The 55,082-nt window shown below is 67.9% G+C and carries 56 protein-coding genes, 1 tRNA gene, 2 pseudogenes and 1 CRISPR repeat array (1 of these 60 running past the window's edge); of the genes and pseudogenes, 36 read left to right on the top strand and 23 right to left on the bottom strand.

What is annotated here, in order from left to right; translation table 11 throughout:
• Positions 1-971, top strand: partial view of a geranylfarnesyl diphosphate synthase gene (idsA3, locus tag J2754_RS09895; RefSeq protein ID WP_211087303.1) — the 3' portion only. 76 nt of this gene lie to the left of the window's left edge; 971 of the gene's 1,047 nt are visible here — the last part of the coding sequence; its start codon lies off the left edge, out of view; the stop codon is at positions 969-971.
• 58 nt (positions 972-1,029) lie between these two features.
• Here the strand turns inward: idsA3 and J2754_RS09890 are convergent, their stop codons facing one another.
• The 5 genes from J2754_RS09890 to J2754_RS09870 all read right to left on the bottom strand — a co-directional run bounded on the left by J2754_RS09890 (position 1,030) and on the right by J2754_RS09870 (position 4,748).
• On the bottom strand, positions 1,030-1,629 hold the full coding sequence (locus J2754_RS09890) for a DUF5789 family protein (RefSeq protein WP_211087302.1): 600 nt from the start codon (positions 1,627-1,629) through the stop codon (positions 1,030-1,032).
• A 182-nt stretch (positions 1,630-1,811) separates the two neighbouring features.
• The gene (locus J2754_RS09885) at positions 1,812-2,249 is read right to left on the bottom strand and encodes a metal-sulfur cluster assembly factor (protein WP_245332965.1); all 438 of its coding nucleotides are present in this window, start codon (positions 2,247-2,249) and stop codon (positions 1,812-1,814) included.
• A complete protein-coding gene (locus J2754_RS09880) occupies positions 2,246-3,319 on the bottom strand; it encodes an amidohydrolase family protein (protein WP_245332964.1) in 1,074 nt (357 codons plus the stop codon). The genes J2754_RS09885 and J2754_RS09880 overlap by 4 nt, the downstream gene beginning before the upstream one ends.
• A gap of 76 nt (positions 3,320-3,395) precedes the next feature.
• Positions 3,396-3,839, bottom strand: coding sequence for a universal stress protein (locus tag J2754_RS09875; RefSeq protein WP_211087300.1), 444 nt, complete (start codon positions 3,837-3,839; stop codon positions 3,396-3,398).
• 57 nt (positions 3,840-3,896) lie between these two features.
• Entirely contained in the window at positions 3,897-4,748 is an 852-nt protein-coding gene (locus J2754_RS09870; RefSeq protein WP_188879481.1) for an aldo/keto reductase, read from the bottom strand.
• A gap of 203 nt (positions 4,749-4,951) precedes the next feature.
• On the opposite strand from J2754_RS09870, the gene J2754_RS09865 reads away from it, so the two are divergent.
• A complete protein-coding gene (locus J2754_RS09865; RefSeq protein ID WP_211087299.1) occupies positions 4,952-6,709 on the top strand; it encodes a glutamate--tRNA ligase in 1,758 nt (585 codons plus the stop codon).
• 58 nt (positions 6,710-6,767) lie between these two features.
• Here J2754_RS09865 and J2754_RS09860 read toward each other — a convergent pair whose 3' ends face one another.
• A complete protein-coding gene (locus tag J2754_RS09860; RefSeq protein WP_211087298.1) occupies positions 6,768-7,241 on the bottom strand; it encodes a DUF456 domain-containing protein in 474 nt (157 codons plus the stop codon).
• Between the two features lies 1 nt (position 7,242).
• The gene (gene tmcA, locus J2754_RS09855; protein ID WP_211087297.1) at positions 7,243-9,582 is read right to left on the bottom strand and encodes a tRNA(Met) cytidine acetyltransferase TmcA; all 2,340 of its coding nucleotides are present in this window, start codon (positions 9,580-9,582) and stop codon (positions 7,243-7,245) included.
• Between the two features lie 235 nt (positions 9,583-9,817).
• On the opposite strand from tmcA, the gene rpl7ae reads away from it, so the two are divergent.
• The 7 genes and pseudogenes from rpl7ae (at position 9,818) to dinB (ending at position 15,523) form a co-directional block, all read left to right on the top strand.
• On the top strand, positions 9,818-10,180 hold the full coding sequence (rpl7ae, locus tag J2754_RS09850; RefSeq protein ID WP_188879486.1) for a 50S ribosomal protein L7Ae: 363 nt from the start codon (positions 9,818-9,820) through the stop codon (positions 10,178-10,180).
• Between the two features lie 4 nt (positions 10,181-10,184).
• Positions 10,185-10,412 carry a 30S ribosomal protein S28e gene (locus J2754_RS09845; protein WP_020221793.1) on the top strand — a complete coding sequence of 76 codons (228 nt, stop codon included), beginning with the start codon at positions 10,185-10,187 and terminating at the stop codon, positions 10,410-10,412.
• Positions 10,412-10,597 (top strand): annotated as a pseudogene (locus J2754_RS09840) (50S ribosomal protein L24e); the annotation flags it as partial. The gene J2754_RS09845 and the pseudogene J2754_RS09840, both read left to right, overlap by 1 nt.
• Before the next feature lie 3 nt (positions 10,598-10,600).
• Complete coding sequence (ndk, locus tag J2754_RS09835) at positions 10,601-11,083, top strand: nucleoside-diphosphate kinase (protein WP_188879488.1); 483 nt, start codon at positions 10,601-10,603, stop codon at positions 11,081-11,083.
• A gap of 97 nt (positions 11,084-11,180) precedes the next feature.
• Positions 11,181-13,214 (top strand): hypothetical protein, encoded by a 2,034-nt coding sequence (locus J2754_RS09830; protein ID WP_211087296.1) that lies wholly within the window; start codon positions 11,181-11,183, stop codon positions 13,212-13,214.
• A 50-nt stretch (positions 13,215-13,264) separates the two neighbouring features.
• Positions 13,265-14,023 carry a GTP cyclohydrolase III gene (locus J2754_RS09825; protein WP_188879490.1) on the top strand — a complete coding sequence of 253 codons (759 nt, stop codon included), beginning with the start codon at positions 13,265-13,267 and terminating at the stop codon, positions 14,021-14,023.
• 258 nt (positions 14,024-14,281) lie between these two features.
• A complete protein-coding gene (gene dinB, locus J2754_RS09820; RefSeq protein ID WP_211087295.1) occupies positions 14,282-15,523 on the top strand; it encodes a DNA polymerase IV in 1,242 nt (413 codons plus the stop codon).
• Here the strand turns inward: dinB and J2754_RS09815 are convergent.
• Both J2754_RS09815 and tpiA read right to left on the bottom strand, forming a co-directional pair.
• Positions 15,520-15,900: a DUF7522 family protein gene (locus J2754_RS09815; RefSeq protein WP_188879493.1), complete on the bottom strand. Its 381-nt coding sequence runs from the start codon at positions 15,898-15,900 to the stop codon at positions 15,520-15,522. The two genes, dinB and J2754_RS09815, sit on opposite strands and share 4 nt — an antisense overlap.
• 71 nt (positions 15,901-15,971) lie before the next feature.
• Positions 15,972-16,619, bottom strand: coding sequence for a triose-phosphate isomerase (gene tpiA, locus J2754_RS09810; protein WP_211087294.1), 648 nt, complete (start codon positions 16,617-16,619; stop codon positions 15,972-15,974).
• A gap of 119 nt (positions 16,620-16,738) precedes the next feature.
• On the opposite strand from tpiA, the gene J2754_RS09805 reads away from it, so the two are divergent.
• The gene (locus J2754_RS09805) at positions 16,739-17,371 is read left to right on the top strand and encodes a DUF981 family protein (protein WP_211087293.1); all 633 of its coding nucleotides are present in this window, start codon (positions 16,739-16,741) and stop codon (positions 17,369-17,371) included.
• A gap of 32 nt (positions 17,372-17,403) precedes the next feature.
• Here J2754_RS09805 and J2754_RS09800 read toward each other — a convergent pair whose 3' ends face one another.
• From J2754_RS09800 to J2754_RS09780, 5 genes are all read right to left on the bottom strand, one after another.
• Entirely contained in the window at positions 17,404-17,922 is a 519-nt protein-coding gene (locus J2754_RS09800) for a multiprotein bridging factor aMBF1 (RefSeq protein WP_188879497.1), read from the bottom strand.
• A 171-nt stretch (positions 17,923-18,093) separates the two neighbouring features.
• Positions 18,094-18,705: a CDP-alcohol phosphatidyltransferase family protein gene (locus tag J2754_RS09795; protein ID WP_188879499.1), complete on the bottom strand. Its 612-nt coding sequence runs from the start codon at positions 18,703-18,705 to the stop codon at positions 18,094-18,096.
• Positions 18,702-19,238 carry an adenylate kinase family protein gene (locus J2754_RS09790; RefSeq protein WP_188879501.1) on the bottom strand — a complete coding sequence of 179 codons (537 nt, stop codon included), beginning with the start codon at positions 19,236-19,238 and terminating at the stop codon, positions 18,702-18,704. The genes J2754_RS09795 and J2754_RS09790 overlap by 4 nt, the downstream gene beginning before the upstream one ends.
• Positions 19,235-20,347: a histidinol-phosphate transaminase gene (hisC, locus tag J2754_RS09785; RefSeq protein ID WP_211087292.1), complete on the bottom strand. Its 1,113-nt coding sequence runs from the start codon at positions 20,345-20,347 to the stop codon at positions 19,235-19,237. Before hisC ends, J2754_RS09790 begins: the two co-directional genes overlap by 4 nt.
• Before the next feature lie 54 nt (positions 20,348-20,401).
• Positions 20,402-21,361 (bottom strand): C-terminal binding protein, encoded by a 960-nt coding sequence (locus tag J2754_RS09780; RefSeq protein WP_211087291.1) that lies wholly within the window; start codon positions 21,359-21,361, stop codon positions 20,402-20,404.
• Between the two features lie 183 nt (positions 21,362-21,544).
• Between J2754_RS09780 and J2754_RS09775 the strand changes: the two genes are divergently transcribed.
• Both J2754_RS09775 and J2754_RS09770 read left to right on the top strand, forming a co-directional pair.
• Entirely contained in the window at positions 21,545-22,003 is a 459-nt protein-coding gene (locus J2754_RS09775) for a transporter (protein ID WP_211087290.1), read from the top strand.
• 94 nt (positions 22,004-22,097) lie between these two features.
• Positions 22,098-22,445 (top strand): hypothetical protein, encoded by a 348-nt coding sequence (locus J2754_RS09770; RefSeq protein WP_211087289.1) that lies wholly within the window; start codon positions 22,098-22,100, stop codon positions 22,443-22,445.
• Between the two features lie 6 nt (positions 22,446-22,451).
• Here J2754_RS09770 and J2754_RS09765 read toward each other — a convergent pair whose 3' ends face one another.
• Together J2754_RS09765 and J2754_RS09760 are read right to left on the bottom strand one after the other, a co-directional pair.
• Positions 22,452-23,189, bottom strand: coding sequence for a fumarylacetoacetate hydrolase family protein (locus J2754_RS09765; RefSeq protein WP_211087288.1), 738 nt, complete (start codon positions 23,187-23,189; stop codon positions 22,452-22,454).
• Between the two features lie 45 nt (positions 23,190-23,234).
• Complete coding sequence (locus J2754_RS09760) at positions 23,235-24,218, bottom strand: aldo/keto reductase (protein ID WP_211087287.1); 984 nt, start codon at positions 24,216-24,218, stop codon at positions 23,235-23,237.
• Positions 24,219-24,366: 148 nt separating this feature from the next.
• On the opposite strand from J2754_RS09760, the gene J2754_RS09755 reads away from it, so the two are divergent.
• Positions 24,367-25,095 carry a metal-dependent hydrolase gene (locus J2754_RS09755; RefSeq protein ID WP_211087286.1) on the top strand — a complete coding sequence of 243 codons (729 nt, stop codon included), beginning with the start codon at positions 24,367-24,369 and terminating at the stop codon, positions 25,093-25,095.
• A 250-nt stretch (positions 25,096-25,345) separates the two neighbouring features.
• Positions 25,346-26,455: an NAD(P)-dependent alcohol dehydrogenase gene (locus tag J2754_RS09750; RefSeq protein WP_211087285.1), complete on the top strand. Its 1,110-nt coding sequence runs from the start codon at positions 25,346-25,348 to the stop codon at positions 26,453-26,455.
• A gap of 15 nt (positions 26,456-26,470) precedes the next feature.
• Here the strand turns inward: J2754_RS09750 and J2754_RS16595 are convergent, their stop codons facing one another.
• The 3 genes from J2754_RS16595 to J2754_RS09735 form a co-directional block, all read right to left on the bottom strand.
• The gene (locus tag J2754_RS16595; RefSeq protein ID WP_211087284.1) at positions 26,471-26,683 is read right to left on the bottom strand and encodes an HNH endonuclease; all 213 of its coding nucleotides are present in this window, start codon (positions 26,681-26,683) and stop codon (positions 26,471-26,473) included.
• A 301-nt stretch (positions 26,684-26,984) separates the two neighbouring features.
• Entirely contained in the window at positions 26,985-27,188 is a 204-nt protein-coding gene (locus J2754_RS16725) for a helix-turn-helix domain-containing protein (RefSeq protein ID WP_211087283.1), read from the bottom strand.
• 217 nt (positions 27,189-27,405) lie between these two features.
• Positions 27,406-27,477, bottom strand: a tRNA-Ala gene (locus J2754_RS09735).
• Positions 27,478-27,706: 229 nt separating this feature from the next.
• On the opposite strand from J2754_RS09735, the gene J2754_RS09730 reads away from it, so the two are divergent.
• From J2754_RS09730 to J2754_RS09705, 6 genes are all read left to right on the top strand, one after another.
• Complete coding sequence (locus J2754_RS09730; protein WP_188879520.1) at positions 27,707-28,174, top strand: 30S ribosomal protein S15; 468 nt, start codon at positions 27,707-27,709, stop codon at positions 28,172-28,174.
• 6 nt (positions 28,175-28,180) lie between these two features.
• A complete protein-coding gene (locus J2754_RS09725) occupies positions 28,181-29,287 on the top strand; it encodes a hypothetical protein (protein ID WP_188879521.1) in 1,107 nt (368 codons plus the stop codon).
• The gene (locus tag J2754_RS09720) at positions 29,284-29,535 is read left to right on the top strand and encodes a KEOPS complex subunit Pcc1 (protein ID WP_188879522.1); all 252 of its coding nucleotides are present in this window, start codon (positions 29,284-29,286) and stop codon (positions 29,533-29,535) included. Before J2754_RS09725 ends, J2754_RS09720 begins: the two co-directional genes overlap by 4 nt.
• Positions 29,532-30,158, top strand: a complete 627-nt coding sequence (locus tag J2754_RS09715) for a 30S ribosomal protein S3ae (RefSeq protein ID WP_211087282.1) — start codon at positions 29,532-29,534, stop codon at positions 30,156-30,158. Before J2754_RS09720 ends, J2754_RS09715 begins: the two co-directional genes overlap by 4 nt.
• A 140-nt stretch (positions 30,159-30,298) precedes the next feature.
• Positions 30,299-31,024, top strand: coding sequence for a protein sorting system archaetidylserine synthase (locus J2754_RS09710; protein ID WP_211087281.1), 726 nt, complete (start codon positions 30,299-30,301; stop codon positions 31,022-31,024).
• A 26-nt stretch (positions 31,025-31,050) separates the two neighbouring features.
• A complete protein-coding gene (locus J2754_RS09705; protein WP_211087280.1) occupies positions 31,051-32,439 on the top strand; it encodes a HEAT repeat domain-containing protein in 1,389 nt (462 codons plus the stop codon).
• Here J2754_RS09705 and J2754_RS09700 read toward each other — a convergent pair.
• Positions 32,436-32,681, bottom strand: coding sequence for a hypothetical protein (locus tag J2754_RS09700; protein ID WP_188879527.1), 246 nt, complete (start codon positions 32,679-32,681; stop codon positions 32,436-32,438). The genes J2754_RS09705 and J2754_RS09700 overlap by 4 nt on opposite strands.
• A gap of 90 nt (positions 32,682-32,771) precedes the next feature.
• On the opposite strand from J2754_RS09700, the gene J2754_RS09695 reads away from it, so the two are divergent.
• Entirely contained in the window at positions 32,772-34,466 is a 1,695-nt protein-coding gene (locus J2754_RS09695; protein ID WP_211087279.1) for a phospholipase D-like domain-containing protein, read from the top strand.
• A 31-nt stretch (positions 34,467-34,497) separates the two neighbouring features.
• On the opposite strand, the gene han is transcribed toward J2754_RS09695, so the two are convergent.
• Positions 34,498-36,387 (bottom strand): Hef-associated nuclease, encoded by a 1,890-nt coding sequence (han, locus tag J2754_RS09690; RefSeq protein ID WP_211087278.1) that lies wholly within the window; start codon positions 36,385-36,387, stop codon positions 34,498-34,500.
• Between the two features lie 157 nt (positions 36,388-36,544).
• Here han and J2754_RS09685 point away from each other — a divergent pair, with 157 nt between their 5' ends.
• The 4 genes from J2754_RS09685 to J2754_RS09670 all read left to right on the top strand — a co-directional run bounded on the left by J2754_RS09685 (position 36,545) and on the right by J2754_RS09670 (position 38,968).
• Positions 36,545-37,039, top strand: a complete 495-nt coding sequence (locus J2754_RS09685; protein WP_188879530.1) for a Mov34/MPN/PAD-1 family protein — start codon at positions 36,545-36,547, stop codon at positions 37,037-37,039.
• Entirely contained in the window at positions 37,036-37,467 is a 432-nt protein-coding gene (locus tag J2754_RS09680; RefSeq protein WP_188879532.1) for an FAD synthase family protein, read from the top strand. The genes J2754_RS09685 and J2754_RS09680 overlap by 4 nt, the downstream gene beginning before the upstream one ends.
• Before the next feature lie 120 nt (positions 37,468-37,587).
• Positions 37,588-38,016 (top strand): hypothetical protein, encoded by a 429-nt coding sequence (locus J2754_RS09675; RefSeq protein WP_188879534.1) that lies wholly within the window; start codon positions 37,588-37,590, stop codon positions 38,014-38,016.
• Between the two features lie 37 nt (positions 38,017-38,053).
• Entirely contained in the window at positions 38,054-38,968 is a 915-nt protein-coding gene (locus tag J2754_RS09670; protein ID WP_211087277.1) for a 1,4-dihydroxy-2-naphthoyl-CoA synthase, read from the top strand.
• 216 nt (positions 38,969-39,184) lie between these two features.
• On the opposite strand, the gene J2754_RS09665 is transcribed toward J2754_RS09670, so the two are convergent.
• Positions 39,185-41,443: an NADP-dependent malic enzyme gene (locus J2754_RS09665; protein WP_211087276.1), complete on the bottom strand. Its 2,259-nt coding sequence runs from the start codon at positions 41,441-41,443 to the stop codon at positions 39,185-39,187.
• A 148-nt stretch (positions 41,444-41,591) separates the two neighbouring features.
• On the opposite strand from J2754_RS09665, the gene J2754_RS09660 reads away from it, so the two are divergent.
• Entirely contained in the window at positions 41,592-42,302 is a 711-nt protein-coding gene (locus J2754_RS09660; RefSeq protein WP_188879539.1) for a hypothetical protein, read from the top strand.
• Positions 42,303-42,458: 156 nt separating this feature from the next.
• On the top strand, positions 42,459-42,770 hold the full coding sequence (locus J2754_RS09655; protein WP_188879540.1) for a hypothetical protein: 312 nt from the start codon (positions 42,459-42,461) through the stop codon (positions 42,768-42,770).
• Between the two features lie 293 nt (positions 42,771-43,063).
• Positions 43,064-43,899: a CRISPR direct-repeat array (repeat unit 37 nt; unit sequence GTTTCAATCCCGTTCTGGGTTTCTACCGCGTTGCGAC).
• 116 nt (positions 43,900-44,015) lie between these two features.
• Here the strand turns inward: J2754_RS09655 and csa3 are convergent.
• Positions 44,016-44,648: a CRISPR-associated CARF protein Csa3 gene (gene csa3 / locus J2754_RS09650; protein WP_188879542.1), complete on the bottom strand. Its 633-nt coding sequence runs from the start codon at positions 44,646-44,648 to the stop codon at positions 44,016-44,018.
• A 174-nt stretch (positions 44,649-44,822) separates the two neighbouring features.
• Between csa3 and cas6 the strand changes: the two genes are divergently transcribed.
• From cas6 to cas2, 9 genes and pseudogenes are all read left to right on the top strand, one after another.
• Positions 44,823-45,671 carry a CRISPR system precrRNA processing endoribonuclease RAMP protein Cas6 gene (gene cas6, locus J2754_RS09645; protein ID WP_188879544.1) on the top strand — a complete coding sequence of 283 codons (849 nt, stop codon included), beginning with the start codon at positions 44,823-44,825 and terminating at the stop codon, positions 45,669-45,671.
• Between the two features lie 288 nt (positions 45,672-45,959).
• A complete protein-coding gene (gene cas10d / locus J2754_RS09640) occupies positions 45,960-48,461 on the top strand; it encodes a type I-D CRISPR-associated protein Cas10d/Csc3 (RefSeq protein WP_188879545.1) in 2,502 nt (833 codons plus the stop codon).
• On the top strand, positions 48,458-48,895 hold the full coding sequence (gene cas10d, locus J2754_RS16460; RefSeq protein WP_188879546.1) for a type I-D CRISPR-associated protein Cas10d/Csc3: 438 nt from the start codon (positions 48,458-48,460) through the stop codon (positions 48,893-48,895). Before cas10d (J2754_RS09640) ends, cas10d (J2754_RS16460) begins: the two co-directional genes overlap by 4 nt.
• A 2-nt stretch (positions 48,896-48,897) precedes the next feature.
• Complete coding sequence (gene cas7d, locus J2754_RS09630) at positions 48,898-49,884, top strand: type I-D CRISPR-associated protein Cas7/Csc2 (RefSeq protein WP_188879547.1); 987 nt, start codon at positions 48,898-48,900, stop codon at positions 49,882-49,884.
• Between the two features lie 3 nt (positions 49,885-49,887).
• Positions 49,888-50,643: a type I-D CRISPR-associated protein Cas5/Csc1 gene (cas5d, locus tag J2754_RS09625; protein ID WP_188879548.1), complete on the top strand. Its 756-nt coding sequence runs from the start codon at positions 49,888-49,890 to the stop codon at positions 50,641-50,643.
• Positions 50,640-52,787 carry a type I-D CRISPR-associated helicase Cas3' gene (cas3, locus tag J2754_RS09620; protein ID WP_188879549.1) on the top strand — a complete coding sequence of 716 codons (2,148 nt, stop codon included), beginning with the start codon at positions 50,640-50,642 and terminating at the stop codon, positions 52,785-52,787. Before cas5d ends, cas3 begins: the two co-directional genes overlap by 4 nt.
• 1 nt (position 52,788) lies before the next feature.
• Positions 52,789-53,413: pseudogene (gene cas4, locus J2754_RS09615) on the top strand (CRISPR-associated protein Cas4).
• On the top strand, positions 53,410-54,405 hold the full coding sequence (cas1, locus tag J2754_RS09610; protein WP_188879552.1) for a CRISPR-associated endonuclease Cas1: 996 nt from the start codon (positions 53,410-53,412) through the stop codon (positions 54,403-54,405). Before cas4 ends, cas1 begins: the two are co-directional and overlap by 4 nt.
• Complete coding sequence (gene cas2, locus J2754_RS09605) at positions 54,402-54,674, top strand: CRISPR-associated endonuclease Cas2 (protein WP_188879553.1); 273 nt, start codon at positions 54,402-54,404, stop codon at positions 54,672-54,674. The genes cas1 and cas2 overlap by 4 nt, the downstream gene beginning before the upstream one ends.
• Positions 54,675-55,082: the final 408 nt, after the last annotated feature.

Here is a 55,082-nt window from a genome sequence, read left to right as displayed (position 1 = left end):
ACGAGGAGCTACCCATGGCCGAACCCGAACGGCTCTACGAGGCATCGCGCTATCTCCTCGAGGCCGGGGGTAAACGCCTCCGCCCGACCGTCTCCCTGCTCGTCGCGGAGGCGCTCGCCGACGTCGAACCGCTGAGCGAGCCGTACGACGACTTCCCCGCGCTCGACGGGACGACGGTCGACGTCATGGCGGCCGCCGTCTCCATCGAGATCATCCAGTCGTTCACTCTCATCCACGACGACATCATGGACGACGACGACCTCCGCCGCGGCGTCCCGTCCGTCCACCGCGAGTACGACGACGAGACCGCGATCCTCGCCGGCGACACGCTCTACTCGAAGGCCTTCGAGATCATGCTCCGGACCGACGCCGAGCCGACCGCGAGCCTCGACGCCATCGACTGTCTCGCTCGCACCTGTACGCGCATCTGCGAGGGCCAATCCCTCGACGTGGACTTCGAGACGCGCCCCGACGTCGACACCGGAGCGTACCTCGACATGGTCGAGCGCAAGACTGCCGTCCTCTACGGCGCCGCCGCGAGCGTCCCCGCCATCGTCGTGGGGGCCGACGACGAGGTCGTCGACGCGCTCTACCGGTACGGCGTCAACGCCGGCAAGGCCTTCCAGATTCAGGACGACGTCCTCGATCTGACCGTCCCCTCAGAGCAACTCGGCAAGCAGCGCGGGAGCGACCTCGTCGAGAACAAGCGCACGATCATCACCGTCCACGCCCGCGACCACGGCGTCGCGGTCGACGACCTCGTGGACGCCGACGACCCCGAGGACGTCACCGACGCCGACATCGACGCCGCCGTCGCCGAACTCGAGGACGCTGGCAGCATCGACTACGCCCGCGATCTCGCCGCCGATCTCACCGCACAGGCGAAGGCCGAACTCGACGTCCTCCCCGACAACGAGGCACGATACCTCCTCCGCGAGATCGCCGACTACCTCATCGAACGCGGCTACTGACCGACCGTTTGCGACACACGGAGTCCGCCCTCCTCGACGGCCGCCCGCGTCCGTCGGTCTATATACCGAGCCACTCGTCCGCCCGGATCTGATACCCGTTCGTCCGACAGAACTCGGCCGCTTCCCGGCGTACCGCTCTGGAGGACGGGAGATCCCCCGTCTCGCGGACCCGATCGACGACCCAGTCGCGAATGACCGCGATTCCCTCGTCGTCGTCATCGGCGTCGATCGAACCGAGCGCTCGGAACGTCGTTTCGTACGCTTTGCGCTGTGACCAGCTGAACTCCGCGTCCTGACGCGTCTCGATGGACTCGACGATACGTTTCATCGCCGAAGCGACCGTCGGGCGCCGGACCGTCACCCGAACGGCCGCCGGGGAGTCGAACGCCTCCCGGTCGGTCTCCGGCACGAGCGCCTCGATCGCGTAGCGCTCCCCGTCGGATTCGATCGTGCGGTCGCCGATCGCCGCGACGACGTCGGCCCCCGACGCGGGAAACCGCACCGACTCGAGGGCCGCTTCGACGTCGTCGAGCGCCGCCGCCTCGACCGGTGGCTCCGACTCCTCCCCTCGATCCAGTTCCGTGGCGATGTCGCGCTCTTGCCGACGTCGCTCCGCGTCCCGCGCTTGCTTCTCTCGGCCGCGTTTATCGTCTGCCATCCTCTAGCGTTGTCCCTCCACGCTGATAGGCCTGTGGTCGTGATTCACGGACCACCGCGAGCACGGCGCACGACCGTTCCCGACTCCGAGTCAGCGACGTGCGAGCAGGGACGCCGTCCCCAGCGGGAACCGACGGAACACTTGCAACGGTGGGGTGTGTCGATCCCCGTCCGCCCGCTCGCTCAGCCGCCCGTCTCGACGTCGGCCGGTCGGTCCGTCGAGCCGTCGTCGCCGAGCTCCTCGCGGTAGCGTTCCTCGTAGCCGTCGAGGACGTCCCGGCGTTTGGCCCGCGCCGCCTCGCTCATCAGCTCCTCGCTCCACTCCATCCCATCGTCGGTGTCGAGCTCGACGCGCTCGACGGGTTCGAGGCCCGTGAGGCGGTCCTCGACCTGATCGATGAAGTAACCGATCATGTGACACATCGGGGTGGTGAGACGCATCTCGACGTGCGCTCGACCGTCGTCGGAGTCGACCTCGATCGCCTTCACGAGCCCCATCTCGACGATGTTCAAGTTCGAGCCGGTGGCGGCGCTACACGGATCCACTACGTCCCGGAGGGCGTCGCGGGCTCGTTCCTCGATGGGGTCGGTGGCGTCGGTCGGGTCGGTGCTCGCGCTCATTCGACCACCTCGAAGTCGGTCGTCGACCACGGGTCGTCGGCCATCTCGACGTCGCTGTACTGATCGTCCGCCGTACCCGCCTCGAGTTCGTCGAGATCGAAGCCGTGGGCCTCGGCGAAGTTCTCGCCGAGGATCTTGCGCTTGTCGTCCTCGGTGAGCTGGAAGGGGCCGCTGAAGCTCTCCATCTCCGGGAAGTCGTAGTTCCAGAAGCGCTCCAAGAGGAGCTGCGGGTGGAAGTGGGGCGCGCCGGTCCCCCAGATGATCTTGTCGACGGCCTGCTTCCCGCCGGCGTAGAGGAGTTGTTGGAGCGAGTCGACGAAGGACGTCGGCGTCGTCACGAGCTCGGTGAGCGTGAGTTCGAGGTTGACGTAGACGTTGGGGTGGCGGGCGATCTGCCAGCCGGTCTCCTCGGCGAAGGTCAGCCCGCCGTGGACGATCTCGAAGGTGAGCTCGGGGAAGCTGTTGGCGGCCTCCTCGACGTCGCCGACCTTGTAGGACTCCATCGGCGCGGTGGCGAACGGGAAGGCCTTGTGGACGGCGACGACGTCGAGGCCGAGGTCGACGGCGTGTTGCCAGAGCGGGAAGGCGTCCTCGGGGTCGTTCATCTTGAACTCGTGGTGGGTGCCGTCGGGCTCCCAGTAGGAGGGATACACCTTCACGCCGTGGGGGTCGAAGGCCTCGACCTGTCGCGTGAGGTCGGCCTGCGGGTCGTCGAGGCCGATCGCGTCGATGCTGGCGAACGCGGCCGTCCGCGTCGGATTGCGCTCGAAGAACGCGCGGGCCTTCGACTCGGCGGTGAGGCCGTCCTCGAAGACGGTGATCGACTGCGGGTGCATGACGGCGAAGTCCGTCTGGCTCTCGCGGAAGAGGGCGTTCTCCGTGTTCTCGACCGGCCAGTCGCCGAGGAAGGCCTCGCGGGTGCGCTGGTAGCCGTCGGGCATCTTCGCTTCCAGGGCGGCGCCGACGTTGGCGACCTGCTCGGCGTAGCGCGGCACGCGGTAGTTCTCCTCGGTCTGGTTGTACGTGTGGGTGACGGCGTCCACCACGAACACGTCGTCGAGTGTTGCCATACCGTACGGGCGTAACCTACAGTAGTAATAGTTATGTTTGTTAAAATATAGTACCGTCGCGAACCGTCCGACTGCGCTACTCCGCGAGGACGCTGACGACGGGGTGGTCGGCGCTGAGGATGACCGACTGCGTGACGCTCCCGAAGAGCGCCTTTCCGGTGGGCGAGCGTTTCCGGCCGCCGATGACGATGTAGCGCGGGCCGACCGACGCGGCGTCGTCGAGTATCTCCTCCGTCGGATCGCCGATCCGACCAGCGGGCGTGATCGTCGCCGGGACGTCGCCGAGCGCCATCTCCACGAGCCGTTCGGCGATGTCCTCCGCACGCTCGATCTCGATCGAGAAGGAGGTGTCGCTGAACTGGTCTATCGAGCGCACCGACTCGAAGTGGGATTCGGCCTCGTCTTCCGGGATGACGTGAAGCACCCGGAGGTCGTCGTCGTAGGCCTCGGCGAGGTCGAGCCCGGTCTCGATGATCGCCTCCTGGTCGTGCTGTTCACCGACGGCGGCGAGAATCACCATACCTTCACGATTAACCACACGCCGCAAATAGGTTCCGACCGAGCGGGGAGTCCGGAGCTACTCGACGTCCAGCGTCGCGCGGTCCGCGTCGGTGAGCGCGAGTTCGCTCGCGGCGACGTTCTGTTCGAGGTGCGAGACGCTCGACGTTCCGGGGATCGGGAGGGTGACGTCGCTGTGATCGAGGAGCCACGCGAGCGCGACCTGATAGACGCTCGCGTCGTGGCGCTCGGCGACGGTTTCGACGGCGTCACGCGCCTCGTCGTCGAAGCCGCCGGCCCCGACCGGGAAGTACGGGATGAAGCCGATGTCGTACTCCTCGCAGGCCTCAAGGACGTCCTCGTGCTCCCGGTCGCCGAGGTTGTACTCGTTTTGCACCGTGGCGACGTCGACGTGATCGCGCGCGAGCTCGAGCTGCTCGACGGAGACGTTCGAGATGCCGACGTGATCGACGAGGCCGTCGTCTTGCAGTTCGGCGAAGGCCTGGATCGACGCCTCGTAGTCGGTGTCCGGGTCGGGGCGGTGGAACTGATAGAGGTCGATCGAGTCGACCCCGAGGCGATCGATGCTCGTGAGGGCTTGGTTCTTGATGTAGTCGGGGCCGCCGTGTGCGAGCCACTCGCCCTCGCGGTTGCGGAGGAGACCCGCCTTCGTGGCGACGACGAGGTCGTCGCGGGTCGCGTCGAGTGCCTCGCCGATCAGGCGCTCCGAGACCGCGGGTCCGTAGGAGTCCGCGGTGTCGATGAAGTCGACGCCGAGTTCGTCCGCGCGACGGAGCACGTCGCGGGCGTTCGGTTCGCTCTCCGGGCGGCCGATGACGTCCTCGCCGGTGATCCGCATCGCGCCGAAGCCGAGGCGGTGGACGGTGTACTCGCCGCCGATGTCGAACGTGTCGCTCTCGTTCGTGACCATATCCGTCGTTCGACGGCGAGCGGCTAAGGCGCTGTGGAGGCGGCGGGCAGTGCGGGATCCGTCGGATCCGCTGGCGCCCACGTCGTCAGTCGCCCGCGTCGTCGGCCGGGCCGTCGCCGGAATCGGCGTCGTCGCCGCTGGGCGTCCCGCGCGGCGATGGCGAACCCAAACGAATTTCCTCGTACCCCGGTAAGCGCTCGGGTATGGACGAGGACCTCCGCGAGCGGATCCGACGGGAGGCCGAGGCGAACGCGCTGTTCAACGCGCTGAAACACGGGAGCGACGCGCAGGTGGGCGCGATCCTCGGCCCGCTGATGGGCGCGAACCCCGAGTTCCGCGAGCACGGCGACGAGGTGTCGGGCGTCGTCGCGCCCGTCGTGAACGAGGTGAACGCCCTCGACGAGGCCGAGAAGCGCGCGCGCCTCGAAGAGATCGCGCCGGAGCGCCTCGCAGAGCTCGACGCGGAGGACGAGGGCGAGGATCACCCGCTGCCCGACCTCCCGAACGTCGAGGACTACGACGAGGTCCGGATGCGGTGTGCCCCCAACCCGAACGGCCCGTGGCACCTCGGGCACGCCCGGATGCCCGCGGTCATCGGGACGTACAAGGAACGCTACGACGGCTGGATGCTCGTCCGCTTCGACGACACGGACCCGGAGACGAAGCGCCCCGATCTCGACGCCTACGACGGCATCCTCGACGACATCGACTACCTCGGCTTCGAACCCGACGAGGTCGTGACAGCCTCGGATCGGATGGAGACCTACTACGAGCACGCGCGCGAGCTCATCGGGCTCGGCGGCGCGTACACCTGTAGCTGTTCGGGCGAGGCCTTCTCCGAGCTGAAGAACGACGGGGAGGCCTGCCCGCACCGCGAGAAGAACCCCGGCGTCGTCCGCGACGAGTTCGAGGCGATGATCGACGGCGAGTACGAGTCCGGCGAGATGGTGCTGCGCGTGAAGACGGACATCGAGCACAAGAACCCCGCGCTGCGCGACTTCGTCGCCTTCCGGATGGTCGACACGCCCCACCCGCGCGAGGAGGCCGCGGCGTATCGCTGCTGGCCGATGCTCGACTTCCAGTCCGGGATCGACGATCACCTGCTCGGCATCACGCACATCATCCGCGGAATCGACCTCCAAGACTCCGCGAAGCGCCAGCAGTTCGTCTACGACTACTTCGACTGGGAGTACCCCGAGGTCGTCCACTGGGGGCACGTGCAGGTCGACGCCTACGACGTGCAGATGAGCACGTCGACGATCAAAGCGAAGATCGAGGCGGGCGACCTCGACGGCTGGGACGACCCGCGCGCGCCCACGCTCAAGAGCGTCCGCCGCCGCGGGATCCGAGGGCAGGCGATCGTGGACGCGATGGTCGAACTCGGCACCTCCACCTCCGACGTCGACCTCGCCATGTCCTCCATCTACGCGAACAACCGCGACCTGATCGACGAGGAGACGCCGCGCGCCTTCCTCGTCCGCAACGGCTTCGCGCCGCGGGGCGAGGGGGCCGAGGCGGCGTACGCGGCCACCGAGGTCCCCATCGCGGGCGGCCCGGACACCGCGCATCCGCCCGTGCACCCGAACCACGAGGAGCGCGGCGAGCGCGACGTCCCGGTCGGCGACGCGGTGCTCGTCGAGACGGCCGACCTCCCCGGCGAGGGCGAGCGCGTCTGGCTCAAGGGGTACGGTCCCGTCCGCTACGACGGCGACGGCTTCGCGTACACCGACGACGACATCGACGTCGTCCGCGAGGACGGCGTCGACGTGATCCACTGGGTGCCCGCGGCGGGCAGCGTGCCCGTTCGCCTCCGCCGGATGGACGGCGATGTCTACGGCTACGCGGAACCCGGCTACGCGGATTACGAGCCGGACGACCTCGTGCAGTTCGTCCGCGTGGGATTCGCGCGCTACGACCGCGCCGACGAGGACGAGACGGTCGCGTACTACGCCCACCAGTAGCTCGGCGCGCGGTCCCTCTCCTCTGCTCTGCTCTTCGCCTTTCCGTTCGCGTCTCCTGCTACAGGAACTCGATCACGAGCACCGCGGCCAGCACGACGCCCGTGCAGACCAACTGCACGGCCGCGGCGGCGAGCACGCCGACGGTCGCCGCGGCCGCGCTCCGCAGGCTCGCCTCGGCGTCGCCGAGGCGACGATATTCGAGCGCGAGGACGGTGACGGCCACGCCCGCGAGGACGACGATCGGGCCGCCGAGCGGGAGACAGAGCAGGCCCACGACCGCGGCGAGGAGCGTCGTCCGGAGGGACGCGCCACCCGCGCTCGCGCCGATCGCGCCGCCGAACCAGTCGACGGCGAGCGCGACGAGACAGCACGCGACGAGGGCGGCGAGGACGAACGCGCCGGGTTCGCCCGTGTCCCACCGGTAGAGGCCGAGCCCCGCGAGCGAGACGAGGCCGCTCGGGAGGAGCGGGAGGACGCTGGCCACCATCCCGAACCCGAGCAGGCCGATCGCGAGGAGGACGAGCGCGTCCATCTCACTCGCCCCCGTGTCGCGCGCGCTCCGCCGCGGCGGCCTCGCCGCCCCACGCGTCGCAGAGCGGTCGCAGGGCGTCGCCGAACGCCCGCATCGCCTGCCCGGACGAGTGATAGCCGAGCTCGTCGGCGACGGCGTCCCACGGGCGACACTGGAGGAGCTTCAGGACGGAGAGGCGCTCGCGGCGCTCGGCTTCGGCCTCGCCGTCGATGTCGACGCCCGCGGCGTCCGAGAGGAGGGGCGGCGCGTCGTCGCGGACGAGCGCGCAGACGGCGAGACGACGGACGGGCTCGGGATCGACGCTGTACATCGCGGAGCCGTAGGCGGAGCCGGCGACGACGCGCCACGCGTTCTCGCCCAATCCGGGGTCGGGAGTCGCGTCGCAGGCGGCGAGCGCGGCGCGAGCGATGTCCGGATCGAGGTCGTGGAGGGAGTCTGCGAGGACGCCCGCGATCCGGTCGGCGAACCACGACTCGTGGCGGGCGGCGAGCGCGCGCCCGTCCGCGCTCAGCGGGTCGAGCATCAGCGCGGAGTACTCGCCGCTGGCGTCGTTGCGCGTCGTCGAGAGGTGGACGGTGGAGAAGCCGTTGCGGGCCCAGAACCGGAGGAGGGCGGGCGTCGCGCCGTAGCCGACGCCGAGCCAGTCGCGTCCGTCGAACTCGTCGCGGACGCCGTCGAGGAGCGCGGAGCCGAGCCCGCGCGATCTGGCGGCGTGGTGGGTAGCGATGCGGACGACGCGCGTGCCCACGGGCGCGGCGGCGTGCTCGTCGCGGAGTTGGCTCGTGAGAACGTCCGGGAGCATGTTGCCCTTCACCCGCTCGCCGGTGTACATCGCCTCCCGAGTCGCCGCGTCGAGGCCGCCCTCGCGGGCGAGGAGGGCGACGGCGACGACGTGTCCGTTCGCGCGGAGCGCGCGGACGTCGAGGTTCGGGGCGTCGAGCATTCTGGCCAAGTCGTCCGGTTCGGTGCGGTAGTGGGCGGCGACGAGGAGGCCGAACGCCTCGCGCAGCAGCGTCTCGTCCGCGAGGAGCGCGTCGCCGTCGAGGGCGTCGTACGCACAGCCCGCCGGGTCGGCGTCCGCGACGAGCGGGTCGACGGGCGGCCGAGCGTCGAGCAGGAGCGCGTGGAACGCCCACACCTCGACAGGGTCGCCGGCGGCGTAGCGGATCGGCTCGTCGAGGCGCACGTCGGTGACGTCGAAATCGGTCCCGGCGAGGACGTCGCGGAACCGGACGTCGAAGCCGCGGCCCGCGCCCTCGTAGCCGTGGACGGTCGTGGTGAAGCCGACGGCGTCGGCGTCGAGGAAGCGTTCGAGGAGCCGGACGGGGAGCGCGGCCGCCTCGTCGACGAGGAGCACGTCGCAGTCGTCGAGGACGTCGACGGCCTCGGGCGGTTTCGCGTAGCGAATCGACCCCCCGCCGGCGAGGACGAGCCGCGTCGTCTCGGTGCGCTCGGACGCGACGCCGAGCGCGTCGCACAGCTCGGCCGCGCGCGCGAAGAGCTCTGTCACGCCGCGGAACGACGGCGCGGTGACGAGGACGTCCCGTCCCTCGACGGCGAGCCCCGCGGCCGCGAGCCCGGCGGCGCTCGTCTTCCCCCGACCGCGGTCGGCCTCGCAGACGACGGCGCGGCCGGTGTCCCGGAGCGCCTCGAAGGCGCGCACGGCCGCGACCTGATCGCCGGTGAGACAGGCCTCGTAGGCGGCCGTCGGGAAGGCGTGATCGTCGGGCACCGACGGACCGGGTGACGGGAGACGGGGTGCGGGGCGCGTGCGTCCGTCGTCGACCACCGTCTCCCCGCTCTCGTCGAGGGCGACGACGCCGACGCCGCGATGCGTGCGGAGGGTGTCGACGAGGCGCGTCCGGAAGCGTCCCGAGACGTCCTCGACGCCGAAGGGCGGGACGGCCATGCCCGCGTCGAAGCGGTCGCGGCGTGCGGACCACGCGTCGAGCGGCGGCGTCACGAGGATCAGGAGGCCGCCGCCGTCGACCGCACCGGCGACGCGGCCGAGGGCGTTCGGTCGACACTCATCGCGGGCGTCGTAGACGACGGCGTCGCGCGTCGTGCCGAGGAGGTCGCCGGTCTCGCGGGGTTCGAGGCGCTCGCAGCCGATGCCGTCGCGGTGACCGACGACCGTCGTCTCGGCGCGATCGATCCCCGCGCCGTCGAGCGCATCGATGGCGGCGGCGAGCCCGCGATCGGTCCCGTCGCCGCCGTCGCCAGCGCCTCTCGCGTCCCGGTTCTCGTTCCCGTCCGTCTCGTCGACGAGGACGAGGAGGCGGCGCTCGTTCGTCTCGCGGGCCTCCGCGCGGAGCGCGGCGGCGGTCTCTCCGACGGTCATGTGCTCGTCGTTCGCCCGCGACCCCGAAGGGCGTTATCGTTCCCTGTAGCCGTCGGTGGCCGGAACGATAACCGTGTCCCGCGTTCGCACCCCGGCGGGCTTTGAAAGCGTTTTTAACCACGGGATCCGGAATAGGTTGTACAGCCTTCGGGGGGTCATGATGCTTCGAGTCGCCACGGGAATCGCGGTCGGCGACTGAGCGCAAGCCCGCCCGAGGGAGTAGGTGAACATAAAAATGCCAGTCTATGTCGACTACGACGTCCCGGCCGACCTCCAGGAGCGAGCGCTCGAATCGCTCGAAGTCGCCCGCGACACCGGCAGCGTAAAGAAGGGTACGAACGAGACGACCAAGGCCGTCGAGCGCGGCAACGCGGACCTCGTCATCATCGCCGAAGACGTCTCCCCCGAGGAGATCGTCCTCCACCTCCCGGAGCTCGCGGAGGAGAAGGGCGTCCCGTACGTCTTCGTCGAGACGCAGGACGAACTCGGCGTCGCGGCCGGCCTCGAAGTCGGATCCGCCGCCGCGGCCGTCGTCGACGCCGGCGACGCCGAGGACGACGTCGAGGACATCGGCGAAAAGATCGAGGAGCTGAAGTAAACCGATGAGTGCCGAGGAATCGGAGACGGAGGACTCCACGTCCGCCGAGGTCATCGAGGTCGTCGGAAAGACCGGGATGCACGGCGAGGCGATGCAGGTGAAGTGTCGACTTCAGGAAGGCTCCAACCAGGGCCGCATCATCACGCGCAACGTCCTCGGCCCCACGCGGGTCGGCGACGTCCTCCAGCTGCGCGAGACGGCCCGCGAAGCCGACTCCATCGGAGGTCAGTAATGCCCCAGACCCGAGAGTGTGACTACTGTGGGGCGGACATCGAACCCGGCACGGGGACGATGTTCGTCTACAACGACGGACGTACCGTACACTTCTGCTCGTCGAAGTGCGAGAAGAACGCCGATCTCGGCCGCGAGCCCCGCGAGCTCGAGTGGACCGACGCGGGCCACGCCGGCGAGGGCGAATAGATGAGCCACGAGCACGAGCGGACGTTCGTCATGGTCAAGCCCGACGGCGTCCAGCGGGGTCTCATCGGCGAGATCGTCGGCCGTCTCGAGGACAAGGGGCTCAAGATGGTCGGCGGGAAGTTCATGCAGATCGACGAGGAGCTCGCTCACGAGCATTACGGCGAGCACGAGGGCAAGCCCTTCTTCGAGGGCCTCGTCGAGTTCATCACGTCCGGGCCCGTCTTCGCGATGGTCTGGGAGGGCGACGACGCCACCCGGCAGGTCCGCAAGCTGATGGGCGCGACGGACGCCAAGGAGGCCGCTCCCGGCACCATCCGCGGTGACCTCGGGAACGACCTCGGGCACAACGTCATCCACGGCAGCGACCACGAGGACGAGGGCGCCAACGAGCGCGAGATCGACCTCTTCTTCGACGGGGACGAACTCGTCGACTGGAACGCCAACGCGGCGACCTGGGTCTACGAAGACGCCCACGACCACTAAGCGGTTTCTCTCGCCGTCGTCCCCGTTTACACCCGCATAGCTCCCAGCACCCGCCCTGACCGCGACACGTAAGTACACCGACAGGGTACGGAACGGCGTGACGCGGGCAGATCCGATCGAGTTCGAGACGGCGGGGAAGACGCTACGAATACACGACCGGGTGATGGACGCGACGTGTCGCATCACCGCTGACGACGCGATCGACGTCGAGCGGGTGTTGGACGCGCGGTTCCTCTTCCCGGTCGACGCCGCAGTCTCCTTCGAGGCGACGACGCTGTCGATGCCCGCGAACGCGGGGTCGTGTGTCCGTGACGAGCGCGGCGACATCGACGTCCAACTCTCCGATATCGTGGTGTCGTTTCCTCGCGGGACGTATTACGTCGACATCGAGGCGGCTTGCAAGCTCTACGTGAAGGTGTTCGACGCCGCGTTCGAGGCCGTCACCGAACACCACCACGGCGAGGGGGCGACGACACTGACGTTCGAGGAACCGACGCGAGTCGCGGTCGGTGCCCGTTCGCGCCACGAGCGTCCGCACGCGACGATCACGGTGCCCGACGATCCGGGGGCGCTGCTCGAGGCACTCCCCTTCCTCGCCTCCGCGGTAAAGGAGTGGTCGCCGGAGCGCTCGTGGCCGACGCTCCGGGGCCACCCACCGCGGATCGAGCGCGGGGACGCCCTCTCGATCCCGTCGACGATTTCGCGGCCCGAGACGGGCGTGACGATCGCCACCCCGGCGACGTACGAGTCGCTGTACGCGGTCGCGCCGCTCGCCTACTACCTCGGTGCGGACGTGGTCGAGGCGTCCGAAGCGGAACTCCGCCTCGACAACGGCTATCGCCAGTCGCTGGGCGACGGCGCGGTCTCGCCGCGGGCGGCGACCAACCTGCTCGAACGCTGTCTGTTCCTCGACTCGTTCGTGCGAACGGCCGGCTACTACGAGATGCCGCGCCAGGAGTACGAGCCGGTCGCGGGTGGGCTTTCCTTCTACCCGCCGGCGCTCTACGGTCGGCCGATCGTCGAGCAGCTCATGGAGTACCTCGAAGCGCCGCGCGCGGCGTTCGTCGACTACCTTCCGGACGCGCGCTACGTGGCCGTGGTGCGCGACGATCCGGCCGACGCCCCGTTGCTCCCGTTCCTCGTCAGGGACCTCGTGCCGGTGACGACCGATAGGCACGACGTGCCCGACGACCGCGCGATCCGGACCGGCTACAGCGGCGAGTGTGTGCCTCACGGGGCGACACGACTCTCGGTCGCGGGGTACCAGCACGCGCTCACCGAGCCGATGCGCGACGTGGCGGAAGAGCGTTTCGCACTCCTCGGTGTCGGCAGCGCGGCACGCGAGACGCTCTCCACGGTCCTGATCGGCCGCGAGCACCGGGAGGTCACCGAGCCGTTCACGGTCGACACCGCGCCGCCAACGACGGCGGCCGTTCGGGACGCGCTCGAAACCGACTACGGCTTCGTTCACGTCGACGCGCCACTGACCGACGCGGGGTTCGCCTGCCGCGACGGCGTCCTCGATCCGATGAGTGTGTCGTCCGTCTCGGCGCGCGCCGTGTCGCTCGTCGGCGACCGGGAGACTGGTGGGCCTATCGTCGACGCCCTCGTCGAACGCGGGGCCCGCGTCGGCGTAGTGTCGACGACGCTCGGCGAACGTGCGGTCGGCCGGATGGCGGGACGCCTCCTCTCGGGCGCGCCGTTCGAGCGCGCCGTCACGTGGTCGGGCGCGAAGGGCCCGCATCGCTTCGCCGGGGACGTCTCGGGGTGTCTGGTCCGCGTCGGCGGTGGCGCCTCGATCCCGAACCTCGTCGTCCGATCGACGACGCTCGAGAGCCACCAGCTGTGGGTTCGCGCGTGGTGGACGCAGTTCGACGCCGCCGGTGGGGTGACGGCGTTCTACGACGAACGCGTGTGCGACCAGTTCCAACTCTTCGGCACCGAGATCGAACAGCCCTCGTCGCTGTCGAGCGAGGCGGTCGCGGACCTCTGTAACGAGCGCGAGGCCGTTTACGTACTGAACGGCGACGTCTATCAGCACGACCACGACGTGACGCCCGACGAGGTCCGGCAGTCGGCGGCGCGCGCGCTCGCCGACCGATCGTCGACTCGGAACGACACCCAGTTCTGAGACGCGATTCAAAAGCGATAAGCGAGGGCGGGGCGGAGTGTCCGGTATCCGTGACGAACGCTCAGGTCACTCTCGTCCAACTGGACAACTACGGCCCGTGGACGGTGACGCCCGCACCCCGACGTGAGGCCGACCTCCAGACCCTCCAGTCGCGCCTCTACGCCGACCTCTCGCAGTTCCTCGGCACCCGCGACGGCTACGCCTTCTTCACGCGCTTCGACAACATGATCGCGGTGACGAACGGCATCGACCGGGCCGATCACCGCCGTCTACAGGAGTCGCTACGCAACCGCTATCCGGTCACCGTGAGCCTCGGCATCGGGACGGGCGCGAATCCGACGGACGCCCTCGTCGACGCGACCGCGCACCTGCAGGCGGCCGGGAGCGCGCAGGACGCCGAGCGCCGCGAAGTCCTCGCCGGCGATCCGATTTCACCGGACGACCGCGACGACGACGACGTCCGCATCGCGCACTTCGACGTGAACGACGCGACCGGCAAGTACACGGACGAGCTCGACGCCTTCTCGACGTTCGTTCGCATCGAGCAGGGGTACGCGGCGCTGATGCGGACGCTCCACGACGAACACGACGGCCTCGCATTCTTCGTCGGCGGCGACAACGTCATCGCGCTCGTTCCCGACCTCGACCGCGACACCTACGTCGACGTCATCGAGCGCGTCCGCGCGGAGGCCGACATGTCGCTCAAGGTCGGCGTCGGCGCGGGCCGCACCGCGACGGACGCCGGAATGGCCGCCAAACACGCCCTCGAAGTCTGCCGCGAGGAGGGGACGACCGTCGAAGGCGCGTAGATTAACTCGATGCGTACTCCCTGATTTTGTACTCGCTCGGTACTCACACCACGCTTTTCCTTTCGGCCCCCTATCAATCGCGTATGCAGTCCATCGACGTCCCGAACAACCTGTACGACGCGCTCGGAGAGCCCAGCGACGACGAGCTCGAGCAGGCCCTCTGGGGGCTCGTGTACGAGCAGGGCCGCGACACCGAGCACTGACGCCGCGACGCCCGCGAACCGAAGCTATTCCTTCCCGGGCCGCCTTCGCGGAGCCATGACTGCGGGCGGTCGTCTCCCCGGTGCGCCCGACCCCACGGAGCGGATCGTCCTGCACGTGGACATGGACTGCTTCTACGCGTCCTGTGAGCGGCGACGCGAACCCGCGCTCCGCGACGAACCCGTCGTCGTCGGCATGGGGTACGAGGCCGGCGAGACCGTGGGCGCGGTGGCGACCGCGAGCTACGAGGCGCGCGCGCACGGCGTCGAGAGCGCACAGGCGATCTCGACGGCGCTCGATCGCCTGCCCCGACGCGCCGACGATCCCGACGGTCCGAGCGCGTACTACCGGCCGGTCGACCTCGACTACTACGAGGACGTCGCCGCGGAGGTGAAGGCGATCCTCCACGAGCTCGCCGACACCGTCCGCGAGGTCAGTATCGACGAGGCGTACCTCGACGTCACCGATCGCACCGCGTGGAGCGTCGCCGAGGGGTTCGCACGCCACGTCAAACAGCGGATCGCGCGCGAGGTCGGCGTCCCCGCGAGCGTCGGCGTCGCCCCCGACATGAGCACCGCGAAGATCGCGAGCGACCACGACAAACCCGACGGCCTCGTCGTCGTCCCGCCCGACGAGGTCGAGGCGTTCCTCGCGCCGATCGACGTCGCGGACGTCCACGGCGTCGGGCCGGTCCGCGCGCGCGAACTCCGCGAGTTAGGGATCGAGACGGCGGGCGACCTCGCGGACGCCGACCCCTACGAGCTGACGGAGCGCTTCGGCGAGCGGGGCCGCGACCTCTACGACCGCGCGCGCGGTCGCGACGACCGCCCGGTCGAGCCCCGCGACAATCCGAAGAGCCTGAGCCGCGAGTCGGCGTTCGACGGCGCGGTCGACGACCACGCGCGCGTCCGGGAGCAGGCGCTGACGCTCGCCGACGCCGTCGCCGACCGCGCGCGCCGGAAGGACGCCCTCTACCGCACCATCGGGGTGAAGGTCGTGACGCCGCCCTACGACGTCCACACCCGGGCGCGCTCGCTCCCGGGTCCCGTCGACGACCCGCCACTCGTGCGCGACGTCGCCGCCGACCTCCTCGCGGAGTTCGCGGACGCGTCCGTCAGGAAGGTGGGCGTGCGCGTCTCGAACCTCTCGTTCACCGCCGGCGAGCAAGCGCAGCTCGGGGGGTTCGACGGCCCGACGACCGAGGTAGCGACCGAGGAAACGACGACCGACGACGACGCCGACGTCACCGACGCGACCGAGACCGGGACCGACGGTCAGGCGTCGCTCGGCGACTTCTAGTCGTCCGTCGGGGCGACGACGCGTTCGCACTCGACGACGAACGAGGCGAGGCTCTCCGCGGCGCCGCGTTCGAGCGACAGCACGACGCCCGCAGTCTCCGACTCCCGGATCACGATGAAGACGCCGTTCTCGTAGAGCTCGACGACGGACTCGAACTCGCCGAACGGGCTGTCGAGCTCGCGGAGCGGTTCGCGCTCGCGGATCTTCGCGATGATCCGCCCCGAGCGGCGCTTCGAGCGCTCGTCCGGGAGGTCCTGACGCCGATAGATGACGTGCCAGTCGTCGTCGGTATACCGGACGGCGGTGCGGAAGTACCCGCGGGCGCGCTCGCGGACCAGCTTCACGAGCTCGTAGTGGCGCCGTTCCATGTCGGTCATACCGATACGTAGACCCGACGGAGTATAGACACACTGAAAACCGACGCGCGAACCGGTTGTCGCGCCGTCGCTTACGCCAGCGGCTCGACGAGGGCTTCGAGCGCCGCCTTCGGGTCGTCCGCCTTGGCGACGCCGCTGGCGAGGAGAACGCCGCTGGCGCCGAGGTCGGCCGCCGCGTCGAGGTCGGCGCCGGTGGAGATCCCGGCCCCGCAGTAGACGTCGACGCCGTCGTCGACCGCTTCGGCGGCCGCGACGGCGTCCCTGACGATGTCGGGGTCGGCCGACGCCACGGAGACGTCGCCGCCGATGAGTTCCGGGGGTTCGACCGCGACCGAGTCGGGGCCGAGCGCCGCGACCGCGCCGATCTGTGCGGGGTTGTTCCCGCAGACGCACGTTTCGAGGTCGGCGCGGCGGGCCGCCTCGATCGACGCGTCGATGTCCGCGAGCTTCATCCGGTTCTCCGAGTGATTGAGGAGCGTGCCCTCGGCGCCCGCGGCGGCAGCGCGTTCCGCGAGCGTGCTACCCGTGTGGCTCCCGTAGCCGTTCGGGCTGACGTGCTGCGCCCACGTTTCGACGCCGGTGTCGGCGACCGCGGCGAGGTCGGCGGCCTGCGGCGCGATGGCGATGCGGACGCCGGACGCTTCGGCGACGGCGTGTGCGGCCTCCGCGACCGCGATCGGGTCACAGGGATACGCCTTCAGATTGACGAGAACGAACATGCGCGTGGGGATTCGCGGACCTCCGGATTACCGCTTTCGGAAGCGACGGACGGACCCCGTCTCTCGCGACGCGACCGGCCGTCCGGATTTATAACCCGTCTGCGCGTCTCTCCGAGCTGATGTTTCGCACGCTCCTCGGACAGGTTGGCGCGCCAGCCTCCGCGATCAGCCCGTACAATCCACTGGTCGTCGCGCTCGTGCTCCTCGCCGCCGGGGCGACGCTGAGCGCGCTCTTCCTCTTCCGGGAGGCGCGCGACAGCCATCCGCCCTCGGACAGGCAGTCGTTCGCGTGGCTGTTCGGTCTCGTCGGCGCCATCGCACTCCTCGTCTCCGGGGAGATATTCTGGGCGAACTGGGCGGGATTCCCCGCGAGTCAGTACACCGAGCTGTTCGGGGTCGCACAGACGCTCTACGCCGTCGTGATGCTCTCCGCGGCGTTCACCATCTACCACAACCTCGATCCGCGGCCGTTCGCCTGGATGAGTGCCGTCTGCGGCCTCCTGCTCTTCCAAGGCGCACGCGCCATTGTCAGCTTCGACTTGACGCTCTCGCCGGCCGTATCGGCACTCATCTGGGTGACCGCTGGCCTCGCCGCCGTCGTCGTCCTACCCGCCTCGTACGCCCCGACGGGCTCCGGGACGCGTCGTTCCCTCGTCTCCCTCGGCGTGCTGTTCGCCGTCGTGCTCGCCGCCGCCAGCCTCGGCATGGGCCTCGAGGCCCACTACAGCCACATCGCTGAAGCGATGGGGTGACGACGGCGCGGCCGCGAGAACTCGACCTGAGACTAGTCCTTGCGCTTGACCATATCGCCGAGCGTGAGCCCGCCCTCGTCGGAGCCGCCCTCCCACTCCTCGTCGCCGCTCGCGGCCTCGAGCAGGCTGACGCCGAGCTTCTTCTCCAGCTTCTCCCGGACGTCGTCGCTCGGGAGGATGTCGCCGCGTTCGAGCTTCCGGACGAGGCTGGCCTTCTCGTTGAGCTCGGAGGCGAATTCCTCCTGGCTGTAGCCCGCCCCCTCGCGGGCGTTCCGGATGCGATCGTCGTAGTCGGAGGCGAGCTCCTGCATCTCGTCGAACATGTCGCGCCGCCGCCGGCGCGACCCGCCCGACGAGTTCCCGCCGGAACTCGACGACCCCGAGGACTCACCGGACGAGGTCGAGTATTTCGTCGAGGTCGAGGAGGACGACTCGGTCTTCACCTCGGTACCGAACTCCGTGCAGTCGCTGCAGACGTCGAGTTCGGCCCCCTCGACTTTGATGGTCTTGGGGTTCGCCGTTTCGGCCCCGCACATCTCGCACTGAACCATATCTAATCTAGCTCCGCCGCGTGTATAAAGCACACGCCGTCGGCCAGTCGTGCGCCCGTACTCCGGTATTCGACGGATTTCGACTCACGCACCGCGGGCCGTTCCGCGGACGCCCGACCCCGTACCGACCCCGTGTCGTTTCGCTCTCGCCCGCCGAACCGTGGCGCCTCGTCATCGCTCGGCGCCACGCAGGTCGCCCCACGCCCCCCAGAACCGCTGGAGCGCGGTGAGGTGCCCGACGACGGCGAAGAAGCCGAGCAGCCACGCGACGAGGCTGAAGCCGCCGACGACCGGAATCACGGCGGAGAGGACGCCGACGACGCCCACCAGAGCGAGGCGGTCCGCGCGCCCGAGGAGGCCGCCGTACTGGCGGCCGAGGCCGACGGCCTGGATCTGCGTCCCGAGGTAGGAGGTGAGGAGGACGCCCGTGACGGCGGCGAAGCCGAGCAGCCACGAGCCGACGCCCGCAGCGAGGCCGGCGAGGATGACGACGTCCGCGTACCGATCGAGGACGTGATCGAGGAGATCGCCGCCCTCGGAGTCGACGCCCGTCTCGCGCGCCACCGCGCCGTCGAGGAGGTCGAGCCAGCCGTTCAGGAAGACGAACACCGCGCCCGCGACGTACCCCGCGGCGCTCCCGAGGTAGAAGACGCCCGCCGCGGCGACGGCGAGGAGGAACGCGAGCACGCTGATCGCGTCCGGCGTCAGCCCGAGACGCACGGACACCGTCACGAACGGCCGGAGCAGGCGGGACGCGAGCGGCCGGAACTGATCGAGCGTCACAGCAGATACTCCGTGAAGTCCACCTCGCCCGCGCTCGGCTCGCGCTCGCCGTCGAGGACGGCTTCGATCTCCGCGGCGACCGCCTCGGGCGTCCGGTCCGTCGTGTCGATCTCGTAGACTCGCTCCTGTCCGTGTTTTCGGACCGCTTCGCCGAGGATCACGTCGAGGGACTCTGCCTCGGCGTTCTCCGTCGCCTCGCGCTCGCGCGCGTCCAGCGCCGCACCCTCCTCGGCGCCGCGTTCCCGGAGCCGGTCTTCGAGCACGTCGGGCGCACAGCGGAGGACGATCACGCGCTCGACGTCGTCGAGGTGGTGGGCGAGGTGGCTCTCGACGAGCACGTCGTCACGGTCGGCGTACGCCTCGCCGATCGCGCCGAGGTCGGCCACGAGGCTGTCGCGCGACTCGTCGCGCTCCGTGTACAGGTCCGCCTCGCGGATCACGTCGTTCAGGTGGACGACGTCGAGGTCGGTGTCGAGGCGCTCCGTCGCGCTCGTCTTACCCGTGCCCGGCGTCCCGGTGACGACGGCTCTCATGCGAGCACCTCGTTGAGCTCGCGGACGGCGCGCTCCGTCTCCGCCTCGGTGCCGCAGGTGATCCGCACGCACTCGGGGAGCCCGAAGCTCGAGCAGTCCCGCACGATGACGCCGCGCTCCTGCAGCGCCTCGGCGACGGCGCTCGCGTCGCCCACCTCCACGAGCAGGAAGTTCGCGTGACTCTCGTACGTCGGCGCGTCGACGTGCTCGGCCATGTACGTGCGACTCCACCGCGCCATCTCGACCGTCTGCTCGACGTGCTCGTCGTCGTCGAGGGCGGCGAGGCCGGCGCGACAGGCGACGACGCTCGCCGCGAACGGCGTGTTCACGCGCGCGTACGCCTCCGCCCACGACTCGGGGACGATCGCGTAGCCGAGGCGGAGCCCCGCGAGCCCGTACGCCTTCGAGAAGGTGCGGAGGACCGCGACGTCGTCACGCGGGGCGTGACTGGTAGCGTGCGACGCGTCGGCATCGTCTCGCCTCTTGACGAGACCGACGGCGCTCGGTGCGTCGGCGAACTCCCCGTACGCCTCGTCGACGACGACGAGCGTCTCCTCGCGCGTCTCCTCGGCGATCCGCTCGATCGCGTCGAGCGTGAAGCGCGCGCCGCTGGGGTTGTGCGGGCTCGTGAGGTGGACGATCCGCTCGCCGTCGTAGGCGTCGAGGACGGCGTCGGCGGTGAGCGCGAAGCCGCCGTCGCCCGTCACGTCGTACTCGGCCACCTCGCCGTGGTGGAAGCGCGCGCTCATCCCGTAGTAGGCGAAGCCGGGCGCGGGGACGAGCACCGCGTCGCCGGGTTCGAGGGCGGCCCGCGAGAGGTAGTCGAGCGCGCCGTCGCCGCCGTTGGCGAGCCACACCTGCTCGTCCGCCACGCCCCAGCGCTCGGCGATGGCGGCCGTGAGGTCCTGGTGGTCCGCGGTGGGGTAGTGGTGTACCTCGTCGGCGCTGGCCTCGACGGCGTCGACGGCCGCGGGGCTCGGCCCGAACATGTTCTCGTTCGACGCGAGCTTGACGAACTCCTCGGGGTCGCGGCCGAGCTCGCGGGCGACTTCCTCGATGCCGCGGCCCGCGCGGTACTCGACGTGGTCCGAGAGGTCCCGTGGTCGCATGTCCCGAGAGAGCCGCCGCCGGGACTTAAACCGGCCGATGCGCGGTGTCGCCGCCTACCGTTCGCCCGGTCCGACGGCGTTGACCGGGGTCTCGCCGGCGAGCGCTCGATCGACGTCGGCCGCGACCGTCTCGTTCGCCTCGGCGCGTGCCTCCGCGGAGTACCATCCCACGTGCGGGGTCGCGATCACGTCGTCGCGTTCGACGAGCGGCGATCCCTCGGGCGGCTCGGTCTCGAAGACGTCGAGACCCGCGGCCGCGATCGACCCGGCATCGAGCGCTGCCAGTAGCGCATTCTCGTCGACGACGCCGCCGCGACCGGTGTTCACGACGACGCCGCGTTCGGGGAGCGCGTCGAACCACGCGGCGTCGACGAGGCCGCGCGTCGCGTCCGTGAGCGGCGCGTGCACCGAGAGGTGGTCGGCGGCGTCGCGGAGCCCCTCCGCGTCGACCTTCTCGACGCCGTGCTCGCGCATCACCTCGGCGTCCACGTACGGATCGTACGCGACGGCGTCGACGCCGAACCCCGCCAGTCGGTCCGCGACGCCCCGCGCGATGTCGCCGAAGGCGACGAGACCGACCGTGTCGCCGCTGAGGCGATGGAGTTCGGGGCCCGCCCACACGTCCCACGTGCCCCCGCTGACGCGCCGATCGTGCGCGGGGACGTCGCGGACGCACGCGAGGAGGAGCGAGAGGCTGTGCGTCGCCACCTCGTCCACGCAGTAGTCCGGCGCGTGCGTGACGGTGACCCCGAGGGCGGCCGCGGCGTCGACGTCGACGTTGTCGAGGCCGACCGAGACCTGTCCGTAGACGGCGAGGGCGTCGAGGCCGGCGAGGAGGTCGTGGGTCACGGCGAGGCGGCCCTTCGCTACGACGGCGTCGGCTTCGCGCTCGCGGACGGCGGCGCGGAACGCCTCAGGCGTGTCGAGCGGGGCGACGGAGACGTCGGCGGCGAGGCGGTCGCGGAACACCTGCGCGTCGAGCTTCGGGTCGTCGGCGAGGACGACGGTCGGCATGAGTAAGCGGACGGCGGGCACCGCCTTGATCGTTGGCACCACCGCTCCGTGACGTGGCTCCACGTCACGGAGCAACGCGACGGAGACCCGAAAACGATCCACCGGGGGCACGCCGCGCGAGCTTCTCCGCGAGCACGTCGCGCGACCGCTACGCCTTAGGTGCCGCCGTCCGCACGGGAGCCTATGGCGACAGCACTCTCCGCGAGCCTCGCGATTCACCTGATCTTCGCCGCGCTGTGGACCGGGAGCGTCCTCTACTTCACGTACGCCGTCCTCCCGCTCGGACGAGAGGGGGAGCTCTCGGCCAGCGCCCTCGGATCGGCGACGAGCAAACTCACGACCGTCACACGCGTCAGCGCCGTCGTGCAGCTCCTCACCGGTGCCTTCATGTCGAGCCCGATGGGCGTGGCGACGACGACCGCCTACTGGTCGAGCACGCGCGGCTACCTCGTCATCGCCATGGTCGTCCTCTGGCTCGCGCTCGCCGCCCTCACCGAGATGGGCGCGTCGACGATCCGCGACGGCATCGCCGTCGATAAGGTCCGCAGCCCCGCCCGCGACGCCTCGACGCGACTCCGCGCCGCGAGCGTCGTCGCGTTCCTCCTCCTCCTCGACGCCGGCGCGCTCACCGCCGGCCTCTGAATCGGGCGCGGCTCCCGGTTCGATCCCCGCGGGGCACGACGAACGGCCCGCGACCACCCGATCGCTTTTCGTCCTCCGCCCCGTTCTCCGCCCCATGGCAAGCGCGATCGGTTCGCTGTTGTTGTTCGTGATCAGCCTCCTCGTCGGCGGCCTCGGAATCTACGTCGGCGCACGCGTCATCACCGGCGTCGAGGACTACTCGCACGCCGTGATCACCGCGCTCATCGGTGCGATCGCGTGGGCGGTGCTCTCGTGGATCCCGCTGTTCGGCGGGCTCCTCGCCCTGATCGCGTACGTCGCCGTCATCAACTGGCGCTACCGGGGCGGCTGGGTGAACGCGATCCTGATCGCGCTCGTCGCGTGGATCGCCACCGCCGTCGTCGTCTTCGTCCTCGGCGCGCTCGGCGTCCCCGTCACCGGAATCGGCGTTCTCGGGGCCTGATCCGGCTCAGTCCCGACGGACGTCGTGTTCGAGGGTACCGATGCCCTCGATCTCGGCCTCGACGTGGTCGCCGGCTTCGAGCGGCCCGACGCCCTCCGGCGTCCCCGTGAGGATCACGTCGCCCTCTTCGAGCGTCATGTACCGCGTGATCTCCTCGATCAGCGTCGGCACGTCGAAGATGAAGTGCTCGGTGTTCGAGGACTGGCGCACCTCGCCGTTCACGCGGAGTTCGAGCGCCGCGTCGTTCGGGTCGACGTGCTCGGGGTCGGCGAGCACCGGCCCGAGGGGACACGCGCCGTCGAAGGCCTTCCCGCGCACCCAGTTCTGCTCGCGCGATTGGTCGTCGCGGTTCGAGACGTCGTCCGCGATCGTGTAGCCCGCGACGACGTCGGACGCGTCCGCGGCCGCCACGTTCCGGCACTGCTCGCCGATCACGACCCCGAACTCGATCTCGTGCTCGATGTTCTCGCGCTCTCGCGGGAGCGTCACGGCGTCGCCGTGGCCCGCGACGGCATTCGGCGGCTTCAAGAAGAGCAGCGGCCGATCCGGCACGTCCTCGTTGCGCTCCTCGGCGTGCTTCGCGTAGTTGCGCCCGATACAGACGATCTTCGAGGGTTCGCAGGGCGGGAGGACGTCCACGTCGTCGGCGGCGTACGTCCGGCCGCCGAAGCTGACGGTTCCGTCGTCGTGGTACTCGCCCTCTCGGACCGCGCCTGCCTCGTCGCGGAAGCGAACGTGTCGCATGCGTGGCCGATTCGCGCGGCGGAGGCTAAGCGTTGGGGTTCGTCGTCACCAGCGGTGGTGGACGTACTCTTTCACGTACGCCTCGTAGACGTCCCGGGCCGCCCCGTGCTGGCGGTGGCTGAGGGGCGCGAGCTCCGCGGCTTCGACGTTCTCCGCGATGTGCTCGGGCGACGTGCTCCCCGGGATCACGGTCGAGACGGCGTCGTGGTCGAGGATCCAGCGGAGGGCGAACTGCGCGAGCGTCACGTCCGCCGGCGTGTACGCGGCGAGTTCGTCCGCGGCGTGCGCGCCGACGTCCTGCGGGACGCCCGCGAACGTCTCGCCGACGTCGAAGGCCTCGCCCTCGACGTTGAAGTTCCGGTGGTCGCTCTCCGGGAACTCCGACTCCGCGTCGATCGCGCCCGTCAGCAGGCCCGAGGCGAGCGGGACGCGGACGATGACGCCGACGTCCGCTTCGGCCGCCCGATCGAGGAAGCGCTCCGCGGGGCGCTGACGGAAGGGGTTGAAGATGATCTGTACCGTCTCGACGCCGTCGTACTCGACGGCCTTCAGCCCCTCCTCGACGCGCTCGACGGAGACGCCGTAGTGGGCGAGCAGGCCGTCGTCCTTCAGCACGTCGAGCGCCGCGAACGTCTCGGGCTGGTAGTAGGCGTCCGTCGGCGGGCAGTGGAGCTGGAGCAGATCGAGCGCGTCGACGTCGAGGGTCTCGCGCGAGCGCTCGACGAACTCGCGCAGGTGGTCCTCGTCGTAGTCGGCGGCGACGTGCGGATCGAGGCGGCGGCCCGCCTTCGTCGCCACCGTCGGGGTCTCCGCTCGCTCGGCGAGCACCTCGGCGATCAGGCGCTCCGAGCGCCCGTCGCCGTAGACGTCCGCGGTGTCGAGGAAGGTGATCCCCTCGTCGAGCGCCGCGTGCAGCGCCTCGCGGGCCTCCGCCTCGCCGACTTCGCCCCAGTCGCTCCCGATCTCCCACGTGCCGAGACCGATCGGCGTCACGTCGATCCCCGTCGATCCGAGGGTGCGTTCGTCCATACGGGCCCTCGCGGCGGGCGCTCCCTAACGGTTCGGGTCTCGGCCGTCGCGGCCGCCGCGACGCGGGTGCGCGCTCGACGGCGCGGAGGCGGCGGGATCCACCCGGCCGACAGGCTTTATGACGCGTCCGCGAGTAGTCGATGCCGTCATGGAGATCACTTGGTACGGCCACTCCACGTTCGGCGTCGAGATCGGTGACGAGACGCTCCTCATCGATCCGTTCTTCGACAACCCGAAGACGGAGACCGACCCCGAGGAGCTCGACCCCGACTACGTGTTGCTCACGCACGGCCACGCCGACCACATCGCCGACGTCGATCGGTTCCGCGGCGCGCACTTCGTCGCTACCCCGGAAGTCGTCAGCTACGTCACCGACGAGTACGGCATCGAGGACGGCACCGGGATGAACCTCGGCGGCACCTTCGAGACCGAATCGGCCTACATCACGATGGTCCGGGCCGACCACACGAACGGCCTCGACACCGACTACGGCGCGTCGGGCGGGATGCCCGCCGGCTACGTCATCAGCGACACCAAGCCCACGCAGGTCTCCGACGACGAGTCCCAGACCTTCTACCACGCCGGCGACACCGCGCTGCAGACGGAGATGCGGGACGTCATCGCGCCGTATCTGGAGCCGGACGTCGCCGCCGTCCCCATCGGCGACCACTACACGATGGGCCCGTGGCAGGCCGCCGTCGCCGTCGACTGGCTCGACGTGGACTACGCCGTCCCCATCCACTACGACACCTTCCCGCCGATCGAGCAGGACACCGACGACTTCGTCCGCGAGGTCGAAGCGACCGGCAGCACCGCGGACGTCGTCGTCCTCGACGGCGACGAGTCCCTCGACCTCGGCGGCGAGCTCGGCTACTGAGGCGCCCGGCTCCGGTGGCTGCCGTCGTCTCGGCATCCGTCTTCCGACTACCTACTGTCTCGTTTTTGCCCGCCTTGAGCGTGTGCGTCGTCGACGTCTGTTGTTTCTCACCTTCATCGCTCTCTGCTTCCCCCTTCGCCTCCTCATCGCGTTTCGCCCTCACCGTTCGCCCCCTTCACCGCATTTCGCTCTCATCGCTCCCCAAGCTATATCGAGCGCGCCGCGAAACCCACCGAACGGGTACATCACAATGGACGCGAAAGCCGCAGTCGTACGCGAAGAGGGCGGATCGTTCGAGATCGAGGACGTACAGCTCGAGGATCCGCGACCGGACGAGGTGCTCGTCCGCGTCGTCGGGGCCGGCGTCTGTCACACTGACATGACCGTCCGCGATCAGCTGTATCCGACGCCGCTCCCCGTGGTGCTCGGCCACGAGGGATCGGGGGTCGTCGAGGCCGTCGGCGAGAACGTGACGCGCGTCGAACCCGGCGACAACGTCGTGATGAGCTTCGACTACGACGGCACCTGCGAGCAGTGTCGGGACGGCCATCCCGCGTACTGCGAGTCGTTCTTTGAGCACAACTTCGGCGGCTCCCGGCCCGCCGACGAGAGCTCGCCCATCTCGCAGGACGGCGAGTCCATCAGCGGGCGTTTCTTCGGCCAGTCCTCCTTCGCCACGCACGCCATCGCCACCGAGCGCAACGTCGTGCCCGTCGGGGACGACGTCCCGCTGGAGCTCCTCGGCCCGCTCGGCTGCGGCGTCCAGACGGGCGCCGGCGGCGTCATCAACACCCTCGACCCGCAGGCCGGCTCCTCCATCGCCGTCTTCGGCGCGGGCTCCGTCGGCCTCTCCGCCGTCATGGCCGCCGACGTCAAGGGCTGTACGGACATCGTCGCCGTCGACCTCCAAGAGGGGCGTCTCGACAAGGCGCTCGAACTCGGCGCCACCGACGTCGTCAACCCCGACGACGTGGACGACGTCGTCGAGGCGCTGGACGATCTCGTCGGCGGCGTCGACTACGCCCTCGAAACGAGCGGCGTCGCCGCCGTCGCCGAGCAGGCCACCGACGCCCTCGGACAGCGCGGCACGCTCGGCATCGTCGGCGCGCCCGCGATGGGAACCGAGGCCAGCTACGACGTCAACGACCACATCCTCACCGGCCGCAACATCGTCGGCGTCGCCGAGGGCGACTCCGACCCCCAGCAGTTCATCCCCGACCTCATCGACCTCTATCGCCGCGGGAAGTTCCCCTTCGACGAGCTCGTCACTTACTACGACTTCGAGGAGATCGAACAGGCCGTCGCCGACTCCGAGAGCGGCGAGACGATCAAGCCCGTCCTCCGCGTGAGCGAGGCCTAAGGGCGCTGCTGCGGGTCAGTTCGGCGTGTGCCTGAGGAGGCGCGCGATCGACTCGTCGCCGCGCTCGCGGTGGCGCTTCGCGTGACAGGCCCGACAGAGCGTCTCCCCGTTGTCGAGGCCGTACAGCATCTCCTCGCTTCGGTCCTCGTACTTCGGCACGACGTGGTGGGCGTGCAAACGCTCCGTGCTCGAACACGCGACGCACGCGTGGCCGTCGCGCTCTTTCACCTGGTCGGCCCACTCGGCGAGGCGCGTATGATCAGTTGCGTTATCCTCCTTCCATAGTGGATGATCTTCGCCAGATCTGAAACCGGGGTCACGTCGCTCGATGCCGTGCTCGATCATCCAGTATTGAACCGCTTGTAGTCCAACTCCGGTCGTGTCCCCCATCTCCTCCATCGTCAATCCGTCGTCCTCGTACTTCTCGCGCAACCACGACTCGTTCCGATATTTCCGACCCCGAGAGATACCGTGCTGGCGGAGTTGATCATCTATGGTAGAACTACCCGTATCGCAGAGTTCGGCTATTTCACGCTGTGAAAGGTGTTCTTTGACGTATTTGTCCGGTCAACCATTTCGGGCCGTGTCGGCTCTTGCGTATCTCGTACTTCGTCACCCAGTTCCCGATGGTCCTGACCGAAACGTCGCACTCGTCAGCGATCTTGGTTTGCGTCCAATCGGGGTCGACGTAGACATTCTGTAGCCAATTGAGTCGTTTGTATCGCTCACCCATGAGTTCAAATTCCGGCAGCCTAGGCCACTACTGGAATTGCGGGAGGTCTACATCTAACTTACTATCGCTAGAACACGTCCACTAGCTTGAAGCAGAACGACTAGAAGCGCGAGTTTCGACGGAAGAGCATTCTCTGCATGCGTGGTCGTCCTCCGTTGACAACCCTCTCAAGTGGATGTGATCAGCCAGACCACAGAAAATGGAAAAATTTCTGAGATGGACTCGCCGGGATTTGAACCCGGGGCCTCTCCCATGCCAAGGGAGTGATCTACCACTGATCTACGAGCCCGCGAACGCAACTCTTCGTATCCGGGGGACGTAATTGAACCCTTCGATCCGGCCTCGACGCCGGCGGAAGTGGAAACCCTTTAGCGTCCGAGACGCCCACAACGACGTAGGGAACTGCACGGCCGCATATCCGACGCGCCGTCCGCTTGGGCGGCTTGGGAGTGTGGCAGTGCTCGGGCGCCTTTCGCGCCCAGCGCCGCACAGCGGTTCGTGTCGTTCCAATTCACACTATGGCACGAATGCACACCCGCCGTCGCGGCTCGTCCGGTTCGGACAAGCCGGCGGCAGACGAACCCCCGGAGTGGAGCGACGTGGACGCCGACGCCGTCGAGGAGCGCGTCGTCGAACTGGCCGAAGAGGGGTACGACCCCAGCCAGATCGGCATGAAGCTGCGCGACGAGGGCGTCCAGGGGACGCCGATCCCGGACGTGAAGCTCGCGACGGACAAGAAGGTCACCGAGATCCTCGAGGAGAACGACGCCGACCCCGAGCTCCCGGAGGACTTCCGTAACCTCCTGGAGAAGGCGATCCGCCTGCGCCGTCACGTCGAGGAGAACGGCCAGGACCACCAGAACCGGCGTTCGCTCCAGAACACGGAGTCGAAGATCCGCCGGCTCGCGGACTACTACCGCGGTGACCAGCTCGACGAGGACTTCACGTATTCGTACGAGGCCGCGGTCGAACTCCTCGAAGAGTAACCCCTGATGTCCACCACGGGCCGTTCGGAGTCGTCCGGTGACGCCGCGACGCTGGCCGAGCGCTGCCGCGAGGCGGCGTTCGTCCGCATAGTCGCGCGACCGGACGGCGACGCGATCGCGGCCGCCGGCCTGCTCGGGCGGGCCTGCGCGGCGATCCGGACGCCCTATCAGGTGAGCGTTGCGGCGACCCGCGGCGCGGCGAGCGATCGCCTGCTCGCCGCTGACGACGACGCGACGCTCGCGCTCGGATTCGACGGGACGCCCGCGGACGCGACGCTCGCCGGGGACACCCTCTCCACGGGAGCGCTCGCGGCCGCGCGCGAACTCCACGAGCCGGCGGCGTCGCTCGCACTCGCGGGCGTCCGCGCGGCGGGGAGCGTCCCGTCGGGCGACCTCGCCGAGGCGTTCGAGCGCCGGCCGGGCGTCGGCCTGCCGGTCGCGGACCTCTCGGACGGGCTCGCGCACGCGACGCGGCTGCACGCCGACTGGTCGGGCGACGACCGGCAGGCGGGCGCGCTGCTCGCGGAGCTCGACCTCCCGGCGGAACTCGACGACGACGCGCGGCGCCGCCTGGCGTCGCGGGTCGCGCTCGACGCGACCGAGAACGCCGCGCCCCGCGCGGTCGGGGCGCTCGACGGCGTCCTCCGGCCGCACGTCACGCCGGACGGGCCGTTCGAGACCGCCGAGGGCCACGCGGACGTCCTCGACTGCCTCGCGGTCGCCGACCCGGGGCTCGCGTCGGCGCTCGCGCTCGGCGTCGCGGACCGGCCGACGGCGCTCGACGCGTGGCGCGAGCACGCGAGCGCGACCCACGCGGCGCTCCGAACGGCCGACCCCGCGCGGTACAGCGGGCTCGTCGCCGCCGAGGCCGACGCGCCCGCGTGGCCGCTCGCGCGACTCCTGCGCGACACTCGGGCCGACGAACCCGCGGTGCTCGTCGTCGGTGACGCCGGTGCGGCGCTGGCGACGGCGCCGGACGGTCCGGACGCCCACGCGACGATCGCGGCGGCGCTCGGCGACGACGTCGTCGCGGGCGCGTCGACGCACGCGCGGACGGATGAGTCGGACGCCGAGGCCGTGATCGACGCCGTCCGAGGGGTGCTCTCGGGATGACCGAGGACGCCCCGCGGACGGCGACGGTCCGGACGACGCACGACGACGCCGGGCTGATCGCGCGCGCGATCCGGCCGGACAACACCGAGTCGATGACGACGCGCGTCGAGGGCGACGCCGTGGTCACGACGATCCGGCGCGACGACACCGGCGGCCTGCGGGCGACGACGGACGACTACGTGGTGAACGTCACGGTGGCAGCGGACGTGGCACAGCACGCGAAACGACACATGACACACGACACATGAGCGAACGTTCAGTATCCAAGCAGAACCAGCAGAAGCGATGGTACACCGTGCTCGCCCCCGAGCAGTTCGACCGGGCGGAGCTCGGCGAGACCCTCGCGGACGAACCGGAAAAGGTGCTCGATCGCACCATCGAAGCCACTCTCGACGACGTCACGGGCGAGTCGGGTGGCGAGAACAACCTCAAGCTCACCTTCCAGGTGACGGACGTCGGTAGCGACTCGGCGTACACCGAGTTCATCGAGTCCGAGCTGACGCGCGACTACCAGCGCAGCCTCGTCCGCCGGGGCTCCTCGAAGATCGCGTCGGTCATCACCGTCGAGACGACGGACGACTACCGCGTGCGCCTGCAGCCGGTCTCGTACACGACGAAGAGCGCGGACGACAGCCAGCAGAAGGCCATCCGCCGCCTCATGATCGACCTCGTCGAGGAGGCCGCGGAGGAGCGCACCTTCGAGGGGCTCATCGACTCGGTCATCGAGGGCCGCCTCTCCAGCGCCATCTACAGCGAGGCCAACACCATCTACCCGCTCCGCCGGGTCGAGGTGGAGAAGGCGACGCTCGAAGCCCACCCCGAGGAGGTCCACGAGGAGGAGGAGACCTCCGCCGTGGACACCGAGGAGTAACGACTCTCGCCCTTCTTTCGGCGCGCGACGGCCCGCCAGCGACGGCGCCGGCGACGAGACCCGCCCCCGTTGGATGCTCTCCGCCGCCACCGCCCGGACGGATATAAACACGTAAGGACGCGCTGGTCGTCGCGTGGGGTATGCCTCCCGGGTCCGACGACGGCCGCCGCGCACGTCTGCGCGGCCTCCGCCCCCGCTTTACGGGGCGACTCGGCGTCGCGGACGTCGCCACGGTCGCGAACGCGGCGCTCGGATTCTGCGCCGCGGTCGCCGCGGCCGTCTCGCCCGCGCTCGCCGCGCGCGTTCTCCTCCTCGCCGCGATGGTCGACGCCGTCGACGGCATCCTCGCACGGCGATACGGCGGGTCGACCGTCGGACCGTACCTCGACTCGCTCGCGGACGTCGCGTCCTTCGGCGTCGCGCCCGCCGCGCTCCTCGTCGCGGTCGCACACACCGCGTGGCGCGAGACGCCGCTCGTCGTCGCCGTCGCCGTCGGCGCGTGTTTCGTCGGCGCTGCCGTCGTCCGCCTCGGCCTCTACACGGCCGACGACGTCGGCAACGGTCACACCGAGGGCGTCCCGACGACGCTCGCGGGAACGCTGCTCGCCGCGGCGGTGCTCGCGGGCGTCGCTGCGCCCGCCCCGCTCGTCGGCTTCGGTGCGGTGCTCACCGCCGCGATGGTGACGCGCCTCCCGTATCCGGATCTGCGCGTGCGCGACGCGCTCGTGATGGGTGCGGTGCAGGCGCTCGCGGTCCTCGCGCCGACCGTCCTCGGGCGACTCTTTCCTCGGGCGCTCCTCGCGTTCGCGCTCGCCTACACGGTTCTCGGACCGTGGTTCTATCGGACCGGCGAAGGGAAACGCTGATAGGCGCGCTGGCGGAACGCTGGAGTATGAGTGACGGGGACGACGAGCCGGCGGACGCCGCGGACGAGCCGGCCCCCGACGAGTCCGAGAGCACGGACGCGCCGGCCGACGAACCCGACGCGGCCGAGACAGCCGGCGACGGGGCGACCGAGAGCGAAGACGACGGTCCCCGCCCCGAGGAGCGCGAGCGCTACGAGACGCTCCTCGCCCGCTTGAGCGAGGCCGAGGACGCGCTCGTGGCCGCCGAGACGGAGGCCGACCTCGACGGCGTCGAGGCGACCCTGGACGAGATCGAGGCCGACATCGAGGCCGCCGACTTCACCGACCCCGAGGCGTTCCAGCCGGACGAGGAGGAACTCGATGAGGACGAGGAGATCGAGGAGCTCCTCGACTTCGAAGAAGAGCTGACGAACGAACTCCAAGACCTCCAGGACGAACTCGAAGAGCAACGCGGCCCGTACGCCGAGGACGTGGTGAGCGAGATCGAGGCGGCGAAATCGACGGTCGAGGGCACGCGCTGGACGGAGACGGGCGACGGGCAGGTCGCGGCCGCGATCGAGACGTTCGTGACGGACGTCGCCGCGGAGCTCGGGACCGATCTCGCCGGCGACGACGCCGACGCGCTCGACGCGACGGTCGCGGCCGTAGAGGACGCGGCCCTCGATGCCGACGAGGACGAGGAGACGATCGCCGCGCTCCTCGATCTCGCGGACGCGCTCCACTCCGGGGTTGAGGACTCACAGGCGTTCGCCGACCTCTCCTCGCGCGCGAAACTGCAGTACGAGGGATTCTACGACGTCCTCGGCAAACACAAGGACTACCCGCCCGAGTGGTCGGCGGTGAAGGAGTGGACGAAGCGCGACGACGCCGAGATGGTCGCGCTCTGCATGGAGCACTTCGGGGACTCCGAATACATGCAAAAGCACTGCCTGGAGGCGTTCGTCCGCATGGGGAACCCCGAGGCCATCGAGGTCCTGAAGGAGAAGGCCCAGCGGCGCACCCTCAAAGCCGTCGAGGCGCTCGGGAAGACGGGGCACCCCGACGCCGTCGAGGGCGTCGCGGACTACATCGACTCCGACTCGAACCCCCAACTCCAGAAGACGGCGCTGCGTGCGATCGGCGAGCTCGGCGCGACCGACTACACGGCGGACGTCGCCCAGTGGCTCGTCGCGGAGCGCGAGGACGTCCGGAGCGCGGCGGCGCGCGCCCTCGGCCTCCTCGGTGACACGCGCGCGATCGCCCCGCTCGGCGACGTCCTCGCCGACGACGAGAGCGAGGGCGTGCGCGCGAGCGCCGCGTGGGCGCTCTACCAGATCGGCACCGCGCGGGCGCTCGAAACGGCCGCCGAACACGCCGAGACGCGGTCGTTCCTCGTGCAGTCCGAGGCCGAGAAGGCGGCGACGGCGCTCGACTAGAGGAAGAAGGCGAGGAACTCGACGGCGAACCCGGCCGCGGCGCAGAGCGCGCCGATCCGGCCGATCCACGTGTGCTCGCGGACCGCCCTCGGAGAGATGTCGACGGTGTAGTTCTCGAACTCCGGATCGTAACTCACGTAGCTCGGCTGTTGGAAGAATTCGAGGAAGACGAGCAACATCCCGAGCGTCGCCAGCGCGTAGCCGGCCATGCGGACGCCCTCGATCAGCGTGAACGCGACCATACGCCGCCCTCGGGTCGCCGGTCGCTAAAGCGTGCCGACCGCGCCGCCGTCAGCGCGCCTTCTTGTGCGATGGCGGGCGCACTCGGGAGCGTGACGCCACGGACACGCCTCGCCGCGCGACTCGCCTGCGCGCTCCTGCTCGTCGCCTGCGTCTCCGGGACGGTCGCCGGAACGGACGCGGGTGGCGAGCGCGACCCGGTCGCCGCGGGCGGAACCCCGACCGTCGTCGCGCTCTACCCGAACCCGGTTCTCCCGAACGACGCCGGCGAGTTCGTCACCGTCGCGCTCCCCGAGGAGACGCACCTCGGACGGTGTACGCTCGCGGACGACGAAAAAACCGTCAGCCTGCCGAACGTCACGCTCCGGGGACGCGTGACGCTCAGCACCGCCCCGAACCGGACGCGCGCGCTCGTCTCCGGCCGCGTGATCGAGAGCGCGCTCCCGTCGCTCGCCAACGCCGGCGAGCGCCTCGTCCTCGTCTGCGGTGGGCGCGTCGTCGACGCCGCGAGCTACACGGACGCCCCCTCGGGCGAGGTGTACGCGCGAGGCGAGTGGCGTTCGCCCGGCCGAACGGCGTTCGACGTACGATCGGTGACGGACGCCCCGACGACGGTGTTCGCGCTCCCCGACGCTCCCGACGTGGTCACGGACGCCCTCGGGGCGGCCGAGCGTCGCGTGCTCCTCGGCGGCTACACGTTCACGTCGACGCGCGTCGCCGCGGCCCTCCACGACGCCGCCGGACGCGGCGTGCGCGTGCACGTCCTCGTCGAGGGCGGACCGGTCGGCGGCGTCTCCGCACGGGAGGCGACCGTCCTCGATCGCCTCGCCGCGACGCCGAACGTCACGGTGACGGTTCTCGACGGCCCGCACGCGCGCTACCCGTTCCACCACGCGAAGTACGCCGTCGTCGACGACGCGGCGCTCGTCACCTCGGAGAACTGGGACCCGAGCGGCGTCAGCGGGCACGCGACCCGTGGCTGGGGGGCGGTCGTCCACGACGCGGCGCTCGCCGACGCCCTCGCCGCGGTCCACCGCGCCGACAGCGGGTGGATCGACGGCGTCGCGTGGCCGAGCTACCGAGCGAACGCGACGTTCCAGCCGCCCCATCCCGCGAACGCGACGTACCCGTCGACGTTCGCGCCGTTGACCACGACCGCCGATCGCGTCTCGCTCGTCGTCTCGCCGGACACCTCGAAGCGCGCGCTCGTCGGATTCGTCCGCAACGCCACCGAGACGCTCGCCGTCGAACAGATGGAGTTCAGTCCCGACACCGCCCTCTGGAACGAGACGCTCGCGGCCGCGGGACGCGGCGTCCGCGTCCGCGTCCTGTTGAGCGGCGCGTGGTACGCTCGTGAGGAGAACGCCGCCCTCGTTGCGCGATTGAACGACCGCGCGCGACGCGACAGCCTCGATCTCCGGGCGAAACTTGCCGACCCCCGCGGGCGCTACGGCCACCTCCACGTGAAGGGCGCGATCGCGGACGGCGAGCGCGTCCTCGTCGGGAGCGTCAACTGGAACGCGAACGCCGTAACCGCCAATCGCGAGACGGAACTCGTCGTCGCCGACCCGGCGATCGGGCGCTACTACGCGCGACTCTTCCGTGCGGACTGGCGCGGCGGCGTCTGGACGCTCCCGGTCGCGCTGGTGATCGCGGTACTCTGTGGCGTCGGGGGCGCGTGTGCGTACCTCCGGCGAGAAATCGCGTTCGTGCGCGCCGACGCGGGCGCCGGCGGTGCGGCCGCCGAGACCGACGTGGTCGGGTGGCGCGGCGAGGAGTGGGAGTGAACGCCCGTGCGTTCGCTGGCGACGTGACGCGCTAGCGCGTCAGCGTGCTGTGCAGTTCCTCGTCGATCTCGGCGTCGGCCATCTTCGAGACGAGGGCGTCGAGGACCTCCTCGCGCATCCCGTTAACGAAGCGGATGGAGCCGACGACGAGGTGGCCGCCGCCCGAAACGCCGGCCCCGGGGAACTCCTCGTTGAGTTCGGTGACCATCTGCGGGATGTCCATGCGGACGCCGTCGCTTCGGAGGACGGCGAAGTCGGGGCCGTACCCGATGGTGATGACGGGCTCGCCCGTCTCCTCGACCTTCCGGTCGTGGATCTCGCCCGTCGTCTTCCCGGGGGCGGGGTAGGTGAAACGGTGGGCGTAGTTCTCGACGTCGATCCGATAGAGGTGTGCGCCCGAGTCGACGGTCTCGTGCTCGACGTGGGGCAGTGCGGCGTCGAGTTGGAGTTCGACGTCGCGCTCGGCGCGCTCGGCGAGCCACGGGACGAGTTCGCGCTGGCGCTCCTCGCTTCCCCCGACGTTCAGCACGTCGTTGATGAGGTTCCGACCCGCGCTATAGCGGAGCCAGAAGGCCTCGTAGTCGAGCGCCTCGCTGACGTCGTGGAGGAACTCCTCGTCGTAGCCGGCCTCGCGCGCGAGGTCGAGGTAGTCGCTCATCGCGCTGGCTTTCGAGCGATCGGAGAGGCCGGCGACCGCGGGGACGTGATCGAGGTCGTCGGCGATCGAGGGCGCGATCATGCGCGCGAGCTCGACGCACATCATGCCCGTCGTCACGCGGTAGTCCTCGCCGTGGAGGTAGGGGTTGACGTGCTCGTCGACGAACGGGTCGACGGCGTCGTGATCCGGGTGGTGGTGATCGACCACGAGGATCGGGATATCGTAGTGGCTGAGCGTCTCGTAGGCGGGCGTGTCCTCCTCCGTGGAGCCGTTGTCGAGCATGAGGAGGAGCGGGAGCTTCTGCCCGTGGCGGGTCTGGTCTTCGAGGGCGAAGTTGAGGTCCCGCGTCGCGTCCTCCATCTCGTAGTAGGGGGCCTTCGAGGGGAGGCGCTTGAGGAGGTGGCGCTTCGCGTCGGGGTCCTCGTGGGTGCGCTCGATGAAGCGCTCCAAGGCGAGCTGGACCGGAACGCTCGCGCACATCCCGTCGCCGTCGGCGTGGTGGCGCATCCGGATCGGACGCGACTCCAAGACGGTCCGGCGGAGGCGGCGCGCGACCCGTTGGAGGTCGGGGTAGAGTTCGCGCATCGCCGGCCAGTCGACGAGCGGGTCGACGTCGGCGGGCGTCGCGCGCTCGGCCGCGGAGGCGTCGAGGCGGGCGCGGACGTGCTCCGCCGCCCCGGCATCGAGCGTTTCGAGCGCGTCGATCTCGACTTGCAGGGCGCCCTCGCGCTCCTCGACCTCGCCGGTCACGTGGACGACGTCGCCGATCTCGATCTCGGGGTAGGCGCGGACGCCGGCCTCCTCGAAGGCGGTGCAGGGGACGGTGCCGCTCTCGTCGCGGAGGCGGAATACCGTCGGGCCGCCGGTCTGTTTGATCTGGACGATCTCGCCCTCGACGTGGACGGTGTCACCGGTCCGACCGGCGAGCGCGCCCGCGGCGGTGCGGTCGTAGGCGAACGTCCGCTCCTCGATCGCGTAGTCGTCGCCCTCGTAGAGCTCGAAGCCGAGATCGCCGTTTTCGCGGATCTCGGTGAGCTCGACGACGAGGTCCTCACCGACGTCGTAGTCGACCTCGGCGGGGAGGACGGACTCGTGGAGGAGTCCCGAGACGTTCGCTGAGAGATCGACGAAGACGCCGTATTCGACCACGCCGTTCACGGTCGCGGTGTAACGCTCGCCCACGTCGGTAGCCTCGACGGTACACTCGGGGGCGAGCCGATAGACGACGGGCGTGGCGTCGTCGTCGGAAGAACCGTCAGTCATGGATCGAGTTTCGGCACCGGCGCGTTTAAGACTTTATAGGTCGCGTGGCGTCGGCTCCGCGCACAGCGGCGTTCCCGCGCGCCCACTGCGTCCGCCGACCGGCGCCGCTCGTCCCGCCCTCGAAAGGTTTAGCACGCGCGGGCGACCACGACGACGTATGGCGTTCCGCTCGCGGCCGGTGGTCGGCATCGCCGGGGAGACGCTCGATTTCGCCCTCGAAGCGGCCGAGGACTCCCACCCGAACGAGTACCTCGGCGTCCTTCGGGGGACGCCGGCCGCGGAGTACGACCTCGACGGCGAGGGCGATCTCATCACGGACGTGCTCTTCATCCCGAAGACGACGTCAAGTCCCGTGCAGGCGACACTCCAGTCCGACCTCGTGCCGAACGACAGCCACACGGTCGGGACCATCCACTCCCACCCGAACGGCGTCCTCCGGCCGAGCGATCAGGACCGACAGATGTTCACGAAGGGGAACGTCCACGTGATCCTCGGCGCGCCCTACGAGCGCGACTGCTGGCGCGCGTTCGACCGCGAGGGCGAACCGGCGACGCTCGACGTCTACGACGTCTCGCTTCCCGACCCGGAGGACTTCTTCGACTTCACGCAGGCCGACATCGACGCCGAGCTCGAAGAGGAGGACCGACGATGACGGCGCGCGTCGTCGCGCAGGGCACCTTCGATCTCCTCCACCCCGGCCACGTCCACTACCTCCGCGAGGCGAAGGCGATGGGGGACGAACTCCACGTCATCGTCGCCCGTCGGGAGAACGTGACGCACAAAGCACAGCCGATCCTTCCGAACCGCCAGCGCCGCGATATGGTCGCCGCGCTCGACCCCGTCGACGAGGCGCGCGTCGGCCACCCCGACGACATCTTCGCGCCGATCGAGGAGATCGAGCCGTCGGTCATCGCACTCGGCTACGACCAACACCACGACGCCGACGCGATCGCGGCGCAACTGGCCGAGCGCGGCCTAGACTGCGCCGTCCGCCGAGCGTCGGCACGCGAACGCCGATACGACGACGAACTGCTCTCGACGGGCGCGATCATCGACCGGATCCTCGATCAGCGCGAGTGAACGCGCCGCGGTGCCACGAGGCCGCGGGCGTGAGACACCGACCCGAACGAGACCGTTCTCGCGTGATCCGAGCGGTACCGAGCGGTACCGTTTTGCGTCCGGACGCGACACCACCGAACGATGCCCTCAACACACCGCGTCGCCGCGGGCGTCGTCGTTCTCCTCGGCGTCCTCGCGCTCGTGTACAGCATGCTCATCGTCCAAGAGGTCCTCCTCGGCGTCGGTGTCCTGATCGCGGCGCTGGCGCTCGCCGCCATCGTCTACTACGGTGGAGCCGACCGGCAGACGCTCGCCCGAGCGACGATGGCCGTGACGGTCGTCTACGGTGCCGTCTCGTTCCAACTGCCGGCCGCCGTCGTCGCCGCCTGCGTCGTCTACCTCACCGCGTGGCTCACCGGTCCCGACAGCCCCCTCGACGCTCCCGACACGACGATCCTACCCGTATCCGACGCCGCAGCGAACGGGGACGATGCCGGCCGCCCCGGGATCAACACCGCCGACACCGACTCCCACGGGCGCGACGGACGCGTTGACGACCCGCGGCGCTGAGGGAAGCCTTTAGCGCGACCCGGCCCGATCACCCGGTATGGACACCGTCTCGGAGACCTTCGACCCCGAGCGCTGGGAGGAGGTAGCGAACTTCGACTTCGACGATCTCACCTATCACCGCGCCCGGGACGTCGGCGCACTCCGAATCGCCTTCGACCGCCCCGCGGTCCGCAACGCATTCCGCCCGCAGACGGTGGACGAACTCGCCACCGCGCTCGATCACGCGAAACGCCAGTCGGACGTCGGATGCGTCATCCTCACCGGTAACGGTCCGAGTCCGAAGGACGGCGGCTGGGCCTTCTGCGCCGGCGGCGATCAGTCCGTCCGCGGGAACGAAGGGTACGAGTACCGCGACGAGGGCGACGAGAACGGGGACGCGGACATCGACGAGGCTGAGGCCGGCCGACTTCACATCCTCGAAGTCCAGCGCGCCATCCGTTTCATGCCGAAGCCCGTCGTCGCCGTCGTCCCCGGCTGGGCGGTCGGCGGCGGCCACTCCCTCCACGTCGTCTGCGATCTGACGCTCGCCAGCGAGGAGCACGCGAAGTTCCTCCAGACCGACCCCGACGTCGCCTCCTTCGACGCCGGCTTCGGCTCCGCCTACCTCGCCAAACAGATCGGACAGAAGAAAGCCCGCGAGGTCTTCTTCCTCGGGAAGACCTACAGTGCTGAGGAGGCCGTCGACATGGGGATGGCCAACGAGGCCGTCCCGCACGATGAGCTGGAGGATGTCGCGCTTGAGTGGGCGGAGACGATGTGCGCGAAGTCCCCGATGGCGATGCGGATGCTCAAATACGGGTTCAACGCGACCGACGACGGCATGATCGGCCAGCAGGTCTTCGCCGGCGAAGCCACGCGTCTCGGCTACATGACCGACGAGGCGGCGGAGGGCCGCGACGCCTTCCTCGACGGGCGGGACCCGGACTTCGACGACGACGCCTGGTACTACTAACGGACTTTTTCCTGCTCGGGCCGCCTCCGGCGACCGCTCGCAGCAAAAACCTCCACTAAAAAAGCCCGCGAGCGCGCCGCGCTCGCGGTACGACTCGGTGGCGGTGACCGTACCGCAATCGCACACCGTGACGGCGAGCCGAACCGCGACCCCACTGTGGCCGAACCGCGACCCAGCGCACTAGACCGTGACCGAGCCGCGACCACACCGCGGCCGCTACTCTTCCTCTTGGGCGTCCACGACCGCGACGGCGGCCAGATTGACGATGTCCTTGACCTCGTCGCCGCGCTGGATGACGTGGACTGGTTCGTCCATGCCCGCGAGCATCGGGCCGATCGCGTCGGCACCACCCAGACGCTGGAGGAGCTTGTAGCCGATGTTACCGGCTTCGAGGTTCGGGAAGACGAGGCAGTTCGCGGGCCCGTCCAGCTCGGCGAAATCGTACGTGTCCGCGAGGATGTCCTCGACGACGGCGGTGTCAGCCTGCATCTCGCCGTCCACCGGGAAATCCACGCTCGGATCGTCGTGAAGCATCTCGACGGCCTCGCGGGGCTTCGCCGTCCCCTCGTTCTCGACGCTGCCGAAGTCAGAGTAGGAGAGGAGCGCGACGCGCGGGTCGACGTCGAAGCGACGGGCGGTCTCCGCGACGTGATGCGTGATCTCCGCCAACTGTTCGGCCGTCGGATCGAGGTTGACAGTGGCGTCGGCGCAGAAGAGCACGCGGTTCTTGAACGTCAGCATGTAGATCCCGGCGACGTACTCGGCGTCAGGGGCGGTGCCGACGACCTGGAGAGGCGGGCGGAGCGCCGTCGGGTGGTGATGCGTGAGGCCGGTGAGGAGGGCGTCCGCGTCCCCCTGTTCCACCATCACGCTACCGTAGTACGCCGAGTCGCGCGAGACGAGGTCGGAAGCCTCGCTCCGCGTCACCCCCTTGCGCTTGCGGAGGTCGTGGAGGCGATCGACGTACGCCTCGTTGCCGGCGGTCCCGGGGTCGACGATCTCGGGCTCGAAGTCGAGCGTGAGGTCGTCCGCGATCGCCACGATCGTCTCCCGATCGCCGAGGAGGACCGGCTCCGCGATCCCCTGATCCTGGAGCTGGTAGGCCGCACGAACCATCTTCTCCTGGTCGCCGTCGCCGAGGGCGACGCGCTTCGGGTCGCTCTTGGCCTTGTTGAGGACGACGCGCATCATCTCGCGGGACTTCCCGAGACGGGCTTCGAGGCGCTCGCGGTACGCCGAGAGATCGAGCGATTCGCGCGCGACGCCGGACTCCATGGCGGCGTCGGCGACGGCGGGCGCGACCTCGAAGAGCACGCGCGGGTCGAGCGGCTTCGGGAGGATGTACTCGGGGCCGAACTGGAGGGGCTGGTCGCCGTAGGCCTTCACGACCTGATCCGGCACGTCCTCCCGCGCGAGATCCGCCAGCGCCTCCGCGGCGGCGACCTTCATCCCCTCGTTGATCTCCGTGGCACGGGCGTCGAGCGCCCCACGGAAGATGAACGGGAATCCGAGGACGTTGTTGACCATGTTCGGGTAGTCCGAGCGCCCCGTCGCCATGATCACCTGATCGTCGCGGGCGTTCTTCGCCTCCTCGTAGCCGATCTCCGGATCCGGGTTCGCCATGGCGAAGACGATCGGGTTGTCGGCCATCGAGCGGATCATCTCCGGCGAGACGATCCCGCCCACGGAGAGCCCGACGAGGACGTCCGCGCCCTCGATCGCGTCTGCGAGGTCGCCCGGCTCGACGCCCTGCGCGAACGGTTCGGCGTGCCGGCTGAGGTCGCCCGCGTCCGCGCGCTCCTGTGAGAGGACCCCGTCGATGTCGCACATCGTGATATGGTCGCGCGGGACGCCGAGCGACGCGTAGAACTTCGCGCACGAGACGGCGGCCGCCCCCGCACCGGAGAACGCCACCTCGACGTCCTCGACGTCCTTATCGACGACGTCGAGGGCGTTGAGGAGTCCGGCACCGGAGATGATGGCGGTGCCGTGTTGGTCGTCGTGGAAGACGGGGATGTCCATCTGGTCGCGGAGGCGTCGCTCGATCTCGAAGCACTCCGGGGCTTTGATGTCTTCGAGGTTGATGCCCCCGAAAGTGGGCTCCATGGCGGCGACGGAGGCGACGAAGGCGTCGACATCGGTCTGATCGAGTTCGACGTCGAAGACGTCGATGTCCGCGAAGCGCTTGAAGAGGACGCCCTTCCCCTCCATGACCGGCTTTGAGGCCTGTGCGCCGATGTCACCCAAGCCGAGCACCGCCGACCCGTTCGACACCACACCCACCAGGTTCCCCTTCGCCGTGTACCGGTAGGCGTCGGTCTCGTCGGCGTCGATCTTCCGACAGGGCGCGGCGACCCCCGGCGAGTACGCCAGCGAGAGGTCGCGCTGCGTGTTCGTCGGCTTCGTCGTCGCGATCGCCACCTTCCCCGCCGGTTCGCGCTCGTGGTACTCCAACGCGTCTTCGTCCAATCCCATGTCCGGCCCCACGGACGACGTGACGAAAAACCCCGCCGCCGTCGACGGTCGTGTTTCCGACTCGCTCCCGGGACCCCGAATCCACGGGCGAACGCGGGCCACACTCCCCCACCCAGTACTTAGGTGACCACCGGACGAAGTCGTACGTATGCCGAGCGCCGACGGCGACGACACCTACGAGGAACTGAACCGATTCGACGGCGGGACGAGCTGGCTTGCTCACCCTGACGAGGCGATGCAACGCGTCAGTCACGTCCTCGACACCGACGCGGGGGTGTTCCTCGTCGACCCGATCGACGTGTCCGGGATCGACGACCTCGCCGCCGAGTTCGGCGACGGTCGCGGGAGCGACGCTCCCGCGGGCCAGCCGGAAGCGGGTGCTTCCGGCGACGTCGCGGGCGTCGTCCTCCTGCTCAATCGCCACGAACGCGACGCCGCGACCGTCGCGCGTCGCCACGACGTCCCCGTCTACCTCCCGTCGTTTCTCACCCGCGAGGTCGACGCTCCCACCGAGCGCTTCGACGGGTCGCTCCCCGGCACGGACTACGGTCTCCTCCGGACGCTCGCCGTCCCGGGATGGCACGAGGCCGCGCTCTTCGACGGTGAGACGCTCGTCGTCCCCGAAGCCGTCGGCACCGCCCCGTTCTTCCACGGCGCCGACGAGCAACTCGGCGTCCACCCGATGCTCCGACTCACCCCGCCCTCGACGCTTCGAGGCCTCCGACCTGAGCGCATCCTCGTCGGCCACGGTCGTGGCGTCCACGAGGCCGCCGCGGACAGCCTCCGCTACGCCTTGGAACACTCACGCTCGAACGCGCCCGGCGTGTGGGCGGGGATGGTGCGCGAACTGTTCCGGTAGACCCGTCGGTCAGCGAGAGAAGTGGACCTAGCAAAAGGGCACGCCATTTCGGTGGCGTAACCAGACGTCGTCCTACGAAGGCCACTACGGCGGTAGTTTTAACGGATCCAGTCGGGTACGCCCCACCTGATAATTGATGCCGTAGGGGACGCTGTAGTGACTCTTTTCGACACTTTCGGGGTCTACTACGTGCTCGGAACGTGGTTGTTCACGAGCTCGGCAGTAGCCCTCGCACTCGGCGCGAGTCTCGAAGAGCCGTCAGCGCAGGCTCCGATCGCCCTCTCTGTGTTCGTCCTCACACCGCTCTCCTTGTGGTGTTTACACATCATCTACGCCGCTACTCCGATCCCGCGTGAGATATTCGGCCTTGATCTCACGGACATCTCGACGGCCGCCTTCGTATTCATATTCGCATCTGGCTTCCTCGCCGAGGTCATCGACCACTTTCGGATCACGCCCGAGTCATGAGTTTGCTCTCGCTGGCCGTTGATTTCGTCCCGAAGGTCGGTCTGGGCTGTCTCGCTCTCGGAAGTTTCGTCTTAACGGCGAGCGTGCTCGGGAACCCGAACTCCCCAGTCGGCGTGCTCCGTCCAAGGGTGGGTCGATCGGTAAGCGGCGTACAAGTCGTACTGAGCGCCAGCGCCGGCCTCGGAATCGCGTTTAGCGTGTTACACCTCGAACGCACGCATCCACTGCTCCGTTCTGGGTTTCTACCGCGTTGCGACTCGACGTCGTTCACGTTCATCAGACCGCGCTCCTCGGTTTCAATCCCGTTCTGGGTTTCTACCGCGTTGCGACGAAGTAGTCGGAGTCGACAACGATCGCGTCCGGCCGTTTCAATCCCGTTCTGGGTTTCTACCGCGTTGCGACGTGAGCGTGTCGGAGTTCCTTGAGGGCGACCGGGTGTTTCAATCCCGTTCTGGGTTTCTACCGCGTTGCGACAGGTCGCGGAACTCGCACAGCACGGCCCCCAGGATGTTTCAATCCCGTTCTGGGTTTCTACCGCGTTGCGACTTGCCGTTCGCGGTTTGCTTCCGGTACCACACCGCGCTGTTTCAATCCCGTTCTGGGTTTCTACCGCGTTGCGACAGTGACGCGGATGCCCTCGACTGGCTGCGGATCAATAGTTTCAATCCCGTTCTGGGTTTCTACCGCGTTGCGACCCGATCGCGCCCTTACTGATCGCACCGTCGATCGTTTCAATCCCGTTCTAGGTTTCTACCGCGTTGCGACACGACGAGCCCGACGTCGAGGACGTCGTCGATCCGTGTTTCAATCCCGTTCTGGGTTTCTACCGCGTTGCGACCGAGCAGGTCGCGGACTCGATCGACGAGCAGGGGTGTTTCAATCCCGTTCTGGGTTTCTACCGCGTTGCGACGGTCCTCCCCGGCGCGTCCTCGCCACGTGCGAGGTTCGTTTCAATCCCGTTCTGGGTTTCTACCGCGTTGCGACGGTAGTGGTGCGCTTGAAGCGTCGCGTCGCGGACGTGTTTCAATCCCGTTCTGGGTTTCTACCGCGTTGCGACGGTCGTGGTTAGGTGTGGGTGGTGCCGAAGGTGACGTTTCAATCCCGTTCTGGGTTTCTACCGCGTTGCGACAGGGGTCTTATTTCGGTGCAAAGCACCTATACTTTTCTCTGAAGACGCATGAGAGGAGAGTTGATTCGTGGACCCCACCTGTCCACGGCTTTGAAAAGGGTCCACGAAGATGGTGCTCATACGCGAAGTTGACCGGCGAGCGTCGGAGAGACGTGGCGCGTTTTCCCCTCCATCCACGTCTCGACAGCGCCATCGGCCTCAAGTGCATCGAGATGTCGGCCGACGGTACTCCGAGATTTATCAGTCTCATTGGAGAGCTGGGGGAGTGTCATTTCTTCAGCAGTAGAGACGAGATAGCGGAGCGTATCAAGGGTCGCATCCGATGGACGACTCATTAGATTCGGAATCGTGAGCTCCTCGATCTCTTCGTCCACGTCTCTGAACTGAAGAGCGAGGTCAACGACGGTCGGTCGAGCAATCGCAGCGACGGTCAACGGCAGGAAGATTTCTCGCGGCCCCCCATCGAAGTTGAGTACGACAGCTCCATCTGCCGCCTCTAGGATGTCGACACACTCTAACACGGCTGTCTGAAACGATCCGTAGCTGATCTCCTCAACGACGATATCCGATCCAGGGCCGAGTTCGTTGACGGTCTGTTCGACGTCTCGGATTGCGTTCTTCGCCCGGTCGCTCGTGTCGTCGTGCGGTCGGAGGAGAACGACAACGTCGTCCGCATTGAGGCCGTTGTTGAGGATCGGGCGCATCACGCGTGGGCTGTGATGCCCGATCGTCGAGACGTATGTGCGCATACGTTCGCTTGCAGTCGAGTGTGACTAAACGGTTTGGCTTCGATATAGTGCAACTGAACGTCTAGTATTTCACATACACAAATACGTTTGCATAACCACGAAAATATTCAATAGGGTGACCGGTACAGATGTGATCGTGAATCGACACACGATTACCCTGCTTCGTGAGGTGTCATGCGTCGGGTCGACTTAACGCTTGAGCCGAAGGGGTCATTCCCGGTGCCGACCGCGAACGGCTACCAGATCTACGGGGCCGTGCTCTCGGCGCTCGACGACGTCGACGAGGACGTCAGCATGCGCGTCCATGACTCCCCGATCGGGAGCCTGACGAACAGTGGCCTCCTCGGGAGCTTCGACGGGAGCCACCGCGACCACCACAAACGCGTGATCCGCGACGAGACCTACGACCTCAAGCTGGGCGTCGCCGACCCACGTGATCAGTCGGTCTTCCAAGCGCTCGCCGACGCGTTCGTCTTCAGCGGCGACACGCTCGAACTCGCCGACGGCAACTTCCGCGTGCGCGACTTCGCAAGTACGAACACGACGCACGAGGAGCTCCTCACCGAAGCCTCGCAGATCGTCAAGCGGAACCACGACACCTTCGAAATCGAGGTGCGCTTCGAGACGCCGACCTGCATCAAGGAGAGTGGAGAGATTACGACGATGTTTCCCCATCGAGGCAGCGTCTTCCGCTCGCTCCTCCGCAAATGGTCGTCGACGATCCCGGATGAGCGGGCCGACGAACTCGACCTCGCGATGACTCGCGAGGACTTTGAGACGAACCTCATCGAGAAGCCCGACGCGAACACGTACGAGACGCACAGCGTTCTCGTCAATCGCGGTGAAGACGGTGGCCCAATCCTCCGCCAGGGATTCACCGCCGACTGCACCTATCGATTCAAGGGTTCAAGCGAAGCCATCCGGACAGCGGTCACGGCGCTCGCGCTCTTCAGCGAGTACGCGGGCGTGGGCGGGTTCGTCTCTCGTGGGTGCGGGACGGCCTCTGTGGAGGTGAAAGAATGAACGGTTGTTCGTACGACCCGGACAGAGTTTCAATTCCGCTTGGATTTCTTCGGGGGTCGCACTGGTCTATATGGTCGGGAGTACACTCGAATGTTGGGTATAGTACAACCTATACAAACGCCACCCTAGAATTTTGCCCTTGGGATACGTATTCTGGTATCGAGGAAAGGCACGTGGAAACCACAAACAGCCCACAGAGATATAGAGCCGTCGAATACGACGGTAGAATTCGGTACGCCCCGATCAGCTCGGTCGTGCTACGATCGCAAAGCGCTGTTCGAGTACAAAATGCCCGTTAACGACTCCATCTGGGGAGACCGAGACGTCCACCCGGCCCTCGCCGAGTACCTTGCGGACGTCGACCCACGACTCCTCGACGTCGGCTGGGCGTTCGAGTCCGCAAAGAGCGTCAAGTACGATCTCACCGACCAGTCGATGCTCAACCACGTGCGGAACGGCGTGTTCGCGATCACGTGGCTGAACGAGGTCGCGCCGTCGTTCGACGCGTACGAGCTGGACGACGACGATCTCCGTCGGGTGATCGCGCTGTTCGCCGTCCACGACCTTCACAAGCTACGCGGCGAGCAGTCGATGGACGAGGAGTACGACATCCCACGAGAGGAGGTCGAAGAGCTCGTCGACGCGCTCGGGGTCGACGAGTTCGGACCAAACCTCCGGATCGAGGACTTCCACGCGTCCGCGGTCGACCACGCGAACACGTGGAACTCGAAGCCAGAGCACTCCACTCGAACGTACGGTCGGCTTCGTCCGTACGTTCGCCTCGCGGACGCGTTCGCGTCCTGTCCCACGCCGGAGTCAGCCGTCGTCGAGCGGAACCAGCGTGCGCTCGACGTCGCGTACCCCGATACCGACCTCGAACTCCGCCAGCACACGCTCGACGACGTCAAGGGGATGCTCACGAACCTGCTCAACGGAGCCGTCAGTGAGGCCCTCGGTGATCGCGTGAGCTACGAGCCGCTCCTCGTTTATCAGGACGGCTGCGTCTATTTGACAGACGGCGACGCTCCCGACGTGACCGTCGACGACGCACTGATCGGGGACGTGTATAACCGGCTCCAGTCCACGATCGGTGACTCCCATCCCGCGTACGACGACCACGACGCGCTCGCTGAGAACCTCTCGACGCAGTCGCAGGGCTTCTACACAATCAACGATCAAGACTTCTTCTACGCGGGCGCACGGAACCTCCTCTATGCGGTCGCAGTGAAGGCGACGCAGGACGCCGATCCCGACGCCGATCCGACCGACAGCATGGCGGAGACGATGGAGACACTGAACGACCGGCTCCCCATCGAGATCGATACGACCACGCGCGTCGCTCCGGGATACGCGCGTCTGGTGTACACGTTCGAACGGTCGTTCGTCGCTCCGATCGTGGACGCCGGCTCGACGGACGAGGACTCGCTCACGCTCACGTGCCGGCTTTTCGAGGTCGATGAGGGCGTCCTCGACGGCCTCCGGGAGCTACGGGAGGACGACGACATCGACCTCACGGCCGGCGGCAAGTGGGACTACGCGTACGCGATCGGCCAACACGTCGCGGACCGCGCCCGCCGCGACGGCTGGACCGGGAACGTGCCCCGGCACGTCGCGAAACTCCTCGTCACGAACCTCGACGCGCTCGAGGAGGAGTGGGAAGACGCCGTTATGGCCGCACACACGGGCCGCTTCGAGACCGAGCTCCGCGCGTACATCGGCGATGTCCTCCGCGTCGATGGACAGGCGTCCCCGCCGACCGAGGAGATGAACGGCCTCACCGACTCCTTCGAGGAACATCACGCGATCCGACGCGGGAAGACGTGCACGTTCTGCAACCGGGGCACGACGAGCACGCGGAAGAGCGACATGGAGGCGCCGAAGTCGCTCACGACGTTCCAAGCGGGGTACTCGAACCGGATCTCCGCCGACGCCGGCCAGCCGGAGAAACTCCTCGTCTGCACGCCGTGTCAGATCGAGTTCTCCCTCCGGGAGACCGGCTCGAGTCGTCGCGACGCTGGCCGGATCTTCGTCCACCTCGTCCCCGACTACTTCTACACGCCGACGATGTGGGAGTTCTACTCCGAGGAGGTGTTCGCGCAGTTCACTGGCGAGGCGATGACGCGGGTCGGACACCTCGCCTCCGCGATGTTCGACCTCGCGACCAGCGACGCGGACCGGTCCAGCCCGGCCCCGTGCGCTGAGCTGATCTCGACCGTCCTTCGAGAGTCGACACGCGCCGACGACGGGGGTGGTCGTTCGATGGTCGAAAGCATCCAACAGGACTTCGAGTCGGACGCCGGGTTCGGAACACAGACCCTCTCATTCTATAAACCGAGGGACAACGACACGGAGTTCCAGTTCTTCGGCGTCTTCGTCGGCCTCTCGGTCGCGTCCGCGATGGGGCTCCGGGCGTACGTCTCGGAGTCCCCGATTCCCGACCTCAGGGGTCGTGACTTCCCGGAGATGGCGAAACTCGACGCGGGGTTCTCGACCGTGAGCGGGTTCTACGGTCGGGACATCCCGCTCTCGAAGTTCCGGGAGCGCCTCGGTTCTGCCGCGGCGCTGATCGGACTCGGCTACGAGCTCGCGCTCGACGACGCACGGTTCGCGAAGTACCTTCGGATCGTCCGGAACAAGCCGCTTCCCGGATCGTACCTGCTGAAACGGGCGGTCCAGGGTTCCGATGACGGCGGGGCCGCACGGTACCTGCTCGAGGAAGCGGACTACCTCGACCACCACGGGAATCTCACGAACGACATGCAGATTACAACGGAGACTATCAACAGATGACGAACGCGACGAAAGACACCGTCACTGAACTCGCGGAACTGGCTTACGATGCAGTGCGTCCGGTCTACGGGAACGACAGCCCGTATGCGATCGAGCGCGTGTTCCGCGAATCGGTGAAGGCAGTGAAGGACTCGAACGAGTTTCGACTCAGTGCAGACGAGGCTGCGCTTCTCGTCGCCGGTCGGCTCGAAAAACTTCACCAGCGAAGCGAACAAGTGTGGCCGGTACCCGCGGACAAGAGCCGAAGCGGTGACCAGCTGAACGAACGTATCGAGCGCTACGCGGAGGCGTTTGCCCGGCGGTTACTCGTCGACCGTTGCGAGGGGAAGCCGTCGCTGTTGAAGCGGCGGGCAAACAACCTCGCAGACGGCTTCTACGCGGCGACGATCAAGCTACAGCGCGAGACGACCGACGACACCACGGAGACCAACTAACGATGTTCGACTACGACACCTACCCCGAACTGGAGCGCGGCACCGTTTCCCGAGACGAGATGACGATCGCCCCGGAGAACAACTTCACGAACGTGCTCGTCCTCCGCGAGCTGGAGAGCCACGCGGTCTTCACGACAGACGGGCAGAGCGCCGATCTCGCGAACGTCGCGGTCGGGTCTGGCGACGACCGCGAGACGTACTCGCCAGGACTGATGTTCATGCGCAAGCAGACGGGGAGCGATCGGCGCTTCGGCAAGTCCCTCCAGCGCGACCTGCTTGACACCGAGTGTACGATGCAGGTCAACAAGATGTGTCAGGAGTGCGTCGAGTGCATCCTCTACGGGAGCGCCGCGAGCGACGACGCCGACCAACAGCTCTCGATCACGTCTCGCGTGATGTACGACACCGCCTACACGCTGCGGGACGCGACTGCGGTGATCGACGAGAAGTTCCAGAACGCACCCGGTGACGACTACGCGAAGAGCGCGGAGGCGACGATCCGCGAACCTGACTTCTTCGAACCCGGGACGCTGTTCCCCTCGGTCATCACGCTCCGCGACGCGACGCCTGAGGAGCTCGCGTTCGTCCTCGGGATCACGGCGAAGAACAAACGCTACGGCGCCGCGACGTCCCGCCTCGGCCGCGTTAAGAATCACGTCCTCGGCGTCTACACCGGGAGCGAAGAGGGCCCGGCGAACCTCGGGCTGACCCGGGACGTCCTCACGCGCCTCCGTGACACCGACGAGACGACTGCCGACTCGATCCAGGACGTCATCACGGCAGCAGCACACGACCCTGAGCTCGTCGGCGACTTGCTTCAGTCCGCCTTCGACGAGCGCGTCAACGCGGAGCGCGGCGGCCTCGACCTCGAGCGCGTCCCGGACGACACCGTCGACGATTTGCTCGACGCCGCAACGGGCGACTCACTCGCCGACGTCCTCGAAACGCAACTGGACGCCTCACGCGCGTTCCTCGAACAGACCGACTGAGGGATGACGGCAGCACTCGAAGTGACGCTCCGGACGCAGGGAGAGATCTGGTTCGCGAGCCGCGAGGTCGGCCGGCTCGCGGACACCGAACCCTACTTCCTGAACACGGCGCTCTACTACGCGCTCGGATTCGCCTCCGGCCGCTACGTCGATCGCTCGTTCGAACCGACGTACCTCGACGACACCGACGCGATCGCCGACGAGCTGTACGTGACACCGGCGACGCCGTCCGACTCCCCCGGGGTGGGACTCGCGAACCGGATCACGTCGACGTACAACACGAGCAGCGACGACTACGCGACCATCAACTACTCGGCACAGGAAGACCCGGACGCGAAACGGAATCTCCCGACGTACGGTCGGCGTCGCGTGCTCGGCCACGGGAACGAACTCACGTGCTACGTCGTCGGGCGCGGTTTCGATACGGCCGAGCTCGAGGAACTGGTGCCCGGCTACGCTCGCCTCGGGAAGAAACGCGGCAAAGCCCGCATCGAAACCGAACCGCTGACCGTCTCGGAAGGATCCGGGGAGTTCGATCTCGGTCATCCGATCGGGGCGTACGACACGAGCCTCACGCCGGTCGGGAACCTCGTAACCAAGCGGATGCGACCGACGCCGCTCGTGATGCAGGCATCGTACGAGGGTTCGTACCTCGAACTCGAGGTACTAGATCCGGACGGCGAAGACGAAGAGAACGGGGGGGACGACGACGGCATCCGCCTCCCCGCCGACGCGACGTTCCTCGAGACCAAGCGATGAACGCTACGCTTCCCCTCTCGGGCGTCGAACTACGACGGCACGACGACCCGACGTATCCGGTCGAAGGGGACACTTTCGAGCCGTACGGCCATCAACAGGACCTCCGAGAGTTGTTCGACACCTCGGACGAGTTCCTCGCGGTGAACGACAGTCCGACCGGTGGTGGGAAGACGATGTCGTGGCTCGCTCCCGTCGTCGAACGGGGCGAGCACGCGCTCGCGGTCTACCCGACGAACGCACTCATCCACGACCAGTACGACCAGCTCACTGACGAACTCGAGGAGAGCTTCCCGAAGGTGGGAACGGACGTCGAAGTGCTCCCGATCACGGCCGAGACACTCAGGACACGGTACGCAACCGAGTACCCGAAAGCGGAGACGAACGGGGAACGGTTACAACGCCTCCTTCGAACGTACGTGCACCAGCGTCAAGGCCCAGTTCTCGTCCTGACGAATCCCGACATACTCGTGATGATGCGGCGGCACATCTACGGACGGTCCGGTGATCCGGGGTCACGAATCAGACAGCTCAATGAGCTCGAGACGGTCGTCGTCGACGAGTTCCACCGCGCCGATCGAAAAGAGCAGAACACGCTCCTGTTCGCGCTCGACGAGATGTACGACCTCCCCGAGTACCAGTGCGCGCTCTCGAAGGTCGTGCTCCTCAGCGCGACACCGACGACGCGTCTCGAACACCGCTTCGAGGAAGCGATGAGCGCCTCGTACCACCGCGTGACCGCGCGTCGCGAAACCGTCGAGGAGCGCCCGTTCGACGAGACGCCGACGGACGGATGGAGTGCAGTCATGCCGCCCGTCGACCTCGACGTCCGCTCGGCGTCGACGTTCGACACCGCGAGTGAACTCCTCGGTGCTGATTGGGAGGACACGGAAGCATTCGCCAAGCGGTCTGGACGGACCGTCTTCATCCTCGACGGGATACACGAAGTGGACGAGGTGTATACTCGCCTCTCGAGCGCGCTCGACGAACAGACCGTCGTTCGAATCGACGGGTTCCATCGCGGCGACGCCGAGGAGAAACTCGACGACTTCGACGTGCTCGTGAGTAACTCCGCCGTCGAAGTCGGTATCGACTTCTCTGTCGACCGTCTCGTGTTCTCGGCTCCCGACCGGGCGAGTTTCGTCCAGCGCCTCGGTCGTCTCCGAACGAAATCCGAGCGACAGTCCGCCCGCTGCTACGTTCCATCGACCGTCGCGGCTTCGATTTCCGAGATCGAACACGACGGTCGTGTCCCGCGGGTGCGTCTCATCGAGGTGCTTGAGGACGCCTATCACGACCCTCGGGAGTTCGAATCGTTCGACTGGCGGTACTCGGCAGCCGAAGCATACTACCACGTCGAGCGGCGTGCTCGCGATGCCAACTCAGAACGGGCCGAAGAGATCCGCGAGAAAGGGTGGGCGCGTATCCTCCGACACTTCAGCGGTGGCGATCCACCGCTCACTCGATCGGACGTCGAAACGCACGCCGACGTCATCGACAGTGCGGCCGAACGAACGCTCCAGTGGTACCGCGGCGGCTCGCTACAAGCCCTCGTCTACGACAGGGACCCGGGCGCCGACGAGCCGATCAAGACGTACGACCTGTTCTACCTCCTTCGTTACGGGGACGTCGAGTTCTTCTCACGATCTGACTTCGACAAACTCGTCCCGGAGGATCACGCTGACGACGTTTCCCACCTCGCGCCGTACGTCACGGGATACTGCACGTACGACGGAACGATCGAAACGAACGACGACGGATACGGACGGAGCGTACGTCTCCAAGCTATCCCGGAGATATACAGCTGGCTTCGCGGCGACGGCGCTGACGAGGGAACGCGGAAACCTCGCGAACTCGATGGAATCGGGATTGACGTCGATCCCGACGGAGCGGATCGGATCACGTCGATCGCCCACCTCCGCGACGAGATGGACGAGGACCTCGACGTGCTCTGCTACGCCCTGAAGGGGAATCCCTCGAAGGTCAAGAACCGATACGATCTTGGGACGTTCCTCTTCCTCTACCCACTCACCCTCGGCGACGAGCAGTGGTGTGTCGCACTCGGTCTCGACGCGCTCTATCTTCACTGCGCGGTACAGGAGTCGCAGAACGCCGTCGACCTCGAGAGCTTGGGGATCGATCTCTGAGATGCCGGGATCGAGCTTCAAGGACGAACTGGTCTACGTGAGTGCGCTGAACGAGTTCGTCTACTGTCCCCGTCGATACTACTACCAGCGGTACTACGACGAAATCGGCGAACCGTACGAACTCGTCGACGGTCGCTCGAAACACGAGCACGGGTCCCGTCGTGGGAGTTGGGTGACAGAGCGGTACTTCCGCTCGGACGACCTCGGGATGCACGGGAAGATCGACCTCATGGACACGGAAAACGGAACACCGACCCCGGTCGAGCGGAAGCGCTCGGAGAGCGGGTCGTACTATCCGAGTGACGAAGTCCAACTTGCCGGCTACTGTATGCTGCTCGAAGAGGCCATCGACGAGCCCGTGAACGTGGGGTACATCTACCTCTATTCGACAGACACCCGGCACTCGGTCCGTATCACACAGGACCACCGCGACACAGTCCGCGAGATACTACAGCGAATCCAGACCATGTCCGTCGATTCGATTCCACCGCTGACTCAAACTCCCTCGAAGTGCGAGGCGTGCTCAGCGAGAGCGTACTGTATGCCCCGGTGAAACAGCCGTTCTCTCCCCATCCGAAGCAGAAGGAACTGGATGGGAGGGGACGTCGTCAGGTGACCTGACGTGAAAGAGAGCCAGGGAATGTTCGACGACTCGGTCGTCTACGTGACGACGCAGGGCTCGCAGGTCCGTATCGACGGCGGCCAGGTCGTCGTCTACGATGTCGAGGGGGACGACGGCGAACTCGCGTCGTTCCCCGTCGAAAAACTCGACACGATCAACGTCTTCGGCGGCGTGAACTTCTCGACGCCGTTCGTCGCGACGGCGAACGAACACGGAATCGTGCTCAACTACTTCACGCAGAAGGGGCAGTACCGGGGGAGTTTCGTGCCCGAGCGGAACACCATCGCAGAAGTCCGTCGCGCGCAGTACGCACTCAACGACGACGCCGAGCTCGCCATCGCAAAGGCCATGATCGCGGCGAAGATTCGGAACGCGCGGACAATCCTCTCGCGGAAGGGCGTTCGCGGGACGACCGTGCTCAAGGACCTTGGCGAGCACGTCTCGACCGCATCGAACAAGGACGATCTCCGCGGCATCGAAGGCGAGGCCGCCGAGCGCTACTTCGACCGACTCGACGAGACGCTCGTTGACGACTGGACGTTCGAGACGCGCAGTAAGCGCCCGCCCGAAGACCACATCAACTCCCTGCTGTCGCTGACGTACGTGATGATGAAGAACGAGGTGTTGAGCGCGCTGCGCTGCTACAATCTCGATCCCTTCCTGGGCGTACTCCACGCTGATCGACACGGCCGGCCGTCGCTCGCGCTCGACCTCGAAGAGGAGTTCCGGCCGCTTTTCTGCGACGCGTTCGTCACCCGCTTGGTCAACCGCGGGACGATCACGCACGACCAGTTCGGGACCGACAACCGTCTCACCGACGACGGCTTCCAAGCGTACCTGGACAAGTTCGACGACTACATGGACGAGGAGCTGACACATCCCCACTTCGACTATCGCGTGAGCCGTCGGAAGGCGATCCGACAGCAAGTGATCCTCCTGCGGAAAGCGATCACAGGTGAACTCGACGACTACCACGCGCTGGAGGTATCGAGATGAGGTTGGCAGTGACGTACGACGTCAGCGACGACGGGAATCGGCGGCGCGTCTATCGGACGCTCGAACGATACGGCGCGTGGCGACAGTACAGCGTCTTTGAAGTCGATGTCTCGAAGAGCCAGCGGGTCGAACTCGAAGACGAACTCGAGAGCCACATCGAGCCAGCTGATGGCGACCGTATTCGATTGTATCGACTCTGTGAGGCCTGTCAGAAGGCGACGACCGACCTCGGAACGGAGCCACCGGACGAGCAGTCGAACGTTATCTGACGTCCCCCCTTCGTGGACCTTTTTCAAAGCCGTGTACAGCAGGGGTCCACGAACAACCGCCGCTCTCTCCTACCGTCAGAGAAAACTATAGGTGCTATCCCCGACAAAACACCCCCTGTCGAAGCGCGGTAGAAACCCAGAACGGGATTGAAACTGCTGAAGGTCAGCGTCTCCGGATCATCGACCTCCTGTCGAAGCGCGGTAGAAACCCAGAACGGGATTGAAACTCGTGGACGCGCTCGCTCCAATGCTCTGCACAGTCGCGTCGAAGCGCGGTAGAAACCCAGAACGGGATTGAAACTCTTCGATCCACCATCCGTCTTTAGTTAAGCGAGAAACCGCGTGATAGCGGCGGCTTATCGAGGCATCTTTCGGAAGGAATGAGGAAGTCCAGTCTGTGTACGACAA

Source organism: Halarchaeum nitratireducens (assembly GCF_017874695.1).
Taxonomy (GTDB): domain Archaea; phylum Halobacteriota; class Halobacteria; order Halobacteriales; family Halobacteriaceae; genus Halarchaeum; species Halarchaeum nitratireducens.
This window is presented reverse-complemented; position numbering and strand designations above follow the sequence as displayed.

What these genes read in the sequence shown, in the direction of transcription:
- J2754_RS09890 (WP_211087302.1), bottom strand. Translation starts at nt 1,629, where the DNA reads ATGGCAGACGATAAACGCGGCCGAGAGAAGCAAGCGCGGGACGCGGAG.
- J2754_RS09885 (WP_245332965.1), bottom strand. Translation starts at nt 2,249, where the DNA reads ATGAGCGCGAGCACCGACCCGACCGACGCCACCGACCCCATCGAGGAA.
- J2754_RS09880 (WP_245332964.1), bottom strand. Translation starts at nt 3,319, where the DNA reads ATGGCAACACTCGACGACGTGTTCGTGGTGGACGCCGTCACCCACACG.
- J2754_RS09875 (WP_211087300.1), bottom strand. Translation starts at nt 3,839, where the DNA reads ATGGTGATTCTCGCCGCCGTCGGTGAACAGCACGACCAGGAGGCGATC.
- J2754_RS09870 (WP_188879481.1), bottom strand. Translation starts at nt 4,748, where the DNA reads ATGGTCACGAACGAGAGCGACACGTTCGACATCGGCGGCGAGTACACC.
- J2754_RS09865 (WP_211087299.1), top strand. Translation starts at nt 4,952, where the DNA reads ATGGACGAGGACCTCCGCGAGCGGATCCGACGGGAGGCCGAGGCGAAC.
- J2754_RS09860 (WP_211087298.1), bottom strand. Translation starts at nt 7,241, where the DNA reads ATGGACGCGCTCGTCCTCCTCGCGATCGGCCTGCTCGGGTTCGGGATG.
- tmcA (WP_211087297.1), bottom strand. Translation starts at nt 9,582, where the DNA reads ATGACCGTCGGAGAGACCGCCGCCGCGCTCCGCGCGGAGGCCCGCGAG.
- rpl7ae (WP_188879486.1), top strand. Translation starts at nt 9,818, where the DNA reads ATGCCAGTCTATGTCGACTACGACGTCCCGGCCGACCTCCAGGAGCGA.
- J2754_RS09845 (WP_020221793.1), top strand. Translation starts at nt 10,185, where the DNA reads ATGAGTGCCGAGGAATCGGAGACGGAGGACTCCACGTCCGCCGAGGTC.
- ndk (WP_188879488.1), top strand. Translation starts at nt 10,601, where the DNA reads ATGAGCCACGAGCACGAGCGGACGTTCGTCATGGTCAAGCCCGACGGC.
- dinB (WP_211087295.1), top strand. Translation starts at nt 14,282, where the DNA reads ATGACTGCGGGCGGTCGTCTCCCCGGTGCGCCCGACCCCACGGAGCGG.
- J2754_RS09815 (WP_188879493.1), bottom strand. Translation starts at nt 15,900, where the DNA reads ATGACCGACATGGAACGGCGCCACTACGAGCTCGTGAAGCTGGTCCGC.
- tpiA (WP_211087294.1), bottom strand. Translation starts at nt 16,619, where the DNA reads ATGTTCGTTCTCGTCAATCTGAAGGCGTATCCCTGTGACCCGATCGCG.
- J2754_RS09805 (WP_211087293.1), top strand. Translation starts at nt 16,739, where the DNA reads ATGTTTCGCACGCTCCTCGGACAGGTTGGCGCGCCAGCCTCCGCGATC.
- J2754_RS09800 (WP_188879497.1), bottom strand. Translation starts at nt 17,922, where the DNA reads ATGGTTCAGTGCGAGATGTGCGGGGCCGAAACGGCGAACCCCAAGACC.
- J2754_RS09790 (WP_188879501.1), bottom strand. Translation starts at nt 19,238, where the DNA reads ATGAGAGCCGTCGTCACCGGGACGCCGGGCACGGGTAAGACGAGCGCG.
- hisC (WP_211087292.1), bottom strand. Translation starts at nt 20,347, where the DNA reads ATGCGACCACGGGACCTCTCGGACCACGTCGAGTACCGCGCGGGCCGC.
- J2754_RS09780 (WP_211087291.1), bottom strand. Translation starts at nt 21,361, where the DNA reads ATGCCGACCGTCGTCCTCGCCGACGACCCGAAGCTCGACGCGCAGGTG.
- J2754_RS09775 (WP_211087290.1), top strand. Translation starts at nt 21,545, where the DNA reads ATGGCGACAGCACTCTCCGCGAGCCTCGCGATTCACCTGATCTTCGCC.
- J2754_RS09770 (WP_211087289.1), top strand. Translation starts at nt 22,098, where the DNA reads ATGGCAAGCGCGATCGGTTCGCTGTTGTTGTTCGTGATCAGCCTCCTC.
- J2754_RS09765 (WP_211087288.1), bottom strand. Translation starts at nt 23,189, where the DNA reads ATGCGACACGTTCGCTTCCGCGACGAGGCAGGCGCGGTCCGAGAGGGC.
- J2754_RS09760 (WP_211087287.1), bottom strand. Translation starts at nt 24,218, where the DNA reads ATGGACGAACGCACCCTCGGATCGACGGGGATCGACGTGACGCCGATC.
- J2754_RS09755 (WP_211087286.1), top strand. Translation starts at nt 24,367, where the DNA reads ATGGAGATCACTTGGTACGGCCACTCCACGTTCGGCGTCGAGATCGGT.
- J2754_RS09750 (WP_211087285.1), top strand. Translation starts at nt 25,346, where the DNA reads ATGGACGCGAAAGCCGCAGTCGTACGCGAAGAGGGCGGATCGTTCGAG.
- J2754_RS16725 (WP_211087283.1), bottom strand. Translation starts at nt 27,188, where the DNA reads ATGGGTGAGCGATACAAACGACTCAATTGGCTACAGAATGTCTACGTC.
- J2754_RS09730 (WP_188879520.1), top strand. Translation starts at nt 27,707, where the DNA reads ATGGCACGAATGCACACCCGCCGTCGCGGCTCGTCCGGTTCGGACAAG.
- J2754_RS09725 (WP_188879521.1), top strand. Translation starts at nt 28,181, where the DNA reads ATGTCCACCACGGGCCGTTCGGAGTCGTCCGGTGACGCCGCGACGCTG.
- J2754_RS09720 (WP_188879522.1), top strand. Translation starts at nt 29,284, where the DNA reads ATGACCGAGGACGCCCCGCGGACGGCGACGGTCCGGACGACGCACGAC.
- J2754_RS09715 (WP_211087282.1), top strand. Translation starts at nt 29,532, where the DNA reads ATGAGCGAACGTTCAGTATCCAAGCAGAACCAGCAGAAGCGATGGTAC.
- J2754_RS09710 (WP_211087281.1), top strand. Translation starts at nt 30,299, where the DNA reads ATGCCTCCCGGGTCCGACGACGGCCGCCGCGCACGTCTGCGCGGCCTC.
- J2754_RS09705 (WP_211087280.1), top strand. Translation starts at nt 31,051, where the DNA reads ATGAGTGACGGGGACGACGAGCCGGCGGACGCCGCGGACGAGCCGGCC.
- J2754_RS09700 (WP_188879527.1), bottom strand. Translation starts at nt 32,681, where the DNA reads ATGGTCGCGTTCACGCTGATCGAGGGCGTCCGCATGGCCGGCTACGCG.
- han (WP_211087278.1), bottom strand. Translation starts at nt 36,387, where the DNA reads ATGACTGACGGTTCTTCCGACGACGACGCCACGCCCGTCGTCTATCGG.
- J2754_RS09685 (WP_188879530.1), top strand. Translation starts at nt 36,545, where the DNA reads ATGGCGTTCCGCTCGCGGCCGGTGGTCGGCATCGCCGGGGAGACGCTC.
- J2754_RS09680 (WP_188879532.1), top strand. Translation starts at nt 37,036, where the DNA reads ATGACGGCGCGCGTCGTCGCGCAGGGCACCTTCGATCTCCTCCACCCC.
- J2754_RS09675 (WP_188879534.1), top strand. Translation starts at nt 37,588, where the DNA reads ATGCCCTCAACACACCGCGTCGCCGCGGGCGTCGTCGTTCTCCTCGGC.
- J2754_RS09670 (WP_211087277.1), top strand. Translation starts at nt 38,054, where the DNA reads ATGGACACCGTCTCGGAGACCTTCGACCCCGAGCGCTGGGAGGAGGTA.
- J2754_RS09665 (WP_211087276.1), bottom strand. Translation starts at nt 41,443, where the DNA reads ATGGGATTGGACGAAGACGCGTTGGAGTACCACGAGCGCGAACCGGCG.
- J2754_RS09660 (WP_188879539.1), top strand. Translation starts at nt 41,592, where the DNA reads ATGCCGAGCGCCGACGGCGACGACACCTACGAGGAACTGAACCGATTC.
- csa3 (WP_188879542.1), bottom strand. Translation starts at nt 44,648, where the DNA reads ATGCGCACATACGTCTCGACGATCGGGCATCACAGCCCACGCGTGATG.
- cas6 (WP_188879544.1), top strand. Translation starts at nt 44,823, where the DNA reads ATGCGTCGGGTCGACTTAACGCTTGAGCCGAAGGGGTCATTCCCGGTG.
- cas10d (WP_188879545.1), top strand. Translation starts at nt 45,960, where the DNA reads ATGCCCGTTAACGACTCCATCTGGGGAGACCGAGACGTCCACCCGGCC.
- cas10d (WP_188879546.1), top strand. Translation starts at nt 48,458, where the DNA reads ATGACGAACGCGACGAAAGACACCGTCACTGAACTCGCGGAACTGGCT.
- cas7d (WP_188879547.1), top strand. Translation starts at nt 48,898, where the DNA reads ATGTTCGACTACGACACCTACCCCGAACTGGAGCGCGGCACCGTTTCC.
- cas5d (WP_188879548.1), top strand. Translation starts at nt 49,888, where the DNA reads ATGACGGCAGCACTCGAAGTGACGCTCCGGACGCAGGGAGAGATCTGG.
- cas3 (WP_188879549.1), top strand. Translation starts at nt 50,640, where the DNA reads ATGAACGCTACGCTTCCCCTCTCGGGCGTCGAACTACGACGGCACGAC.
- cas2 (WP_188879553.1), top strand. Translation starts at nt 54,402, where the DNA reads ATGAGGTTGGCAGTGACGTACGACGTCAGCGACGACGGGAATCGGCGG.